Raw genomic sequence first — 50,472 nt, 5'->3', positions numbered from 1 at the left:
GGGGGCCCCGACGCGGGACTTTTGGTCCTTTTCGGCGCTGTCGAAGGCGCGCCACTCGGGACCGCGGTCGATCTCGTCTTCCTCGACGACGAGGCCACACTCGGTACAGACCGTCTCGCCGTGCTCCGAATCGGCCTCGAGGCGGGCGTTACACTCCGGACAGGTCGATACGTCCTCGGTGCTATCGGTCTGTTCGGTCCGTTCGGTTCGGCTCTCTTCGTTGTAGGTTCGGATTCCAGTGTTACTCATGGTGGTGGGTTACGTCCGACTCCGGAGACGGGAAACCAAAGAATCCGGAAGCGGGCTACTGCTGATTCAACGTTAGTCCGAAAAGTACTTAAATGTTTTGCTGGAGGCAGGACTAAAGGCGTCGAATTCGGTCGTTTCGAGCAGTATTGTGCGATACCGTCTGTCGTACGACGGTATCGAGAACGGACATATCCTTAATAAATATTGCTTCCAGACCGCCGGCGGCTCGGGACGGCCGTCGGTCGGTCGAACGGGGAACGAACACCGCATTCAGAGCGTGAACAGGTGGCCGTCGGTCGGGACGTCGAACACGCCGATGCGTGCGCCTGCATCCATCCATCCGTGGCCATAGGAAAACGACGCGAGAGCGTTGACGGGATCGCCCTGTTCGCGGAAGTGCCGGCCGTCCTCGAGGTACGACCGCGCCATCTCCCTGTAGTCGGTGGCAGCTTCGTACAACGGCGTCCCTTCCTGTGGTGCGATTTCGGCGGCCTCCAGTGCCGCCGAGAGGAGCGTTTCGTAGCGGTCCGTCTTTTCTTCGAGATCCGCGCCCATATCCGACACTCGCCGGTGAGACACAAAACGGGTCGGGTCCTGTCGAATGGCCGGCCGTCACTCCGTGTCGACGTACTGATCTTCCCAGTCGCGGCGTGCGTCGATCTCACGCCGGCCACGTCGGGTGAGCGTATAGAAGTTCGTTCGCCGGTCGCGTTGGCCCTTCTCGACGAGACCCTTCTCGACGAGCGTATCGAGGTTCGGGTAGAGACGCCCGTGATGGATCTCCTTTTCGTAGTAATCCTCGAGCTCCTCCTTTATTGCCAGCCCGTGGGGGTCGTCTCGGCCGGTGATCACGTACAGTAAGTCGCGTTGAAACCCTGTCAGGTCGTGCATCGGTAAGATCTATGCTAGAATAACTGTCGTATTAGGTTAAATATATCGGATCTATCCCAGCCGATGACGGGACCGGTCGTATGGCCGAATGTAGTGGAGGTAGCCGACGGCGTCGGAACACATCGGGCCGGGATCTCGGGGGAGCTGTCTCGATAATTACTGGTCTCTTCGTCGGATAGTTTCAGGTGCCATGACAGTACGCACGTCCGAACACCACGCCCACGCCGGCGAAGGTTCTTCGGGCGATACGCCGTCCCGGTGGTTACTCGCGTCGAACGATGTGGTCGGTCCTCGGTTCAGCGAGAGTGGAAAGCGTCCGACCGGATGAAAAGAGCCGGTCGGGCGCTTGCCGCCCTGAATTGGTCCCCGCTGACGCTTCGGCCCTCCAAGCGAAGCGTCACCGTAGACAAATGCTCACCGACGTATAAATGTACCGGACCAGGACCGTTCTCTGCCCTCAGATGTGCTCCTCTCCGAGGGTCCATCCGAGGGCCCGCTTATAATACGTGAACATCCGACGGACGCCCTCGTGGTTCATTTCCTCGTCGTCCAGTTCGGCCTTCAGGAATTCGTACTGTTCGCGGATTTCCTCTTCGTCGCGCATACCGTTGTTACGCCGACCGGACTCATGAACGTTCGTTATCCAGCGGATTTCGGGGCGGCCCCGACGCCCGGCGATCGAAACGTCCAACCGACCGCCGATGGAGACCCGATCATGGACGTACACGTCATCGCCACGGGTGGAACCATCGCCTCGACCGCCGACGGGGACGAACGGGGGGCCGCCCCCGAACTCTCCGGTGACGAGCTCGTCGAGACCGTCCCCGAACTCGAGACACACGCGAACGTCACCGTCGAGACGGTCGCCGACCGTCCGGGATTCGATATGTCGCCGGCGGTGTGTGCCCGCCTCGCCGAAAGGATACGCGAGATCGGAACGGATGTCGATGGAACCGTCGTCACCCACGGGACGGACACGCTCGCGGAGACGGCTCGGTATCTCGATCTCACCTGCGAGACATCGGTCGTCGTGACAGGGGCCCAACGACGCCCGGACGAGCAGGGAAGCGACGGGCCGGCAAACCTCGTGACCGCGGTCCGCGCCGCAGCCCACGAGCGTGTCGGGCAGGGCGCGTTCGTGGCCTTCGACGAGGAGTTACACGCCGCAGCGACCGCCCGGAAGGCACACACCTGCGCGCTCGATACGTTTCGGTCGCCCGAGGCGGGGGCGATCGCACGATTCACGCGCGAGCGAGTACACTGGTATCGGCGGCCGAAGGGGTCGAGTACGACGGTTCCGGTTCCCGATCCCGGAAGACATCCGACTGTCCCGATCGTCGTGTCGGCCTCGGGTATCGGCCGGGACGCCTTCGAGGACGCCGAGGCCCGTGCCGACGGCATCGTCGTCGCCGGAACCGGTCTCGGGAACGCGACCACGGCGTTAGGCGAGGAAATCGCCGAGGCGTCGTGTCCGGTCGTCGTTACGTCGCGGTGTCACGCCGGACCCTCCGAACCGGTCTATGGAACCGCCGGTGGGGCGGCAGCGCTCGCGGCCCACGATCACGTCCGGTTTGCCCACGGCACTCCGTGGGCGACCCGCATCGAACTCATGCTCGCACTCGCGGCCGAGTGCGTCGAAGACCGTTTCGAGGCCCTCGATACGTAGCCGAGGGTGTTTTGAGCCGTCGTATCCCAGTGTCGGTATGAAGCTCCGCGGCCAACGTGAGTGCAAGGCGTGTGGGACACAGTGGTCGTACTACGAGACGGGAGAGATATCGTGTCCGTCCTGTGGAAGCGCCCACAGCGTCGGGATCGACGAGGAACGTGCGCTCCACACGGCGACGTCGGCAACGCTCGATCTGACACCGATACGTGCGGATATCGATGCCGAGCCCATCGATCGGCTCGCCAGCCGCGCGAGTGACCGTGCCCGTGAGTTCACGCGCGGCTACGGCTTTATCGACGCCGGACGGCTCCAGCCGCTTGACGACGCGTATTTGGCCGCGATGGAACTCAAACACGTCGCCGCGGAGGTAGGTCGACGAATCGACGTTTCCGACGACGAGGAGTGGTACTTTACCGAACTGTTGCGGGCCGACGAAGAACGAAGGCCTGCGCCGGAGGCAGTCCCGGCGTCGATGCGCGCTATGCGGGGGCTGGCGTACGCCAACGCGGTTCGAGAGTACCGCAGTAACGTCCGGACGTACCTCGAGGAAAACCCCGATCCGGGTGTTGCTGGTGCGTTAGAACGGCTCTCAGCGCACGTAAAACGGATACGTGCGCTCGACGGTGACGTCTCACCTCGGGAGTCGGAGACCCTCCTCGCCGCGGCGCGGTCTGTCGGTCGGTACCTGGCCGACGGCGATGAGGGGGAGCTCGCCGTGGCCGAGGAGCGACTCGACTCGCTCGGCTCCCGGGGCCGGTAGACGTCGGTAGGAGCCATCCGCCCAATCCGGCGGCCGGCGGCCCGTCGCTGGGCTGGTACCGGTCGGGGTCGGCAGTCGGTCCGCCGGTCACAGAGGACGCTGGGCGTCTCGGTAGCGAACAGGCGACACGTCCGGGGGGTCACGTTCCGTGCGTCGCACTCCCGCCTGGGCGGAACGCGGTCGACTCGTCAGGGCATACGGCCGTTGGCCGCGTTCCGGTATTTAAATATACGCCTCGAAAAGCCGGACGACGAGGTCCCGATCGAACGTGTCGGCTGGAACGTCTCGGTGCCATGCGACTTCGTCGATGGCGTGATCGTCGGGGGCGTCGGGGAGTTCGGGAGCCGACGCCACGGGGTGGCCGAGGAAGGTCGCAAACCGGAACTCATAGGAGTCCCCGGACTCCCGGTCGACGAACGTCTGCTCGGCGACGGCACCGAGGCCGGTGATCTCGACGTCGAGACCGGTCTCCTCGCGGACCTCCCGCTTTGCGCCCACCTCGGGCGTCTCGTCGGCCTCGAGGCGGCCGCCGGGGAGTAACCATCTGTCGCCCTCGCGGACGAACAGCCCGCGACCCTCGAAGGCGACGAGCGCGCCGACGCCCCACGCACCGTCGTCGCCCCGCCTGAGACCCTTCCGGAAGCGTGCCGGATCGAGTTCGATCCGCTCTCTCGTTCGGTAGAACTCGTCGTATCCGGCGAATACGTCGGGACTGCCGGCGGGCGGCGACATCAGGGGAGATCGACGTCGACGTCGTTTTGCAGCCCCGCGGCCTTGACGGTGTTGTACAACAACATCGCCCGGGTCATCGGCCCGACGCCGCCCGGAACCGGGGTGATCGCCCCGGCGACCGCCGCGACGCCCTCGTAGTCCACGTCGCCGACGAGCTCGTAGCCCTTCTCGGTATCGGCGTCGACGCGGTTGACGCCGACGTCGATCACGGTTGCGCCCTCACGGACCATCCCTGCGTCGATCAGTTCGGGAATCCCGACCGCGGCCACGACGATGTCCGCGTTCCGGGTCTTCGCGCCGAGGTCGTCCGTCCGGGAGTGACAGACGGTTACCGTCGCGTTCCCGTCATCGGCCTTCTGTAAGAGCAGGTTCGCAAGCGGCTTGCCGACGATGTTCGATCGCCCGACGACGACGACGTCAGCACCCTCCGTCTCGATGTCGTATGCCCCGAGCAGCTTCTGAATGCCGTGAGGCGTACAGGGCCGATACCGATCGTGGCCGGCGACGAGTCGGCCGACATTCTCGGGGTGGAATCCGTCGACGTCCTTCATCGGGTCGATACTGCGGAGCACACGACGGCTGTCGATCCCCTCGACGAGCGGCATCTGCACCAGAATGCCGTGGACGCCCGGGTCCCCGTTGAGATCGTCGATCGTCTCATAGAGATCCGACGGCGGGGCGTCGGTGTCGATCTCGACGTGAATACCATCGATGCCGACCTCCTCGCAGTCGCGCTGTTTCATCGAGACGTACGTCTCGCTTGCGGGGTCGTCGCTCATGAGGACCGTCGCGAGCCCCGGCTCGACGCCGTCGGCCTGCAGTCTCTCGATGCTCTCGCCCAACGAATCGCGGATGTCGGCGGCGACGGCCTCGCCGTCGATGATCTCTGTCATTACCGGATCGGGAGCGCGCCGGACGTATCAACGGTTCGGGTTCGTGGTGATCCCGCGCGTTCGATCCGTCGGATATGCAGATTCGTACTACAGTTTGCTCTCGAGCACCTTCGCGGCGGTCAAGATCGGGTCCCACGTCGTGTTGAACGGCGGGGCGTACGCGAGGTCGTAGTTCGATAGATCGCCCAGCGTCACACCCTCCGTGACCGCGCCCACCAACGCGTGGCTGCGGTGGACTGCCCCCTCACCGTACTCGCTGGCGAGGCTCCCGCCGAGGACCTGCCCCGAATCCCGGTCGGCGGTGAGCGTCACGCGTACCGTCCCCCCCTCGGGATAGTAGCCGGCCCTGGACTTCGCCTCGATCGTCTCCGTGACCGGCTCGAACCCGGCATCGTGGGCCTCGTCGTGGTCGAGGACGCCCGTCCGCGCGGCCTCGATCTCGAACGCTTTGAGCGCGGCGGTTCCGGCGATACCGCCGCCCTCGGTCGGCGTCCCGGCGACGGTTCGTCCGATGGCACGGCCGTGTCTGTTCGCCGTCAGCGCCAGCGGGACGTAGACGGGGTCGCCCGTCACGACGTGTTCGGCCTCCGCACAGTCGCCGGCCGCGTAGACGTCCTCGACGCTCGTCTCCCGGTGGGCATCGGTCGCGATCGCTCCCGTCGGCCCGAGTTCGATGCCGGCGTCCTCGGCGAGATCGGTTCGCGGCCTGACCCCCGTACCGATGAGTACCATCTCGGCCGGCACGCGCTCGTCGGCGGTGACGACCGCCTGGACGGCGTCGCGTCCGTCGACGGCCTCGACTTCGGCGTTCAGGTACACCGAGACGGCCTGCTCGTCGAGGTGATCGGCGACGGCCTCGCTCGTCGCGTCGCTGAACCCCTTGAGGACCCGATCGCCGCGCTGAAACAGATGTACCTCGAAGCCGTTCTCGGCCAGCGCCTCGGCCATCTCGACGCCGATGTACCCACCGCCGACGATCCCGACCGGGCCGCTGCAGTCTTCGAGATACTGACACGCGGGGCCGCTATCGGGTTGGTCGATCGGCGACGTCTCCCGCGAGCGGGCGACGAACTCCCGAAGCTCCTTCCCGTCGGTCATCGATCCGAGGGTGTAGACACCATCCAGATCGAGGCCCTCGATCGGCGGCTCGGTTGCCGCCGCTCCCGTCGCGACCAGCAGGGAATCGTAGGACAGAACCGTCTCTTCGCCGTTGCTCCGCGCGGTCACGGTCCGGTCACCGGGATCGATACCGACGACCTCGTGGCCCGTCCGGAGGTCGATATCGCGCTCCTCGCGGAACTGCTCGGGCGTGACGGAGACGAGACGCTCGATCGATTGGATCTCACCCTTGATGTAGTAGGGGAGCCCGCACGCGCCGTAGGAGACCCACTCGCCCTTCTCGAAGACGACCACGTCGAGGTCGGGATCGTCCCGTTTTGCCTTGCTCGCGGCCGACATTCCGGCTGCGTCACCGCCGACGACGACGAACGTTGTCATGTGGGATTTCTCCCGGCGCTCACTAATAAATCCGGCCGCGGCGTGTGTTCGGGACGCGAGGCCATCGCGGGTATATAACTGATACTGGTGGACGAAATCAAATGAAACCGATTCACGAGTGATCCGCCGTTCGCTCCGCCGAGCGGCGTGATCCTCGTGCGTCGTGTGTACATTCTTTTGTCCGTCAGTATGAGCAACCCGAACGCACCCAGACTGCCGGCGAGACGTTCGTGACGCGATCGCGGCACCGGCGCGCGAATCGCATGCCATCGGGATCGCCGGCAGTATCAGGCCCCCTCGGCGGGTGGTCCGGTGTACCAGAGCGCCCAGAGTATCAACACGCCCTGCAGCGGAAGCCGTCCCCAGCGGACGAGCGCGGAGGGGTCGCCGCCGCCCGGCATCCCCTCGATGACGACGCCGTGTGTCGCCATGTAGACGTTCGCCGGGAAGACGGCAACGAGTACCGCGACCGTCCCCCACGCCGCGTATCGGCGGGTCCGCGGGAGCAACACGCCGACTCCGGCCGCGATCTCGGCGACCCCCGAGACGTACACGAGCGCGAGCGGTGCCGGGAGGACCGGCGGGACGATCTGGACGTACAGTTCCGGGACGACAAAGTGCATGATACCGGCGGCGATGTACAGAGGCCCCATCACGTAGAGCAACGGCCGCCTGAGACGACGGAAGGCGTCGGTCATTCGTCGGGTGATAGGGCTCGACCGCAGGAAGCGTTTCGGGTCCTCGGAGAACGTGTGCGTCGGGTCCTCCGGGCGCAAGCGTGTCGGATCCGGCCACTCGGCCTACTCGAAGTCGACGAGTCGGCCCTCGCGGTCGTACAGCGGGAACTCCGCACAGAGCGATTCGACCTCGGCTTCCGCGTCGGCTTTGATCGCCTCGTCGTCGGGTGTGTCGACGACCCGGTAGATGAGGTCTGCGACGCGCTCGCAGGCTTCCTCGTCGAAGCCGCGGGTGGTGAGCGCGGGCGTCCCGGCGCGGATCCCCGAGGGATTGAACGGCGAGCGCGTCTCGCCGGGGACGGTGTTTTTGTTCAGCACGATCCCGACCTCCTCGAGGGCCTCCTCGGCGACCGTCCCGGTCGTGTCCGGGTGTGAGTCGCGGAGGTCGATCAACACGAGGTGGGTGTCGGTGCCGCCCGAGACGAGCGAGAAGCCGTGCTCCTGTAGCCGAGCGCCGAGGGCCTCGGCGTTGTCGACGACCTGTCGGGCATACGCGTCGAAATCGGGCGAGAGCGCCTCCTTGAACCCGACGGCCTTGCCGGCGACGTTGTGCATCAACGGACCGCCCTGTGCGCCGGGGAAGACCGCGGCGTCGATCGCGTCGGCGTACTCCCCGTCACACATGATGATGCCACCGCGGCCGGCCCGGATCGTCTTGTGGGTCGAACCGGTGACGAAGTCGGCGACCCCGACCGGCGACTGGTGGACACCCGCCGCGACGAGGCCGGTGATGTGGGCGATGTCGGCGAGGTGGTAGGCGTCGACCGCGTCGGCAGCCTCTTGGATCCGCTCGAAGTCCACCTCCCGGGGGTATGCGGAGTAGCCCGAGACGATCATGTCGGGGTCGAACGTCTCGGCGTGTTCGTAGAGCCCCTCGTAATCGATGTAGCCCGTCTCGGTGTCGACCTCGTACTGTTCGACCTCGTAGGTCTTGCCCGTGAAGTTCGCCGGATGGCCGTGGCTCAGGTGTCCGCCGTGTTCGAGTTCCAACGAGAGGATCTTATCGCCCGGATCCAACATCGCCAGATACACCCCCATGTTCGCCTGCGTCCCCGCGTGGGGCTGGACGTTGACGTGTTCGGCTCCCCACAGTTCCTTGGCGCGCTCGATGGCGAGTTCCTCGACAGCGTCGGCGGGGCCACAGCCGGCGTAGTACCGTTCGCCGGGGTACCCCTCGGCGTATTTGTTCGTGAGTTCGGAACTCTGGGCCCGGAGTACGGCCTCCGAGACGTGATTCTCGCTCGCGATCATCGCCAGCGTGTCCTCTTGGCGTTCGAGTTCCCCTTCGAGGGCGTCGGCGATCGCGGGATCGGTCCGGCGGACCTGCTCGTAGCTCATATACGTGAAACTGAGGAACGCCGGGACAAGAAGTTACCCGTTCGTCACGGGCGCGCGCCCGATTGCGAACGACCCCGACCGTAGAAAGATTAAATACCTCACGAAGTGCAATTATTCTAACGCCGATGAAATCGACTGTTATGGGGCGATCCGTCGCGGACGTACTCGGAGAAGTGCTCGACGCGGCGGAAGAGGGCGCGTTCGTCGTCGCGCCGGACGCGGGGACCATCGAGGGACTCGTCCGAAGCCTCGATGAGGGATCGCCGCCGATCCGCCTCCTCGCCGATACGGGCGCTCTCAGGGAGGTACTGGAGGACTTCCTCGTTGCGGGCCGGACGGCGAACCACGTCGAGGCGGGCGTCCTCGAGATACGGGGGTACGACGACGGGACGAACGCGCTGTCGGTCACGGCGTCGTCCGTCGTCGCCCTCGTCCAGGGGACGGATCGGACGGCCGGATTGGTGACGGACGACGAGGCCTTCCTCGCCGACACGAGAGGGCGGCTCGCCGACGCGTGGACGGGCGCGGACACGTACGACGTTCGGACGCCACCGCTCGCCCGGGTCCGTGAGACGCTCGAGGCCGAACTCGGGCGGTCGACGGTCGAGGACTTCGACACCGTCCTCTCGGCGCTGGAGGACGCCCCGGGCGGCACCGACGTCGATGCGGTCACGGTGTCGCTGCTCGTCGCGGCCCGGAACGAAGACCTCCTGTACGACATCTCGAAGTGGGGCGAGGACGTCGGCGTCGCCTCGAAAGCCACGTTCTCCCGGACGAAGACCCGGATGGAGGAGGCCGGCGTGATCGGAACGGAGAAGGTTCCGATCGACATCGGCCGCCCCCGGCTTCGGTTGCGACTCGCCGACGAACGTCTCGTGGGCGTGGCCGACGACGAGTTCGCGCGCGTCGCCCGTTCGATGCTCACCTGACACTGGGTACGCTCGTCTCTCACCTGACACTGAGTACGCTCGTCTCGGAGCGCCACGCGCCCTCTGCGGGGGTGGCGCTCTGTGGGACACCGTGAGCGTACTCGGTATGCCCCATCGCCGACGGTCCGCCCGTCGTCTGCATCCTCATACTGTCGGCTATAATTTCGTGAAGCTATCGCGTCACCGTCGCGCGAATAGCTTGAAATATAGCGTGTCATAGAAAGCTTAGCAAGCTCTATCTATCCAATTCCTGTCAGAAGTGGCGTGCAAGATGGACAGCGCGTATTCAACAGCTACGGGTTTATACACTCCTGTACGTTGATTATGGTCTAAACGTTTCCTCAAACAGGATAGCACTTGACTCGGTATCAGTATAGACAATAGTGACCTCAAGTTCATCTGCATCATCGTAGGTCGGAGAATCTCTAAAATCAGCCGCGGTTACACCGATTCGAAATTCGATGGTATCTCCAGCTGTCCATTCGTTTGAGTCATCGACAACGATTACCTTGGTTGATTTATAACTCTGATCGATCAAATCTTCGTTGCCCTGAATATTACTATCGGCAAGCGCACCAGTGTAGTATCCATCACCGGGAAGATCGACCAACCGGGCTTCAGTGTCCACTCCGGGACCTGATGCACTAACTAAAATCTCGATATCTTCAACATTGACCTGATCTCCAGCTTCATGAGTGATTCGTACAATCTGTTTATCAGAAGAACTACCCGGTTCAAACTCACCGCTCGTTTGGCCTACAACTGGCGCAGTGTCGTTGAGATCTTCTGTGAATCCAAGAACGAATATCGAGATAGTTGCGGTTAGTATGACTGCAATTGCGACCATCAAAATAACCGAAATAACAGGTGAGACGGCCCGATTCGATTTCATAGGTCCAAGATCGTTAGTTGTAGAATGGACCACCGACTTGATAAATAACCGCCTTCTTCTCACGGCTCTCTGCTGACTTCACTCTCTGTATCTTGCACAGTCTTCAGTAACCATATCTACTCCAATATGTCCATCTTGGGTTATTCCGGAGCAGATGGACTGTGAATGTTTTTATCACACGCTATGAAATATAGTAGACATCGCAACTAGTTACACATCGACCGCACTGCCGCCGTGCGGTCGAGTGTGTATTGTCTTCCGATCTCTACTATAGGTATACCCGACAGTATCACCGACCGCCCCGGATCGAAACGTCCGGTCGAGGGCTCCCGCGGCTTTTATCGCCCCTCGACCGGACATGACTGACATGTATCCGAGAGCGTCCATAGAGTCGGGGACCGGTGATCCGCAGTGACGGCGGTCGGGTTGCTCGGCGACGGTGCCGCGGCCGAATCGATCCGTGCCGCCCTGGGCGATACAGCCGCCGAGGCGGTAGCCGTCGATCCGCCCGGACTCGACGGGTCCGACGTGGCCGTCGCGGTCGGCCCGGTCGGGGCGACGGTTCACGAGGCGGCGGCCGAGCGCGCTCGGACGAGCGAGACCCCGCTTCTCACCGTCGAACTCGGCGGGATCGGAGGGGAGCCGGTCGACGGCGTCGACGCCGCGGTGTCGGGATACGCACCGGGGACGGCGTGTCACGCGTGTCTCCGTCAGCGCGTCGCGGCGGCCGATCCGGCGACCGGCGACGGCGGCTACGACGTATCGACGGCCAGGTTCGCCGGATCGGTCGCCGGCCGCGAGCTCGCGGCGCTCGTCGCCGGGCGCGAATCCGCCGTTCTCGGCGGGGTCATCGAGGTCCCGCACGCACGGCGGCGGGTGCTTTCGGTCCCCTACTGTGAGTGTGGCGGGGGCGACGACCACGCCGACGGGCTCCGGAGAAACCACGAGGATCGGCCGCTCGGGGAGTCGATCTCGATGGCCGAAGTCGCCTTCGACGACCGCGTGGGTCCGATCTCGGCGGTCGGGGAGGCCGAATCGTTCCCGGTCCCCTACTATCTGGCGACGCTCGCGGCGACGCCGTTCTCGGACGCCGAGGCCCCCGACCACGCCGCGGGGGTCGGACTCGACTGGGATCCGGCGTTTATGAAGGCGCTCGGGGAGGCCCTCGAACGGTACAGCGCGGCGATCTATCGTGATCACGAGTTCGAGACCGACCCGGACGCCTCGGTCCGTCCCGAACGGTTCGTCGCCCCGAGCGGGGCCGACACCGAATGGACCGACGACACGTCCGACGTGACCCGGTGGTATAGCGCCGAGCACCTTGTGACCGGCGAGGCCGTCCACCTCCCGGCGGAGCTCGTCGTCTTCCCGCCGCCGGAACGGACGATCCGGCCCGCGATCACCACCGGGCTCGGGCTTGGCAACGGCGGTGTTGGCGCGATCCGATCGGGTCTCTATGAGGTCATAGAGCGCGACGCGACGATGCTGGCGTGGTATTCGACGTACGAGCCGATGGGGCTGGACGTCGACGACGAGGGGTATCGGACGCTCGCGGACAGGGCCAAAAGTGAGGGGCTCGAAGCGACCGCGCTCGTGTGTACGCAGGACGTCGACGTGCCGGTCGTCGCCGCCTGCGTCCACCGAGAGGGTGCGTGGCCCCGGTTTGCGGCCGGCTCGGCGGCCGGTCTGGAACCGGGGGCGGCCGCCCGCGGCGCGCTCGCCGAGGCGCTACAGAACTGGCTCGAACTCCGCCGCATGGGCAAAGAGCGGGCGAACGATGAGGGCGGTGCGGTCGGGACGCACGCCTCGTTTCCGGAGCCGGCACGTGCGTTCGTCGATCACGGGACGACGATCCCGGCCGCCGAGATCGGGCCGTCGGAACCGCCGACCGGCCGGGCCGAACTGGAGAGGCTCGTCGAGTCGGTCGACGACGCCGGCCTCGACGCCTACGCGTCGCGCCTCACGCCCGGGGACGTCGGGTCGATGGGGTTCGAGGCCGTTCGGGTCGTGGTCCCCTCGGCGCAGCCGCTTTTCACCGGCGAGCCCTACTTCGGCGAGCGCGCCCGGAGCGTTCCCGGATCGCTCGGCTTCGAGCCGGCTCTCGATCGAAGCTACCATCCGTTCCCCTGATCGGGGAGGGGGCGGTCCGGGCCGGATCGCGGCCGCCGACGGGCGTTGGGGAACGCTTTTTCCGATCGCCGCTGAGGGGTCGGTATGGACGTAGCGTTTTTACAGACGGGGACGGTGACGCCGACGCCCTCGTTTCGCAACGGATCCGGGATCGCGCCACCGGAGTGGCTCCCCGGCGCCGTCCCGGTGTTTATATACCGTCTCGTCCTCGCGGTCGCGCTCGTCGTCTTTTCGTATTACCTCTCACAGATCGCCCGGGAGATGCTCGGGCGGCGGATCGCCCGCCAGTTCAAACGGCCCTCGGTGAGCCGGACGATCCTCCGGAGCCTACAGATCCTCATCGTCCTCGGCGCGGTGTTGACGGCGTTGAGTTTCTTCGGGCTCGGGTTCGGCAGCATCGCCCTCTCGGTCGGTGTCTTCTCGGCCGTGGTCGGCATCATCCTCGCGCCGATCATCGGGAACGTGATAAGCGGTGTCTTCATCCTCTCCGAGCAGCCCTACGAGATCGGGGACATGGTCGAGTTGGCGGACACCGGGACGAAGGGGTTCATCGAGGACATCACGCTCGTCTACACGAAAGTATTCACGATCGACAATACCTTCATCGTCCTCCCGAACGGGACGATGCGCGAACGGGACGTCGTCAACTACTCCGCGGAGGACGCCCGCATTCGGATGACGCTCGACGTCGGCGTCACCTACGAGTGCGATATATCGGTAGCACGCGAACAGATGGAGGCGGCCGCACGGTCCGTCGAGGCGGTCATCAAAGGCGGCCCCGACATCCGGGTCGGAAGCGCCCGATACCCGGCATCGCCGACCGCGTACATCCAGGAGTTCGGCGACAGCGAGGTGTCGATCACGCTCCGGTACTGGGCGAAGGAGCCGTACAAACAGGCCGCGGTGCGTTCGAGCGTGTTGACGGAGGTCTGGGACCGCTTCGAGGCGCACGACATCGAGATCCCGTATCCCCACTCGCATATGGTGTTCGACGATACGAGCGGCGAACTGCAGGTCGCGACCCGACGGAGCGACGCCACGGCTCCCTCCCGGCCGGGCGGGGCGACGACTCGGGAGTCGGAGGAGAACGGCGAATAGCCGGATCCGGTCGCCCGGATCGAACGGGCGTTATTTCGGTGCGAGGAGCTCGATCACGTGCTGGGGCCGTTCCTCGAGCAGGTCGTCGATCTGGTCGAGACACGACGTCCCACTCGCGACGACGAGATCCGGGTCGACGTCGCGGATCTGTCCGGCGAGGTTTTCGCCGACGTCCATCGACTGCTCGTAGAACTGGGTCTTGTAGCCGAACGAGCCGGCCATCCCGCAGCACTCGACGTCGTTCGTCTCGACGTCGTACCCACAGCGTTCGAGGATGGTTCGGCTGTACCCCTCGAGTCCCATCGTCCGCTGTTGACAGTGGCTGTGGTAGGCGACCGTCGCCTCCGCGTCGGCATGTCGGAGCCGATCGAGGTCCGCGCCGTTGGCCACGAGCCCGTAGACGTACTCGAGTATCTCGTAGCTGTTCTCGGCGAAGGGATCGAACGCCTCCGCCGGGAGGAGCCGTTCGTACTCTCCGGTGAACATCGCGACGTCGCTCGGCTCGATGACGACGACGTCGTAGCCGGCCTCGAAGTACGGGCCGAGTTCCTCGGCGACGGCCTCGGCTTTGCTCCGTGCTGTGTCTATCATTCCCTGTGAGAGCGGTGCGCGGCCGGAACCGGGCATCGACGGGACGAGCACCTCGACGCCGAGCGCCTCCAGCGCCCGGACGGCGGCCTTGCCCCGCTCGACGTCCATGTAGTTCGTATAGAGGTCGGGGTAGACGACGACCTTCCGGTCGGGATCGGCCGGGGGAACCGCCTCGCGGTTCTCGAACCACTCGACGAACGTGGTCCGGCTGAAGCTGGGCAGCGGTCGGCGGCGGTCGACGCCCGCGATCTCCTCGAGCGCGATCGCGGCTGGCGGCGAGTTCGCCATCCAGTTCGACAACGGAGCGAACGTGCTGCCGAGTTTCGCCAGCGTCTCGAAGTTCCCGAACAGCCGTTTCTGGAGGCCGGGGGCACTCTCCTCGGCGTCGGGGGTGAGCCCGTCGACGAGGAACTCGGCGTTGACGTCCTTGTCGCTGTTGACCCGATCGCGGACGACCGTGTTGATCCAGGGGATGTCGATCTCGACCGGGCAGGCCTCCACACACCGCGAACAGCCCGTACACTGGTCGTTGAACTCCGCCGCCGCGTCTTGGCCGTGGACGCCGGCCTCCCATCCGGTCGCGATCCCGCCGGAGTACGTCTCGCCGCCGAAGACGTGCCCGCCGACGGACTGGAAGTTCGCACAGGTGTTCGAACAGGCCGAACAGCGGATGCAGTACAGCGTCTCCTTGAGGTCATCGTCCTCGCGCATCGCCATCCGCCCGTTGTCGATCAACACGAGGTGGAAATCCCGGTCCTCCCCGGTCCCGCCGACGGTCGCCTCCGGATCCTCGAAATCGACGGTCGGTGAGTTGATCGGCGGAGTGAAAAGAGAAATGTAGCTCGTGATGTCCTGGCCGGTGCCGGAGCGACCGATGAGCTCGATGAACGGCTGGAGGTCCTCGACGCTCGGGACGATCTTCTCGACGCCCGCGACGGCGATCTGCGTATCCGGTACCGTCACCGTCTTTCTGGCGTTGCCCTCGCTCGTGACGAGTGCCATCGTCCCCGAGTCGGCGGTGACGAAGTTCGCGCCGGTCATCCCGACGTCGGCCTCGCGGATGAGTTCGCCGAGCCGTTCACGGGCGAACATCGTCAGCTCCTCCGCGGACTCCAACTCCTCCTCGGGGTCGAAGCGTTCGTTGAACAGTTTCGCGATCTCCGCTCGGGATTTGTGGATCGCCGGCGCGACGATGTGGCTCGGAGCCTCATCGGCGAGCTGTAACACCCACTCGCCGAGGTCGGTTTCGACGACGTCGACGCCGTCCGCTTCGAGGTGTTCGTTGATCTCGATCTCCTCGCTCGTCATCGATTTGCTCTTTATCAAACGCTCTGCGTCCTCGTCGTCACAGACGCTGGCGATGTATCGGTTCGCGTCCGCCGCGTCCTGGGCGATGTACACCGTCCCGCCGTTCTCCTCGACGGCGTCGATGACCTCGTCGATCAGTTCCGGAAGCCGTTCGATGGCGTCCTCTTTGATCTCTCTCGCCCGGCCTTTCAGCGCCTCGTAGTCCTCGAGTTTCGCGACCGAGTCGTATCGGCCCTGGTTGAACCCGCGGGTATTCGTCGCGACCGCGTCGCCCTCGGTCTCCATGATGTGTTTGATGTGCTCGGCCCGTGATTGCCGTGACTTCTCGCTCATGTGACAACGATCACCTCCACCTCCTTTGGACCGTGTGCCCCCTGGACGAGCGCCCCCATGTCCGCCGTCGCCGAGGGCCCCGTCGCGATGATCGCCGAATCGCGGCTCTCGCGCAGTTCCTCGCCGAACCACTCGAAGGCGGCCGCCATATCGGGGACGATATCGGACTCACGGAGGACCACGACGTGGCGGTCGTTGAAGAGGCTTATCGGCTCGCTTCCCTCGGCCGTTGCCCGAAGCACAACGCTTCCGTAGTCCGCGATCGCCAGCGACGCGCTCGTCACACCCGTCTCGGCCGCCTCCAACTCGGCGCTGGTCGGTTCGGTACTCACATCTTCGGGAAGCGTCGCCCCATCGATATCGATCGAAACCCCGACCGCCGGCCCCGAGAGGAGCGTCTCGATAGTCTCACATACCGCGGAGGGCTGGACCCGGTGTACCCCGACGTCGTAGGCCTCGACCGACCGTTCGAATCGGTCGAGAGGCGCTGTGTTCGTGGTTTGGGACGACATATTCTATACGTGTGACAATGCGTTGCGATGCATGGTACTTTTCGGTTTCGTAACCCGACGTGCTTTTCGCTTTCGCAACCCGACGCATGCGGCCCGCCGTTCGGCCGCCGGACCACTTACTCCCGTCTCACGGGAGAAAGCGAATCGAATGCGCCGAGGTATCGTCCAAGGGTAGACATATTTCGGGGACCGGGGCGGCGTCATGCTCGCGCCGCTCAGAAAGCGGTTCGAACTGTCTCGTACCGGCGAAAAACCGATATAGCCGCAGCCGTCGTTGCCCCTACGTCCCCGCCGACCGTAGCCTCCGGGCCAGGGATCCGCGAGCGCGACGGAGCACGGGGTACGTCCCCCGGAGCACGGGGTACTTAGCCGAGGGCATCCGAAACAGCTAGCATGCAGTATACGATCATCGGTGGCGGTGTACAGGGGCTATCGACGGGGATTTTGCTACAGTACATCGGCCACGACACGAAGATAGTCAGCGATACGTTCGCGTACGTCGACGGCTCGGACACCCCGACGGTCGCAACGAACTATGCGGCCGCCTCGGTATACCCCGTCCAGATCGAGTCGGCGTATTCGGAGGACGAACTGATAGAACTGGCGGAGTCGACGTTCGAACCGTTCTATCAGACCGACGGAATCCCCGTCCGAAAACACACACATTATTATCTCTACGAGGAGCCCCGAGCCGAGCCGATACCGGCCCGGATGGAGGTACAAGACATCGCGGCCTACGAGGGGAACGCACCGTCACGGCCCGGAAGGCGCGTCCGTGACGGATACGCGTGCAAGGAGTACTTCGTCGAGATGCCGGAGTACGTTCCCCTGTTGTACGCCGCCTACGAGGCGTTGGGTGGTGAGACCGAACGGCGGACGCTGGCGGCCGGCGAAGTGGACGAACTCCCCGGGGAGGCCGTGTTCAACTGCTCCGGATACGGGAGCCGAGTCCTGTTCGGGGACGATTCCATGACGGCGATAAAGGGTCACATCCTCGAGGTCCCCTACGACGGCGATGCGCCGCTTCCGTTCTCGTATACGTACACGCCGGCCGAGTACGGACACTACGTCTATATGTACCCCCGCAAGGAGTCGGTCCTCTTCGGCGGCTCGTATCTACGGGGTGACATCGTAGACGGCGAGTGGCGGGGCGAGACCCCGGAAACCCCGACGACGATAGACGGAGAAACGATCCCCGAACGGCTATACACGGTAAACGAGGCGATCACGAGCGAGTACGTCGACGTCAACAGGGCCGACGTCTCCGTTAAATACGGCTACCGGCCGTACAGGGCGGCCGGAATGCGGGTCGAAGCGGAGGGTGATATCGTACACAACTACGGCCACGGCGGGAGCGGCGTCTCGATGTCGTGGTGGTCCGCACTGGAGGCGGTCGGGTACGTCGACGACGTGTCCGAGTCGCTGCTCGCGGACGTCGCCGAGACGATCGCACGGACCCCCAAGACTTGACATCCTCCCCGCGCTGAAGCGCGAGGATTCCAGCGCGGGACAGCGGGCCGCTCCCAAGCCCCCGAGGGCAACTTCCTCCCGCGAAGGGAGTACCGGGTTCGTGCGCTCCACGTCAGGACGGTGAGCGTATGGTGACGCCGACTCGTTGCGAGTCGCCCTGCTTGTGGCGCTCCCTGCGCCCAGCCCCAAACGGACTGTGCGAACGCGAGGATTCACGCCCCTCGTTTCGAGGGGCGCGACACGGGCCGTGCCATCGACCATACTCCGCCACGCCGAGTGTGGCGAAGTGCAACCGCGAACGGGGTGTGTTTTGGTTAAGCCGTCACCCCCTCCCGTACACGAGCATTACTGCCCGTCCCAGCGGGGCTACGGGTTCTGTGAGGACGGCGAACGAATCCCAACCACGTACTCCCCATCTCGTTGTGAACCGGGATGGTGGGCGTGGAACCGTCCGTGTCGGCGGGAAGCGACCCCGAATCTTCCGATTGATACTTTACGCGATTGACTTGTACTAGAGCGTGTCATAGAAGAGTTCTCATGGTTTGTTGAATCAGCTCTAACGAATTGAAAGCGCCGTGCACTTGGTGCACGCTGTTCTTAGATTGTCGTAGCTATGGCGAAAGAGAAGTTCGGAGTCGCTGTTGACGAGGAAATCGTGCGAGAAGTGGATGAACTAGTCGCTGAGTGTGACGATCTCGGAGTCAGCCGCTCCGAGATCGTCGAAGCGATCCTCACAGCATCCGTTCAATCCTAGACAAACCACGTTGAACGGGTGCGAGAAATCATTATTCGGAAACGAAAAGGCACTCTTTGACCGGTTCTAAACGTCGTGCACCCAGTGCACGCAACTCTAAGTCAGTAACCCGCTATAATAGTAATCAAACTGACTGTAGTATGGGAAGAGTTCTATGACACGCTCCCAGGCGGTCGGTAAGCCGTTTGTCTCCAAACTCGGCTGGTCGGAACTCAGTTCGAATCCATCCAGAGACATCCATGTCACGTAGCTGTCCATCTTCATCGACTTCTGGTCGCCAACTGTGTGGACCTCCTCCCATCTTCCGGCGTTGGTTCGTCAGCTGCGATGTTAGCACTTGTGGGTAAAAGACAGCCGTGAACGGCGAGGCTTTCTCCTCGGTTTTCCGTAACACGTACGGGCAGCCACTACGTCCGCTTCGAACCCCCCGTCTGTATCCTCGGACGGGTAGGCGGAGCGGGCCGGGACGGTTCACGCGGAACGTCCGCAGGGAACAATAATATGATAATTATATACATTATACAATATTATTTATACCTGGGTCACATAGCGACGTGTATGCCTAACGGCCACGATATCGAGCACGATACGGCGGACATGTCTTCCGAGTACGAGTGCCTCCAGTGTGGGGTCGTCGTCCCAGCCGAGACACATCCCGGGACGTGCTCGGCGTGTGGCGGGGACTTCCAGAACCGAGCGAAATCCCTCGAATAACCCCCGGATTCGGGGTGTACTCTTCGAGGACGTGACGTCCTGTCCGCACTCGGGACGGATCACGGACCCGTCGGGTTTCGAGCCGGCGATCGGACGACTGGCGCTGGTTTGACGACGAACGGACCGAGTCCTGACCGCTGGTCTCGGCGGCTCACGCTGACCCCCTCCGGGGAACCCGGTTACGGCGTTAGGAAAAGTTAACGAGTCTGTAGACTTCGCAGAAGCGTTTTGGAAAGTGGGACCGCCGTGAGTTCGAACACGGCGAGACGGTCGTCCTCGGTACGGTCGGACGCTGCGACTCGCCTGCTCGAATCACGGCTCACACCGATTCAGCCGACGCTGGCGACGCAGCGTCGACAGAATGTGATGGGACCGCCGTGATTCGAACACGGGTCCAACGGACCCCATCCGCAGAGGATACCACTACCCCACGGTCCCTCGCATTCTGACGGACGGCGGAGGGACGTTTAATCTCTTCGTTTCGTGTCGGAACGCGTACGGCCGCGATGCGTGCGTGGCTGTCACTCTCCCGAAGTGCGAACCCCATCCCGAAGTGCGAACACGCAAAACGGCCACGTAGCCGGGGACGGCCGTCTCAGATCAGAACGCGCTCCAACTCGACGACACATCCCGCCTCCGAATTGGGGTCGCCGGCCAGGTGGCCGAGACAGACGGCCGCGCCGTCGGGGGTATAACAGGCGACGAGTTCACCCGTCTCCGCCCCGCCGAGTCCGGCATCGATCACGCCGGGAGCGTACACCGGGGCCCCCTCGGCGATCTCGCGGGCAGCGGAGGGCGCGACGGTCAGGCTCGGGAGTCCCTCGAGGGCGCGTTCGGCCGGTGAGACGACCGACCGGAGCAGGGCGGCATCGCCCGATTCACGCCAGAAGGCGAGGCCGTCGGCGAGATCCTCCATCGTCGAGAGCGTCGTATCGTCGAACCCACCGGTCTTCGTCCGTCGGAGGTCGCCCATGTGGGCGCCCGTTCCCAGCGCGAGCCCCAGATCGTGACAGAGCTTTCGGACGTAGGTTCCGCTTTCGCACTCGACGTCGATCAGCGCCCGGCGCTCCTCGCGTTCGATCGACTCGAGCCGGTGGATCTCTCGGGTCCGAAGCCGCCGGACGACCGCGGATTTCCGCGGCGGCTTCTGATAGAGGTCCGTCTCGAACGTCGAGAGCGTCTCCTCGAAGTCACTCGGGATTCGGCCGTGAACGTCGAGGACGGCGACGTATCCCTTCCGGCTGTCGTCGAATACCTGTGCCGCACGGGTCGCCGTTCCGGTCAGGATCGGCAGACAGCCGGTTACCTTCGGGTCGAGCGTCCCGGCGTGGGCTGCGCGTTCGACGCCCGCCATGTCTCGAACCCAGGCGGCGACCTGGTGGGCGGAGGGGCCGGGCGGTTTGTCCAGATTGACGACCCCGAACTCGAGCAGCGTTTCCGGATCGCGGTCGTCGGGCGGGCCACGTTCCTGCATGCTCAAAACTCGTAGGTGACCCCGTCGATCGGCGTTTTCCCCTCGTCGTCGACGATGTCGTAGGCCTCGACGGCGGTGATGACGACGTCGAGGACCGCCCCGGGCGAAAAGCGGGCTGTGTTGAGCGAGAGATCGTAGATATCCAGGGTATCGATGTCGATATTGTAGTACTCCCGATAGCGTAACGCCTCGCTGTCGGCGCGCTCGAGGGTCTCATCGCGGGCGGTTCGGATCGGTTTGTCCTCCCGGTCGGCGATCCGTTCGGCGCGGATATCGAGGGGAGCGTCGAGCCAGATCCGGAAGTCGGCGTGGTCGCCCGCCATCCAGCCCGCGAGCCGCGATTCGAGCACGAGATCGTCGTGTTCGGCGGCGAGTTCGCGCTGTCGTCGGTCGAGATCCCGATCGATGGCGTCGTCCTCCTCGGCGCGTTTGTTCAGTTCGAGCGGGGTGAGATCGCGCTCGGCGGCGAGGTCGCGGAAGATATCACCGCCGCTTACGTGGTCGTATCCCAGCCGCTCGGCCAATCCGGCGGCCACCGTGCTCTTGCCGCTGCCGGCGGGGCCAGAGATGGTTATCAACATATCAATACTGTGCCGCTGTCGGTGAAAGGCGTTACCGTTCGCGGCCGGCGGGCGGGGACAGACCGATCCGAACCGATCCACGGCGGGCCGGTGGGCCGGTCACGTCGGCGTCGTCTGGATGTTCAACGACTTGCGGATGACCTGCGTGAAACACATCGAACAGACGAAATACCAGACGATCCACGCCTGGACCGGCCCGACGAGCCCCTGGTTCCAGCCGACCTCGCCGACGATGGGCATCACCATCGGCGCGAGGTCGATCTCCGGATACAGCGGCGCGCCCCGGAAGCCGACGACGGCGTACATCCACAGGAAGACGGGGATCGTCAATACCATGATCCACACCATCGGCCGGAACTGCTCTTTGAACATCCCGAGGTTGTCGGCCATCGCATCCATCTGTTCGTCTTGGATCCGCTCGAGGGCTTCGTCGTCGCCGCGCTCTTTGGCGTCCTTACGGCGCTCTTGGATCTCCTTCATTCGGCCTTGGTATGCACCCATCACCTCCATGTTCATGAGGTTCGACTGCAACAGCGTAGAATAGAGCCCGGTGAAAAGCGCAAGCACCATCACCACCGCGAAGAACGGGAGGAGATCGAGAAGGGGACCGAGCACGATGTTCAGCGTGTCGGCGAGTGGCTCACGGACCGAACTGAACGTATAGCCGGCGAACATCGAGACCGATCCGACGGCAGCCATCTTGTCCCACTTCGACCACGAGGAGTCGGTGTCGGGTGCGTCGGGTAACTCCAGGTCGTCGTCCTCGAGCGCCGCACGGACCCCGTCGGGATCGGCGACGTCGAAGCCCTCGCCGTCGGAGTCGACGAGCAGTCCCGTCTCGATGAGCCGCCCCCACTGGCCACTCGTCAGCTCCTCGGAGACGTCGCCCCACGAGACCGTCCCCTCGTCGGCGCGGTCGAGGAGATACTCGATCGCCTCCTCCATCTCCGCGTCCTCCGTTATGAGTTCCTGTACTTTCGAGGCTGTGCGTGCCATTGGCGGGTATAATCAGGGGCGGGTAATCAACCTTTTACCTTCGGACGCGTGTCCGCCCGGTCGGGCCGTGGCTCACCCGTTGATACCGCCAGCCATCGGTGTCGTACGTGAGCCGTATCCCGTGACGGGATGTGCGACAGGACGGTCTCACCCGTCGTCGAGCCGCCGGGAGAGGTCCTCGAACCGCTCGCGGAGCCTTCGTCCTCGGTCGCCGGCCTCGACGAGGAGAACCGCAAGCCTCTCCGTGATCCGATCCAGCGTCGCGGGGTAGGTCCCATCGAACGTCACGCGAGCACATCCCCTGAGAGCGATCGCGACGGCGAGAGTGGGGAACCGATCCACGTTCGGTCGGCCCGTTTCGGGGGCAGACCGGTGGACGCTACGCTCTTCGTCCGGTCGGGTGCGGACGGACGACTGCGGCCGTATCAGGCGGCGTCCTCGATCTCCGCTTTGAGATCGCTCCAGACCTCATCGGGGGTCTGCTCGCCGTCGATCCGGACGAGATCGCCCGTTTCCTCGTAGTGGTCGATCACCGGCTGGGTGTTCTCCTCGAAGACGCGGAGGCGCTCTCGGACCGTCTCCTCGGTGTCGTCGTCGCGCTGGACGAGTCGGTCACGGACCTCTTCCTCGTCGGGCATGTTGAACTCCGTGTGGTAGATATCGCCCGTCTCGGGGTCCATTCGCCGGCCGGTGAGCCGGTCGACGAGTTCCTCTTTGCTCACGTCGAGCAGCGCAACGAGATCGAGGTCGGCGATATCGGAGAGGTACTCCGCCTGCGAGAGGTTCCGCGGGTAGCCATCGAGAACGAACCCGTCGGCGTCCCCGAGAGCGGCCTCGACGATCTCGTTGACGACGGGGTCGGGGACCAACTCGCCCGCGTCCATGTACTCACGGGGCGTCCCGTGTTCGGTCTGCATGTCCTTGTTGGCGCGCAACGCGTCGCCGGTGGTCACGTGCTCGACGTCGTAGTGATCGGTGATGTTGCTCGATTGCGTCCCCTTGCCGGCACCCGGTGCCCCGAGCAGCAGGATCTTTGGTTCGCTCATAATCGTTCCTTCAGAACGGTCCCTAAAAGAATTGACTGAACGCGTCGAGCGCGAGGTTGATGTGCTTGGGCGTTTCAGATACACCCATGGCGGCCGATCGTCCCGGTGACAGACGGAAGTTGCTCGTGCGTCGGATCGTCGAGTCACGACGGACCGGCGACCCGGCCGTCTTCGATACCGGCGGCGCGTCGGTCGAGTACGACGACCGGGGGCTTCGACTCGAAGCCGACCCGGACGAACGCGACCGGCTCGGCTCGCTGCTCTCCGCGTATCACGTCTTCAAGATCAAACAGCCCGAAACGCGGAAAGCGGCCGACGGCGTCCTCTATGTGTCGGCGGTGACGGATCCGAAACACGCCGCGGATTTCATCGAGGCGGTGTTCCGGGACGTGTACGGACTCGGCGAGAGATACGAGTTGCGGGAGAGCACGCGTGGAACTGATTGAGACTGTCCGCGCTCTTTCCCTGAAAGTGAGACTGTCCGCGCTCTTTCCCTGAAACATACCGCGGGGCCGACGGTACGACCGTCTCTCGGGAGCGTCCAATACAAAGCCATTAGTTGACGGACGGTTTCGTCGGTCACAATGAGCGACCGGGAACCGGACGGCGATACATCGGTACGGGACGCGGTCGAACGTTCCAGAAGCGGCGCGCCCGCGGTTGGTGGGGTCATCCGGGATCGGTTCGAGACCGACGAGGTGTTCCAGCGTATCATCGCCGCCGCTGACGAGGAGGTCACCACGAAGGGCCGCGAGCTGTTTTTTAGCGCGCTGGCGGGCGGGTTCGCGATCACGCTCACGTTCTTGATCTACTCGTCGATGACCGCAAAGACCGACGGCGCGCCCGTCCTGAGCGCGCTCCTGTACCCGATCGGGTTTATATACATCATCCTGGGCGGCTACCAGCTCTACACCGAGAACACGCTGCCACCGGTCGCACTCGCGATCGAGCGGCTGGCGAGCCTGCCGGCGATGTTGCGACAGTGGAGCATCGTCCTGGCGGGGAACGTCGTCGGCGGTGCCTTCGGCGCGTTCGTGTTGGCCTATACGGGCGTGTTCTCGCCGGAGACGGCCGTCACGGCGGTCGAGATATCACAGAAGGGGCTCGAAACCGGCTTCTGGAGTCTCTTTTTCAAAGCCGGCTTCGCCGGGCTGATCGTCGCCGGCGTCGTCTGGCTGGATTTCGCCGCCCGCGACACCGTTTCACGGTTCTTTCTCGTCTACGTCGCCTTCCTCATGATCCCGCTCGCGGACCTGTTTCACGTCGTCGTCTCCGCCACCGAGCTCATGTACCTCGTGTTCCTCGGTGAGGCGGCGCTTCGCTCGGGGCTCGTCTCGTTCGTCCTGCCCGTTCTCCTCGGCAATACGCTCGGCGGCGTCCTGCTCGTCACCGTCGTCAACTACTTCCAGACGACCGAAAAACGGCTCGAATCCGCGCGCTTCGAGGGGAGCGAACGCCGACTATCGGTCCGCGAGTCGGCCTTCGGCGGGCTGGTCGGTCGGTCCTACGTGCCGCTTTTGGATACCGGATCCCGGGACGGCGTGGCCGAGGAGGACGCCTATCGGGTCGTGGTTCCGATCGCGAACCCCCGGACGGAGACGCACCTCGTCGAACTCGCCTGTACGCTCGCCGAGCAGCGGAGAGAGGCGAACGTCCACGTCGTCCACCTGGTCGAGACGTCCGACGAGTTGGTACAACGGTACGGTCCCGGCCAGATCGACCAGATCACGGGCGAATCAAAGGCCCTCCTGCGGGACGTCGAGGCGACCGCCGACGCCTACGACGTCCGATACAGTTCCTCGACGGTCGTCTCACACCGGTCGTTCGCCGAGATCTTCGACGAGGCGAGATCGATGCGGGCGGACCTCGTCGTGCTCGGCTGGGACGACAGACGACCCTGGGCGAAGGACAAACCCCAGCGGTCGTTCGACGAACTCAAAAGCGAACCGCCGTGTGAGTTCCTCGTGTTCAAAGACCGCGGGCTGGACATGTCGCGGGTGCTCATTCCAACGGCCGGCGGCCCCGACTCCGATCTGAGCGCCGACGTCGCGACCGCGCTCGAATCCAGCGTCGGCGCGGAGGTGTCGTTGCTCCACGTCGTCGATTCGCCGGCCGACCGGGAGGCCGGGACGGCGTTCCTCCGCTCGTGGGCCGAACGGCGCGGGCTCGGCGACGCCGAGTTGCTCGTCGACGACTCCGGCGACGTCGAGGGGGCGATCGAACGCGCGGCCGCGGACAAATCGCTCGTGTTGATCGGTGCGACGGAGCGGGGGCTGCTCTCGCGGCTCGTTACCGATTCGTTGCACCTCAATGTCATCAACGAACTCGACTGTTCGGTCGCGATCGCCGAACGGCCCGCCGGACGGAGCCTCCTCCGGCGGGTGTTCGGGCGGCGATAAACGCCAGCCGACTGCGTCCCCAGCGTCCGAGCGGACACACGGGGCAAACGCGACAGCCGCGATCGGCTCCCCGGGCCGGTGTTCGTCCGGGGGATCGTACGCGTTCGGAGCCCACTCCGGGGCATCACGCCATCGTAGTGATCCTCTCGACGGCCGGGGACTCGACGAAGACGACGATGTGATCGCCCGCACAGAGTTCGGTATCGCCACGAGGGGTGATCAGCTCCCGGTTTCTGGTGACTGCGCCGAAGACGACGTTCACGTCGAGATCGGCGACGACCTCGCTGATCGGGCGGTTGATGAGTTCGCTCGCGTCGGTCAGCTCCAACTCGAGTACCTCGGCTTGATCGCCTTCGAGCACGGAGATGTTTTCGGCGACACCGCCGTGGGTGAAACGGGTGATCTCCTCGGCAGTCACCTGCCGGGGGTTGATCGCCACGTCGATACCGATCTCCTCGAAGATGGTCACGTACTCGCCGTTGTCGACGACCGCGACGACGCGGTCGGTGCCGAGCCGTTTCGCGAGCACGGAGACGAGGAGGTTGCGCTCGTCGCTATCGAGGGCCGCGACGACGATATCGGCCTCGTCGACGTGTTCGCGGGAGAGAAACTCCGCGTCGGTCGCGTCGTGTTCCATCACGAGCGTGTTCGGCAGCTCCTCGGCGAGGTGGCGGGCGCGCTCGTGGTCCCGTTCGATGATCCGCGGCGACAGCGAACGCTCCTCGAGCAGCCGGGCGGTCTGATAGCCGATCTCGGAGCCGCCGATGATGACGATCTCGTCTGCGGCCCCGGGCGTTGCCGTCGGGGCGATGTCGCTCGCAAAGGCCTGGACGCTTTCGGGGCTTCCGATGACGACCGCCCGGTCGCCGGCTTCGATGACGGTGTCGCCCTGGACGAGTATGAGTTCCTCGCCGCGAAAGACGCCCGCGAAGGTCAACGACTCGAATCGGTCGGCCTCGGCGACCGTCTGCCCGGCGACGGGGCTGCCGTCTTTGATTTCGAACTCCGCCATCTGGACCAGTCCCGCCGCGAAGGGATCGACGTCGACCGCGGAGGGGAGCCCGACCACTCGGACGATGTTCTCGGCACTCAGAAGATCCGAACAGACCATAAAGTCGACGCCGAAGGCCCGTTCGGTCAGTTCCCACGTACGGAGGTACTCGACGCTTTTCGTCCGGGCGATGGTGAAGGGATCCGCCGCTGTTTTCGCCGTCTCACAGGCGACGAGGTTCGTCCGGTCGTCGTCAGTGCTGGCGATGAACAGGTCGGCCGACTCGACCTCCGCCGACTGGAGCACCGACAGCGAGGTGCCGTCGCCCGAGAGCGTCATGACGTCGAGATCGTACTTCAGTTGTTCGACCCGCTCGGAATCGATTTCGATGATCACGACGTCGTGATCCGACGCGAGGCTTTCGGCGATGGAGGTCCCGACTTCCCCCGCCCCGACGATGACGATGCGCATACCCGCACGACTCGGGGAGGCCTCAAGTGAATTACTATCCCGAAAAATCGGTCGGTAGCCATCCAAGGGGGAGTAAAAAGCCTCAGTAGACAACTTCAAATTAGCCGTATAACGAACCGGAGTACGTGCTCCGCACCGAACTCACGGACCCGAACCGATACTTTGCGATCCTCACCGCCATCGCCGCGGGAAAGACGACGTCGAACGAGATCGCTCAAGCGATAGGAATCGATGGGAAGCAGATATCGACGTACACACAGAAGTTGGAGCGTCTGCGGCTCATCGAGCGGGAGGTCCCGATCACTGAAGAGAAGGCAAAGTCACGCCGGGGACGCTATCGAATCCTCGATCCCCTGTTCCGGTTCTGGTTCCGATTCGTCTACGGCAAGGAAGATCGATACGAACGCCTCGGAGAGGATGCCTACGACGCAGTCATCAAACCGGAACTCCCGGACTTCGTGAGTCACGAATTCGAGAAACTTTGCCGAGACGCGCTCCCCAACCTCTACCCTGCAGAGACGTTCCTCGATATCGGTCGCTGGTGGTACAACGAACACGAGGTTGACGTCGTCGGCTTCACCACGGACGGGCCGATGGTCGTGGGGGAATGTAAGTTCACGAACGCACCGCTTGATTACGGAGCCCTCGCTTCTCTCGAAGACCACGCCGACGAGATACGCTGGACGCCGGACGGCGATGAGAGGGACACAGAGTACGCCTTATTCACCCGGAGTGGTGCGACACAGTCCGTTCAGGAGGCGGTCTCCGAGCGCGATGACGTACGACTGTTCGACCTCGGAGATATTACGGAACACGCCTAAGGGCGCTATCAAACGCCACGAAGGCGTGAGAGGCTCGATAGCCGCTGCGCAGAATCGAACTAATCGCAGCACAGGCTACGCGATTTTTGATAAAACAGCGTAAGAACGCCTAGAACGCTCGTTTGCGTTCTGAGGCCGTTCTCACCCGTTTCCGAACATCTCGCTCGACATTAGACGTGGGTGCCTCACGAAGCAAGCGACTGTGAACTACCTCGGGGGCAAGCTCCGAGACCCTCGCCGTGCTTAGCCTGTAGACGCACACATCTATTGGTGGGCGGACTATCCGTACCACTAGATAAGAGTCGAATGGACGGCATCAATATGCAACGGCGAGCGTTTCTCGCTGCGACAGCCGCGTCAGTCGGAGCGGTAGCCGGGTGCTTCGGCACGTCGAATCAAGCGCTTCCGAACGGCCCCACAAGCGACTGGCGACAGCAAGCCCACGACAGTCGTAACACCAGCGCATCCGATGTCGCCGTTCCAGATCGAGGCAACCAAGCATGGGACGCAGGTGACGCAGGAAGCATCGAACCGCTCGTTGCTGATGGAATGGTGTATTCCGTCGGAGCCAGTGCGACCGCACTCGACGCACAGACTGGCGACCAAGAGTGGGAATACGACTTTTCCGCGCAAACAGGCCCGACACCAACAGTAACGGAAAACCACCTACTCATCCCCGCTGAACAACAGCTCGTCGCGTTGAACCGCAGCGATGGCTCCGAAGAGTGGTCACGCGCTCTCCCTCGCCCCGCCGAAGGCTCACTTACTACTGATTCCTCGATCATCACACTCCCCCTCACCGCCCGTCGCGGGGAATCCGGGCTCGTCGCGTTCGACGCAACAACTGGCGATCGACTCTGGGGGCACACGACACTCGCAGCGCGAACAACCGCCATCAACGACGACCGCGTCTACGTCACCGGCTACCGACAAGACGGCAATACCGGTGTACTCCGCGCGCTCTCCGTAGCAGACGGCTCCTTACTGTGGGAAACTGAACTCGACCATCCAGACACCGAGCCAGTCGTCGCCAACGGCGGGTTACTCGTTCCCGATCAAGGCACGCTTGCGGTCCACGATCCAGCGGACGGGACGCGAGTACGCTCGCTCGGTACCTTTGGCGACCGGCTCGGAACAGCCCCAGCTGTCAGCGACGGAACCGCGTTCCTCGGAACACGGGACCAGAAAATCGTCGCCGTTTCGATTGAGGATGGCTCAACGGTGTGGCAGCAATCCGGAAGCGCAACCCGCGGGATTAGCGTCGGCCGCGAGTCGATTGTTACCTCGGGTGAAAGCCTTCCTGAAGCGAGTTTAGCGGGGCTTGCCGCGCTTGATCGTTCCGACGGGACCGTTCAGTGGGAACACCAAATCGAAGGGTTCGACGCGTACCCTAGCACCGCACCCGTTCTCGCAGACGGAGCCGTCTATTACACGAGCAACGCAAGTAGCGGGATCGTCGCGCTCGGCGACGTACCGGGTGACGATGACGAGTAACGTATTCTACGACGTGATTCACAGGCGGTACGAGGCGGATGCCCCGACTCTTGAGGTCGGGGAGGAAGCCGACACCCTGCGCCACAAACCACGCTACGGTAGCAAACTGAGGTCGTGTTAACTTAAGCATGATTCCACCAGACGGCGTGGGCTTGTAACCACGTTTCCGCAGTCGGTGGATCGACGTGGCTGAAACAATTTAAAAACGAAGAGGTTCATCGTTCTACTTCTCTGAATATACGTTCGACAGAATTTCTGAAACCGTGTTGTTCGACGCGGTAGCTGTAGTTTTCGCGGCGGAGCCCACCGATCAGATCGTCTGCGTTATCGACGAGAAACAGAGCGTCTTCGACATCGTGTTTCTCAGCTAATTCAGTGAGAAGTTCTCGTGCGATCGGAATCGTATACGTCGGGAACAGCCGCGAGTGAAGGATTCTGTTCGTTTCAGGATCGACGGCAGCGTACAGCCAGTACTGCTCGTCGTTGATTCGGATCGCTTTCTGATCGACCGCAACGCGATCCGGGCTCTCACCACCAGCTGGCTGTAGATCAGCTTTCTGTACCCAATTGTGAACAGCAACACGACTTCTATCGACACCCAATTCATCAAGAAGAATAACCGTATTCGAAAGTGATAAATCAGCAAGGTGGTAGCGAATACCCTTTTCAATGATTTCGCGGGGTGTCCGCTCTCGCTCCACAAATTGCAAGTCGATCCATTCGGTAGACTCGCTGAGGCGGTTGGATTCGGACATGGAACATTCGAACTACCGACCGCCTCTTCCTTAACTTAACACCGCCGTGGCGTTCTCCACTAGATTTATACTCCCCCCGATCCCACCGTGTGATATTCCGCCAGCCGGTCCTCGTCGGGATCGTTCCGCTTGTTCTCGCGACGGATGGCCGCCTTGATCTCGTCGCGTGCGTCGATGATCGGCTGCAGCACGTCGACGAGGTAGCCCCGGTCGTCGCAGGTCGCGTATCCGAGGCCGGGGACGTCCTCGCGGTCGCGGTGGCAGTCACACCGGATGACGTCCGGCGAGACGTTCCGCGTACCAGCCATCCACAGTGAAAGTGGAACACGTTCACGCGAGCTGACGGCCTTCATTACCCGAATCAAACTTCGAGACAATCGGCCTGCTCTGCCTGTAGAACTCGTGACGCCAGGAGTTCCACGGGACGAGGACGCCGCGGTCGTGGGCCTCGCAGATCTGGATCGCCGTGAGCACGTTCCCGATCGACGCCCACGCGAGCTCCTGGACGGGTTTTTTCGAGCGCGACACGAGGTCGTGGATGCCCTCGAGGTTCGTCTCCCCGTAGAAGAACGTGTTCGACTCGTCGATGATCGCCCGGCCGGGCACGTTGTACCGCGCCGACGAGTGGCCGACGCGGCCGTAACTCGAGTACGTCGACCGACTCGCGAGCTGCTGGTAGTGTACCTCGGGCCACCGACTCAGCGAGAAGTCGTCGACGCCGGCAGCCGTCGCCATCTCGTACAGCATCGGGACGATCTCGCTCGTCGAGCAGACCAGGACGTCCGGATCGTATGCGTCGAGCGCCTCCTGGACGGCGGTCAAGAGCTCCGAGGGCGAGCCGGTGACGGTATCGCCGGCGACGGACAGCTCCCCATGGACGTCGTTGCTCGTTTCGGTCACCGGGACGCTGAGCCGGAGCGTCGACAGCTCGCTCGCCGGCGTCGGATCGACGCCGGTCTCCAGACAGTACCGGAACTCCCGCGAGAAGTCGACGTTGAAACAGGCGATGTCCCCAATCGGATAGGCCGACAACTGGCGCGCTTGCCGGGCGAGTAGGGTGACGCGGTCGACGTGGGCGACGTCGACGGCGAGGACTGTCTCCTCGTCTCGTCGAAAGCCCGGCCGTCGCGCAACCGTCTCGGTCGCGACGACGCCGTCGGTAGTTGCCTCCCACTCCAAGACGCGGCCGTCGTCCAGAAAGTCGATGCTAAACGCCATCTAGGTCTCTCTGATGTTCGAGTCGCCGATACGGTGTGGCGTGTCGTTTCCGGATTTCAACGTATGGCCCCAAGAACGCCTCTACTGGTGTTTTCTGACCGTTTGTCTGTGTTCCGCTACTTCTGGAACGATTTCCGGAATTCATCTGGGTGGATTCAGTCGGTGTACTCACCACTGGGGGAATATAAGAATCTGCCAAAGAACTATGTTCCTCAGAGCCGTGCGTTTCTATATGAACGACCGAAACCCACCAGATGAGTTTGCAGACGTCAACGAAGCGGTTGGTGAGGAATGGGAAGCAGAAACAACACCCTACGAGCGCATTCGACACGTCGTTGCGCATACGTACAGCCCCGTCTCAGCTTATGCCGTAGCTGACGATGCACGGACGGCTCCAAAGACCGCTCGAAAGCACCTGAAAACACTCGCAGACGAGGGGTTTGTCGAGACGACACCCGGCGAACAGGGTGGCACGCTCTATCGGCGCTCACCTGAATCACTCGTCGTCGAACAGGCTGCCGACATCCTTGAGCACGTCTCGACCGATGAACTCGTCACCCGAATTCAGGAGATGCGCGAGCAGCTCACCGAGTATCGGTCCGAATACGATGTTGATTCCCCCAAAGAATTGGTGGTCAACCAGACGAATCAGGCCCTCAGCGAGACCGGGTCCCCACAGGACGAGATCGACCCAGAGACGATTCGTGAGTGGGAGACGCTCCGACGGAATCTCGCGTTCGCGAACGCTGCCCTCTCGATCGGCAACGCCGAGCAATTCGTCGACAGTGACCGTCGGTCGACTGACGACAGCGTCCCTGCCTGAGTAATGCGGGATTCTCCTGATCAAGTAGAAACCCATACTCTTCGGGGAGCTACGGATCGACCGGCGCTACTGACGATTCGTGACGTCGTCGAGGAGATGGAACCGCTCGCAACAGCTGAACTCGACAACTACCTCCATCCATCCGTCCTCGAAGTTGTGCTTGACGACGGACTGTGTGCGGCCGATGACGCCCGAATCGACATCCAGTGGACGACACGAGATGATTACAAGTTCCATTACACGGACTCGGAAGGGGTGAATCTGCGCTGGGGGAAGCACCCACACGCAGGTGACCACATCCATGTCTCCGGATTAGAACATTACCACCCACCACCAAATTCGAGTTCTGACCCAGACGAGGTCAAAGCGTCCTGTATCGCACAATCTCCCGAAGAATTGGTCACCCGCGCGGTTCTTAAACTCTGGCGGGTCGCCTACCATGCGGACTCGTATGAACCACTCAACGCAGGTCGTAACCCGCCGTAGGAACCAATCCGAGTGCTTCCCTCCACGAACCCCCACTGGGAAACGATTTCTTCAAGCGATAGGCTCCAGCGACTTCATAGAGAAATCTGACTTTGAGCAATACCGTTCTGCAAGCTCCATCAACGCTCGAGTCCGTCGGATATCGGCGACGTTGTGAGTGATGAGTGGCTCGTAGGCACCCTCCTTCCATGCGGTGACTGCCTTGCTACTGTCGGTAAATGGGTCCAGATCGTTCAATCCGGCGCCGATCAGTTCCTCGTAGACGCCACTCAGGGTGTCTTCACTCGTATTGAAGCGTGTCTCGAACGTCCATTACGTCGACGTATGGCAACGTGCCAAAAGGCCACTCGAGTCCGTGCGTACAGAGCCGTGTGCGAAGGAACGGGAGGTCGAATTCTCCGTTCCACCGCTCACCGTTGTACGCAACGAGCTTTGCATCACGTTGGGTGAGTGTCGATGTGACAAACGTTGCCAGTTCGTTCAAGAGTTCCTGTTCGCTGTCGTGGAGTGATACTGGTGGACGAAATCAAATAAAACCGACTCACGAGTGGTCCGCCGTTCGCTCCGTCGAACGGCGTGATCCTCGTGCGTCGTGTGTACATTCTTTTGTCCGTCAGTATGAGAGCTGTACCGGTGTCTGGAGGGCGTCGTTGAGCCGATTTGCGAGGCCTGTTTGTGATGCCGTTCCGGTATGAAGAAACACTCGCGACGAGACCGCCGAGTCGAACCCAACTACTGTGAGTTCATCACCAGTCTGAAATCCCGTCGTTTCGATATCGAAAGCGATCGTCGTCAGCCCCGTCATTCCGCATCACCTGTGTCACCTTCGGCGGACGATTGCTGTTGTTCGGTCACAGTTTCAGAAAGCCGTTGCTCAAGGTCCTTGAGGCGCTCTTCGTGGTCGTTGAGGCGTGCCTCCTGTTCGAGATCGATACTGAACAGCGCCGGCAAGAGCGGATTCTGGTGGTTCAACAGCCCGCTCGCGTCGGCGTGATCGCGGGCGTACTCGAACAACCGGTCGAACCGTGGCTGGTCGCGACGCCGTAGTGCCCGCCGGAACGCCGCCCAACGCTCTTCGATTGCCCGCAGCGCATCTCGGTAGGTTGGGTTCGTGCGACCCATTGTTACCGCCCTCCATCGGTTGCTGTCCACGCGTCGAGTAGTTGGTCCGGAGTTGCTGACGCCGTCTCTCCAGCACCGGTATGGTTCATAAGGAGGTGAACGGGACAGTACCGGCACTCCCAGAGCGCGACATCAACGCGGTCGTCGTACCCTCTCTCGATGACTTCCTTCCGGTCCCACTCGTGAACGCCTCGTGGTCCGCGACACGGCGCGACGTCAACACGGTTCACCAGAACAGTCTCGAGCGTGGGATCGGGGCTGAGTCGCTTCGTTTCTAACCACCCCTCAAAGTCGTCCGCCACTTCGTGGTGTATGATAATCGCGTCCCGGAGTTCGTCGATTCTAACTTCTGGTGCGAGGACCCCCTCGTAGTCGTATACGAACCGAGTGAGCGTTTGATCGTACTGGCGGCGTGAGCTACACCCCCGGCAGAACTCGTATTCGTATCCCTCTGGATGTGCGTAGCTCGGGATTCGCCGCCAATCGTGGCTTCCTGTTTCTGCATAGGGGTAGCATTTTCTGGACGGCGGCTCCCCCTCGAGATTTGCTTCGACGCGCGTCTCAAACTCCCACGGATCGTGCTCACGGATGCTGTAGGCGCGTCCATCTTCGGCTCGGAACGCGTCGTCGACGATGTCGTAGTCCAGCTGCTCGTCGTTGAAGTCGTCGGGAGTCAACCACACGACCGAGTACCCTGTCGAGAGATAATCGTGGGTCGTCCCCTCGATGTCCTCACTGTGTTGTTTGTGCTGTACCTCGATGATGAGTCCCCTCCCGAAGTAGAGGTTTTCCTCGTGGAACTCAATAAATAAACGCTGGGGACACAATGTGACCCCTAATCTCCGAACATCTGGCGCATCATCGGGTGCATCTCCATCATCTGCTCCTCTGCGATCTCCTCGTAGAGTTTGTACGTGATAGAGACGGTGAGCAGAAGTCCGGTCCCGCTCACCTGTCCGATCGTCCCGAGCATGTTCGCCATGACGGCGAGTATCCCGACCAGGGCACCGCCGATGACGGTGACCTGCGGGATGTAGCGTTCGAGTACCTTTTCGGTGACGCCTGGCGATTGTCGGAATCCGGGGATCTGCATCCCCGAGTTCTGGATCTGTCTCGCGGTCGCGCGCGGACCCATGTCGGTCGTCTCGACCCAGAAGATGGCGAAGACGGCGCCGCCGACGATCATGAACGTCAGGTCGACGCCGACACGGAGCATGATCTTCCAGGGTGCGGCGGCCGTCTCGCCGAGCCACCACATCCAGTCTTGGGGCGAGTAGATCGGCGCGAGATAATAAAAGAGGCCGCCGGTCGGTTCGGCGAAGCCCCCTTCGGTCCCAGCATAATCACCCACCCACGCCGGCATCCCCGCCCACTGGGCGTTGAGGATGCGACCGAGGAACTGAACGTTCGCCTGCAACGCGCGAACGAGGATCATCGGCAGGACGCTCGCGTAGATGAGTTTCACGGGGAAACGACCGCGAGCACCCTTCACGCGGGCGTGGCTAAGCGGGATCTCGACCCGGACGGACTCGGCGTAGACGACGACCCCGAAGATGAGAAGCGTCGTGATCAACGCGAGCAACTCGCCGGGACCCAAGAACAGGTCGAACAGACCAGTCCGTGTCAACACGGGTCCCATCTCGACGTCGCCGGTGAGGATCCCATACCACCGCGGGAAGAAGCCGACGTATCCGGCCCCAAGCGCGCTCCAAGCGAAGAGTCCGCCGATGAGCCGCTGGCTCACGCCGGCGATGATGAACAGCCCAATACCGGAGCCGACGCCCCACTTCGAGATGATCTCGTCCATATAGAGGATCAACATGCCGCCGACGAAGATCTGGGCGAACATGATCCACCCCAGCGCGGACGTCGAGATCCCGAGGGAGTTGGCGATCTGGGTACTGGGTTGAAGGAAGCCGGCGAACACCATCGGTAGGGCAGTCAGCGTCGTCATGACGATGACGAGCAGTTTCTGGAGGCCCTGGTAGATCGCCTGATCTCGGGGATTCTCCTCCGTATTTAGCCCCAGCAGGTCCGCCCCGCCGAGCAGCTGTAACACGATCGATGCCGTGACGATCGGGCCGATCCCGACCTGTAGTATCGATCCCTGTGCGCCCGCGAGGATCGTCCGGAACTGTCCGAAGATGTCCGAGTTCTGCCCGAGGCCGTATATCCCGACGTTCGTCAGGAAAAAATACAGCACGAGCACGCCCGCAGTCCAGCCGAGCTTTCGCTTGAACGGGACGTGTTTGGTCGGCCGTTCGACTGCGGGCAGCCGCGTGAGTACCGGTTCGGCGGCCTCCTTCCAGCTCATTTACGCTTCCTCGTTCTCCTCGTCGGTTGTGTCTTTTTCGGCTTCGGCTTCGAGTTCCTCACCGCGCGCCGAGAGGACGGCCTCGCCGCCGGCCGCCTCGAGGGCCTCCGTAGCGCTCTCGGAGAACGCGTCGGCGACGACCTCGAGTTCGTTGTACACCTGGCCTGCGCCGAGGACCTTCACCACGTCCGCTTCGTGGCCGTCATCGACGAGGTCGCGAGCATCGAGCGCGTAGCCGTCTCCGGACTCCTCGGCGACGCCATCGGCGACGAGGACCGGAACGTCCTCGTCGAGCTCGCGGAGGTTGACCGTCTCGATATCGCGTCGGGTCTTCTGTGGGCGCTTGAAGCCGGATTTCCCGAGCGGTTCGTAGTTGTGGAATTCGTGTTTGTCGCGACCCGCACGCCCGCGTCCGCCGCGGTGACCGGCCCCACGCCGGTTTTTGTGCGTGCCGCCGCCGTGCGTTCGGGAGCCGCGCTGTCGTCGTTTCTTCGACGTCATTATCGCATCGCCTCCAACAGTTCGTCGATCTCCTCTGTCGTGTGTACACCGAGTTGACCGCCTTCTTTCGCCGAGTGCTTGATTCCGTCGTGACCGCCTCGCGGCGGGTGCAGACGCAGCGTCGGGGCGAGCCCCTCCGCTTTGAGCGTCGTCTCCTCGGCGACGAGCGCCTCGGCCAACGCCGCGACGTCGTCGTAGTCGGTGTGCTCCGAAACCCACTCGTCGTCGATGTCGGCGTCGCCTTTCGCCGGCTCGCCACGGGTCTCAAGAAGCAACTCGACAGTCTCGACCGATGGCTCGCCGTGGGCGACCCAGTCGTTGACCTTCGTCACCATACCGCCGTAGGTGTCCGTCTCCGGGACGAGCGTCGCGTGGTTGACGCGGTGGAGGTTGAGCATGCCAAGCGTGTCACGGACGGCACCGCTCTGGTTGACCTCACCGCGCAGTTGGACGATCGCTTTCATTCTCGTGCCTCCTGTCGGATCTGTCTGGTGTGTTGGGGCGTACGCGACTCCGAGGCGTTCTGCAGGGCGTTGTACGTCGCCTTCGCCAGATTGAGCGTCGTCCGGGTGTTGCCGTGGGAGTTCGTCCAGGCGTCCTCGACGCCAGCGAGTTCGAGCACGTGTCGAACCGTCGGTGCCGCGGCGAGCCCGAGCCCACGCGGTGCGGGTTCGAGTTCGACCTCGACGGAGCCGGCTTTGCCGGTCGTCCGCCGCATCAGTGAGTTCCGTCCGCCGGGGCGGTCCTCCCACGACCCCGAGCCGAGCGGCACGTCGATGATGTTCAGTTTTGCGACCTCGATCGCCTTCTGGATCGCGCCGCCGACCTGGTCGTCGCGGCCCTGCGCGTAGCCGACGTAGCCGTCGCGGTTGCCCACGACGACGACACACCGGAACTTCACCCGGCGGCCGGAGTCGGTCATCCGCTGGACCATGTTGATGTCCAATACCTCGTCTTCGAGCCCCGGGAGGAGCTGATCGATGATCTGTGGTTCCTTCAGCGGGAGCCCCGACTGCAGGGCCTCACGCATCGAGGAGATGTCGCCGTCCGTTACTTTCCGTCCGAGCCGCGTTCGCGGCTCCCATCCGTTACTCATAGTTCATCCTCCAAGCGCTCTCGCACCTCATCAAAGTGGGCCGGAAGCTCCGTCGCATCGAACCCGCCGGAGTAGAGCCCGTCGTCGAGTCCCTCGGCGTAGTCGGCGATGTGACTCCCGCGAGTCCGTTGCCAGTCGGCGAAGACGTCCTCGTTGTGTGGGATCTCGAGTCCCGCATCGATTGCACCTTCCTGTACTGCGAACACCTTGTTGCCGGGCGTCGCGGTGTTGAGTCCGATGTCGAGGACGGCCTCCTCGAGGCCGGCGTCGACCGCGCGCAGACCGGCCAGATAGCCGGTCAAATACGCTGCGGGCAGATTGCCCGTCGGGGCCTCCCAGCCGAACGCCGGGAGGTCGGCCGAGGTGGCCTCGACCACCGTCTCGTCGCCGTCGATGCCCGTCACGATCAGCTGCGCCCTGGTGTGGTTGTTGCTCTTGCGAGCGACCAGGCGTGGTTTGCCGGATTTCAACAGGCGCAACCTCTGATGGTAGTCCGTTCGGGCCTCGCGGCGACGCCGCATCGGCACCGTGTATCGTGGTCCTGTCGCCATTATTGTTCTCCGTAGGTTTCGGTTATGTATCGGTTTAAGTCCGCGATGCTGTCGAACTCGCCGCCGCTGGCTTGATCGTACAGCTCGCGGTACTGCGTTCTATCGATCTCGCCGGCGTCGCGCAGCTCGCGCAGCTCGCGGCGCTGGGCGCGAATCCGGCTCCGCCAGTCGTCTTTGTCGCTCTGTCGCCCGCCGGATTTACCCCTCCGGGAACCGTGTCCCTTCTGGTGTCCGTAGGCGCGTTTCTTCTGTCGTTTCCGGGCTCGACCGCGGGAGTTCCCCTTCGCGGTTTTGGCCTCGATGGTCCCCGAATCGATCAACTCGCGCACGTCGTCGCGCGTGATCGCGTCGGCGATCTCGGCCTGCGCGTCCGGGTCGAACCGGACACGGTTTTCCCCGACGTCGAGGATGTCCGCCGCGAGCCGCTTTTGTGCCTTCAGATCAGTCATTCTTCGACCTCCCGCTCGACGTACGTCGGGTTGAGGACGCGGATTCCCGCCTCCTCGGCGAGTTCTTCGATCCGCTCGCGCTTTCGCCCGCCCACCGTCGAGCCGATTCGGACCGCTTCGCGGTCACCGTCGACGCCCTCGAGGTCGTCCGTGTTCTCGACGCGGACCTCCTCGAAGCCGCTCGGGTGGCGGCCGCGGACCGCCTTGGGCGTCCGGTAGCCGGCCTCGACTTTCGGGCCTTTGCCCTTGACGCCGCGTCGCTGCTTCGAGAGCCCACCTCGGGGCCGTCGCCACGACGTTGGCGTCCGCTTTTTCTTGTGGTAGTCCTGTCGGTTGAACTGCGGTTTGCCGACCCGCTTGCGCTGTGTGAGCAGCGCGTCCTCCTCCTCGGAGAGCTCCGGGGTCTTATCGGCCAGCCCGCGGGGCTGCAGTTCGGTCTCGACGTCCTCCGTGGCCTCCTCGGCCTCCTCCGGCGTCTCGTCTTCGACCTCGGCTTCGGTCTCCGCTGCGACCTCGAGGTCGCCGACGTCGGCTTTGATCCGCGCGGCGAGCGCGTTGCCGATCGCGTCGATGTCCGCGAGCTCCGACTGTGAGCGTTCCCGGATGTCGTCGACGGTCTCGACGCCCGCCTCGCGGAGGCTCTCGGCTTTCGAGTCGCCGACGCCGCTGATGTCGGTCAGTTCCTCGTACTCGTCGTCCGTTTCCCCGTTGCTCATTTGGCCTCACCTCGGTCCGGCATCCCCGTGATGTAGACGCCGTCCTGGAAGACGCGGGTGTCCTTGTCGGGGACCCGCGTCAGCTGTTCGATGTCGGCCGCCGTCTGGCCGACGTCTTCGATGTTCGGGCCGCTGATCGTCAGTTCCTCGCCGTCGACGGCCACCTCGGTATCGCCGCGGACGGGCGTCCGCCGCGGTGCCTTCTCGCCGAGGAAGTTCTCGATGACGACGGCTCCGTCCTGTACGGAGACCTGCATCGGGAAGTGAGAGTAGAACGCTTCCATGTCGTACTCCCAGCCCTCGGTTACGCCGTGGATCATGTTCGTCACGTGGCTCTCGAAGGTGCCGACCGTCGAGTTCGTCTTCGCGTCCTCGTTCTCGGAGACGATGACGACGGTCTCCGTGGTGTCGTCGCCCTCCGAGTCCGTCGAAACGCTCTCGATCGTTACCGAGACGTCCGGGTACCAGAGGCGTCGCGTGACGCTTCCCTGCGGTCCCTCGACGGTCAACTCGAGGTGGTCCATCGTCGCCGTGACCTCGTTCGGAATGTGGATTTCTCGTCTCATTGTTCAGTATACGTAGGCGATTACCTGTCCACCGACGCCCTGGTCGCGGGCCTCGTAGTGGCTCATGACGCCGTGGCTGGTCGTGACGATGAGCGTCCCGTAATCGCGGGCGGGGAGGAACCGTTTCTCCCACTTCTCGAACTCGTCAGCACCCGCTGCATAGCGGGGCTTGACCGTGCCACACTCGTTGATAGCGCCTTTCAGTTCGACCTCGAATCGCCCGGCTTTGCCGTCGTCGACGAACTGGAAGCCGCCGATGTACCCGCGGTCATAAAAGACCTCGAGGACGGAGCCGATTTCGTTCGAGGCGGGCTGTATCGTCTGGTCGAGATGGCCGACGCTCTCGGCGTTGTCGAGCCCCGACAGCGCGCTGGCCAGTGGATCGTTGTCCGCCATGATTAGCTGTACTTCCTGAATCCCATACCACGAGCGATCTCGCGGAAGCACTGTCGGCACAGCCAGATGTCGTACTTGCCGACGAGTCCCTGCTCGCGCTCGCAGCGCTGGCATGATTCGAGCTGGCCGGTCCGCTTTGCGGCCTGCTCGCCCGTCTGTTGTTCGGATTCGCTCATTCTGTGTCCTCCGCTGTTACGTCGACGTCGAAGTTCGATTCGAGGAACGCGATCGCGTCCTCGGCGGTCAGGCGGTGTTTCGCCGGGATCGGCCGGGCCATCTTGTCGCGTTTGCTGATGCGGTAGCCGGGCCGAACCAGATTGACCGTCACGTCGAGCCCGAAGATACCGATCTCGGGGTCGTACTCCTGGCTCGGGAAGTCGGTGTGTTCTTCGACACCGAAGCTGAAGTTGCCGGTCTCGTCGAACTGCGCTTCGTGTAGCTCCGCGAGCGGCAGCGCCGTCTCGAGAAACGCCGCGGCGTCGTCGCCGCGCAGCGTGACCTTCGCGCCGATCGGATCGCCCTCGCGGACGTTGAAGTCCTGGATCGTTCGCTGGGCGGTCGTCCGAACCGGCTGTTGGCCCGCGACCTCGGAGAGGATCTCCTCGCCCTGTGCGAGCGGCTCACCGCCCTGGCCGACGGCCATGTGGACGACGACCTTTTCGACGGTCGGCTCGCGCATTTCGTGAAGCTCGCCCGCGTCGGATTCCGAGCTCACTCCTCGTCACCTCCGTCGGCGTCGACGTCTCCGTCGTCCGATTCGCTCTCGTCCTCGTCGACCGATTCGGACTCCGCGTCCGAGCCGTCGACGAAGTTCTCGTCGATGACGACGACGTACTCTTCGACCGTCTCGAAGCGTCCCTCGCCGCCTCGGGCCTCGATGAGGACGTTGTTCTGCGAGGAGCCAGGTGTAACCTGAATCTCGTCGACCGTACCGATCCGGCCCGCGTGGGCACCGCTGACGGCCGTGACGAGTGCGCCCTCTTCGTAGCCGAAGTGGGCGACGATCTCCTCGTTGTCGTTGGAGACGACGATCGAGTCGTTCCCGTCGTATGCCGTCGCGTCCTCGACGAGCAGCGTTTCGCCGTCGTGGAGCGCAAGCTGGGTGTCGCCACCCGGCACCTGTGTCTTGCCGACGATCTTCCCGAGTTTCGATCCCGCCGACTCGGCGTCGATCGGGGTCAACGAGAGTCGTCCCCCCTCGTCGGGGAAGACGCGGTAGTACTCCTCTCGCTCTCTGAACGCCAGGATGTCGAACATCCCGATCGGCTGGCGCTCGTCGGAGATCGCCTTCCCGTTGACCAGGACGCTGTCCTGACCGAGCGCGTAGCGCGCTTCCTTCTTCGAGTCGACGTAGCCGAGCACGTCCCGCAGGACGATGAGCAGGGGAACCCCCGCCTCGCCGTGTGGGCCGGCCGCGGCCTTCGTCGTGTAGGTCTCTTCTTTCCGTTCGACCGGCCACGATTTCGGGACGGCCAGCCGTTTTTGATGTTTCGTCATTCGTTGTCCTCCTCGGCTTCGAGGCGCGCCTCGCGTACCTCGTCGTCGAGATCGAGTTCCGTCACCTGGACGTTGCTCGCCTCGAGCGGGCGGGGAACTTCCTCGCCGTCCGCCGTCTCGTGCGTCACGTCCTCGACGTGGATCTCGGTGGCACGGAGGTCGACGCGGACGACCTCGCCGGTTTCGCCGGCGAAGTCGCCGCGCTGGACCTCGACCGTATCGCCCGCGTTGACGCGGACGCTCCGCTGGCCGTACTCCTCGCGGAGTTCCGGCGACAGCGGTGCACGAACCTGTTTTTGCTTTTCGTGCAACGGGGCGCGCTCCTGTCGATTGCGCTGTTTGGTTGGTTGTCGTGTCATAACTATACGATCATCGTCGCCGTCGAGGCGATTGAGCCGAAGCGTTCGGCGACCTCTCTGGCGATCGGTCCTTTGAGTTCGGTTCCGCGCGGATCCTCGTTCTCGTCGACGATGACGGCCGCGTTGTCTTCGAACTTCACGCGGGTACCGTCGGGCCGTCGGATCGGCTTGCGTTGGCGGATGATGACCGCCTCGAGCACCTGCCGTCGCATCTCCGGCGTCCCCTTGGTGACCGAGACGGTCACCTTGTCACCGAGCCCCGCCTTCGGATGGCGGTTCTTGGTGCCGGAGTAGCCGGCGGTGGAGATGACTCGGAGTTCGCGTGCGCCGGTGTTGTCGGCACACGTGATGAGCGAGCCTTTCTCTAGTCCCTGTGTCACGTCGGCGTTGAGCGCCTCCATCAGGCACCACCGCCTCGTCCGCGGTTTCCACCGCTCGCAGCCGTGGTCTCATCCGAGACCCCGCGCTCGACTACGACGTGGCTCTTCGTCTTCGAGAGCGGTCGCGTCTCTGCAATCTTCACGTCGTCGCCAACGGCGAGTGGCTCCAGTACCCCCGGTACGTGTGCCGGAATCTTCGATCGTCGCTTCATCTGACGATCGTATTTGGGTACGTTCACCTCGTACTCCCGCTCGACGACGACGGTACGGTCCATGTCGGTCGAGACGACCGTCCCCTCGATGACCTGCCCGCGGACGGGCAGCTCACCGTAGAAGGGACACGTCTCGTAGTCGTACTCCTCCGGATTTTCGGGCTCCGGAGGCTGTGTTACGTCGAGTCCTATTGCCATAGTGAACCTCTGTGTGTTTCGCTGCGTCGGGCCGGTCGGGCGAGCAGCGTCTCGCCCTCGATGACGACGTCGCACTCCTCCAGTGCGAACCGAAACGTCGCTCCCGCCTTCGGCACTTGTTTGACCCCATCGCCCGTCGCCACGAGCAGCGTCTTCATCGTCTCGTCGCGGACGCGGCCGCCGATCCCGACGATATCGGGATTGGACGCGTCCGCGACCGTCACGTCGAGACCGGCGAGTTCGTGGCGAACGAGCGTTTCGGGGGTCATTCCTCGAAGTCGCCCTCCTCTCGCTGCACCGTCTTCAGGCGAGCGATCGTGCGTTTCAACTCGCCGATTCGGCCCGGGTTCTCCGGGGCGCCACCGGAGGCCAACACGGCGTTCTCGTTGAGTAACTCCGTTTCGAGCTGTTCGAGTTCCGCCTCGCGTTCGGCGGGCGTCATGTCGCGGATCTCCTCGACGTGAAGGACAGCCATCGTCACGCACCCTCCTCGTCGGATTCGGCTTCCATCTCGCCGAGGAGTTCCTCAGCCTCGGCCTCGACGTCCTCGTCGAGCTCCTCGGGCTCGTCGGCGTTGGCCTCCTCGGCCGCCGCCGGCGAACCGCCGGTTTCACCCTCGACGTCCTCGTCGACGATCTCCTCTTCGGGGACCTCCTCGACCGCGTCGGCGGCTTCCTCCTCGATGAGTTCCTCGGGATCGGTGCCGACCGGTTCGGCCTCGGCCTCGTCGGGCTCTTCGAGGAGCTCCTCGACGTCGCCCTCCGGTTCCTCGATGAACTCGGCCACCTCGACGTCCTCGTAGACCTCGAAGTCGTCGGGAAGCTGGGCGTCCGGCGGGATGATCTTCACTCGCACGCCGATCGTGCCGAGTTTCATCACCGCGGTGCCGACGCCGCTGTCGACGATCGTCTCGGCGGGTTCGCCGTTGTGTTTGATGTAGCCGCGGTTGAACTTCTCGACGCGGGATCGTGCGCCCGTGACCTTCCCGCTCAGGATGATCTCGGCACCGAGCGCGCCCGAGTCCATGATGCGGTCGATGGTCGTGTGGCCGGCCTTCCGGAAGTACCAGCCACGTTCGAGGGCGTTCGCCAGCCGATCGGCGACGATCTGTGCGTTCAGATCCGGTTCGTCGACCTCCTGGACGTCGATTTGGGGGTCGTCGAGATCGAATTCCTCCTCGAGCGTCGTGGTGATCTTTCGGATGTTCTTTCCGCCCTTGCCGATGACCATACCGGGCTTTTCGGCCTTCAGGACGATCTGGGTCCCCATCGGCGTCTTCGCGACGTCCATGCCGCCGTAGCCGGCACGGGAGAGCTCTTCGGAGAAGAACTCGTCTATCTGGGTCCGTTGGAGCCCGTCTTCGATGAACTGATGTTCGTCTGCCATTATTCGTCTTCCTCCTGTCTGAGTACGAGTTCGACGTCGACCTGCGGGGTGTTCCACGGCGAGGCGCGGCCGAACGCCCGCGGCCTCTGGCCGGGGGACTCCCCGACTTTGTGTGCCGCGACGTGTTCGATCGTCATCGCCTCGCCGTCGAATCCCTGGTGATCGGCGTTGTTCGTCGCGTTCTCGAGGAGATCGAGGAAGGCCTTCGAGGCCTTGTTGGGATACCGGCCCGCATCCCAGCCCTCGATGTCGTTTCGGTGACCGACGCCGGTGTTGTGGGATTTAAACGGAACCGATCGGTCGCCGTCGACGACCGCTTCGAGATAGGAGACGGCCTCGGCGGCCGTCTTCCCTTTGATCTCGCGGGCGATCTCCTTGCTGTGCTTGTGGCTCATGTGACGCTCCCGAAGCATGGCTTTCGCCGTCTCGTCCGGGTCGACGTCGACACTGTAGCTGATTCCCATGATTATTTGAGCGGTACGAACTTCGAAGAGCGGGTCGCACCGATGCCGGCCTGTCCGTGTTCGACCGAGTTCCGCGTCAACTGGAACTCGCCGAGGTAGTGGCCGATCATCTCCGGTTCGATCTCGACGCGCTCGAAGGACTGGCCGTTGTGAACTGCGAACGTCAGCCCGACGAACTCCGGGACGATCGGCATGTCGCGCAGATGCGTCCGGATCGGGTCGTTCGCGGTCTCCTCTTCGCCCGCGTCGCGGGCCGTCTCGAGGAGCTTCTCCTTTTCGACGGAGAGGCCCCGCTCTATGGTTCGCCGCTGGCGTGCGGGAAGCAGTTCCGCAACCTCGTCGAGCGACAGCTCCTGTAGCTCGTCGAGCGTGTGGCCACGATACAGGAAGTCGCCCTCGTGGCCGATCTGGTATTCCGAACTCATTCTTGTCCTCCTTTCCCGCCGCGGCCGGTCCGTTTGGAGGCGATGTCGCCGACCTTTCGGCCCGGCGGCGCGTCGCGGGAGATACTCTTTGGTTTGCCCGGGTGCTGTCGGCCGCCGCCACCGAAGGGGTGGTCGACGGCGTTCATCGCGACACCGCGGACACGCGGGTACTTCGTCCCGCGAGATTTCATCTTGTGATGCTTGTTGCCGGCCTTGACGAACGGCTTCTCCGTTCGCCCGCCGCCGGCGACCACGCCGACCGTGGCGCGACACTCCGGCGACAGCCGGCGCATCTCGCCGCTCGGCAGTTGGACGACCGCCGCGTTGCGGTCGTGGGTGAGAAGCGTCGCGCTCACGCCGGAGGCGCGGGCGAACTTCCCACCGTCGCCGGGCTGTCGCTCGACGTTACAGACCGGGACGCCCTCGGGAATCTCAGCCAGTGGCATCGTGTTCCCGGGGGCGATCTCGGCTGAGACGCCGATCTGGATCTCGTCGCCGACCGTCACGCCCTCGGGGGCGAGGACGAGTCGGCGGTCGCCGTCGTCGAACTGCACGTCGGCGAGCGGCGCCGAACGTGCTGGATCGTGTTCGATCCCGACGATTTCGCCGGTCACGACGTCTGTATCCTCGACGTTGCGGTGTGAGAGGTTCGCCTTGTATCGGTGTGAGGGGGCACGGAACGTCGACGTCCCGCGGCCACGTCGCTGACCCTGGATTCTGCGTCCCATCGTCAGAACACCCCGATCCGTGAGGCGACTTCCTGTGCGTCGTCGTCCGCGGAGAGGGTGACAGTCGCCTTCTTGTCGCCCTGCATGCGCATCTGTGTGTTGACCGAGTCGACGGAGACGTCGAACTGCGATTCGACCGCCTCGGCGATCTCGGGTTTCGTCGCCTCTGAGTAACAGACGAACTGTAGTTTGTTCTCGAAGTCCATGTCGTTCATCGCCTTCTCGGTGACGAGCGGGTGCTTGATCGTCATCGTCCCGCCACCTCCTCGAGGGCGCTCTCGGTCCACAGCGTGAGCCGACCGGCGTCGGTGCCGGGGGCGAGGTCCTCGGAGCTGACCTCCGCTGCTGTCGTCACGTCGGCACCCGCGAGGTTGCGGGCCGCAAGCGAGAGGTCCTCGCTCGTCACGACGAGGACCGACTTCGGCTCCGTGTACTTCCGCCCGCGGGTCGTCCCGCGGCCGGCACGGATCGTCTTGCCGTCCTCGGCGCGCTCGACGTCCGTGTGGATGCCGAGCGATTCGAAGACGTCGACGGCCGCCTGTGTTTTGCGGAGGTCTTCGAACTCGTCGCTCACGACGAGCGGGAGTTCGAGGTCCTCGTCGAAGTCGTGACCGCGCTCCGCGACGCGTTCGGCGTCGGCGGTCGCGGCGATCGCGCTTCGGGTGGCGAGCTTTCGCTCTTTTTTGTTGATGTCGAGTCCGCGGTCCTTCTCGGCCTTCGGCGGGTGTGCCGGACGGCCGGAGACGGCCTGCGGCACCTCGCGTGCGCGCCCGTTCTGTCTGGGAACGTGCGCCATCCCACGGCCGCTACCCTGGGACTCCGCCGGGGTTCTGAGGCCCGCGTACTCGTCGGTACCTGCGTCCTGCTGTCGGTTAGCCTGGGCGGCGAGGACCGCGCGCTTGATGAGATCGGGCCGGAAGGCCGTCTCGAAGACGGCCGGCAGCTCGACCTCGCCCGCGTCGTCGCCCTCCAGGTCGCGTACTGTTGCCTGCATGGGTTATCCCTGATTGGAAGCGGTGGAGACGTACCGCACCTCGGGGTCGAGGCGCGGCTGGTCGGCCGGTCGCACCGCCGGGCGGAACCGAACGAGGCGCTTGTCGGGGCCCGGAACGGAGCCCTTCACGAGGGCGTAGGGGCCGTCGATCTCGCCGTAGTTGACGAAGCCGCCGTCGGGGGTGACGTCGTCGTCACCCAAGTCGACGAGCCGCTTGTTCAACTCGGTCCGCTGGTGGTAGCCGGTCTGTCCCTGCTGGGGGACCGTCGAGCGGACCCGCGAGGGGTTCCACGGGCCGAGGTTGCCGATGCGTCGGCGCCAGCCCTGGCGGGCGTGTTTGCCCTTCCGCTTTTGGACGCCCCATCGCTTGACGGGGCCTTGGGTCCCTTTGCCCTTCGTGATGCCCGCGACGTCGGCGTACTGGCCGGCGCGGAACACGTCGGTCGCGGCGTGTTCGCCCCCGTCGTCGACGAGATCGAAGGCGAATTCGACTCGGTCCTCGAGGGAGCCGCCGCCGACGCGTGTCTCCATGACGTCGGGGCGTTTCTTCGGGACGCCGGAAAGCCCGCCCGGAAGCGTGTGGGTGATGACTCGCACGTCGGCGAGGGCACCGCCCGCGAGCGCGTCGCGGATCTGGCTTTCGGCGTCACCGGACTGTTCGTCTGGGACGGAGAGCGCGCGACCGAGATCGTCGTGGACCTCGTCGGTCCACAGTTCGGTCAGCGGACGCTTTCCGTACGGTGTGTCTTCGTAAGCTCGAACGGCGACAGCCCGCATCGGTGGCGTCTCGACGACGGTCACCGGAACGGTCTCCTCTTGACCCTCTCGGGGGGAGTTGGGTTCGTCGTTGATCGTAACGACGTGACTCATGCCGGCTTTGTATCCGGCGAAGCCCTGTAACCCAGGCTGCCCCTCGTCGTCCGGCCAGGAGTTAAACCGCGGAACCTCGCTGGCAGCACGGCTGCGGGGGCTGAAGCCCATCGAGCCTTTTCGTGGTCTGCTTGGTTGTGGCATTTATCTCACTCCAGTGTGAGGGGCGCAAGCGTCGCGAACAGAGCCTCCTCCGTCCGGACGACCTCGCTACCCTGGTTCGGAACCGTATTGAGCCAAAGGTCGAACCGCGTGTTCGGTTCGTCGCCGATGGCCCCCGCGCGAGGCTCACAGTCGAGTATCTCCGGCAACCCCCGCTCGGGGGCACCGAAGGCGACCGTGAGTCCGTCGTCGGCCGTCCGCTCGAGTAGTCCGTCGAGCAGATCGGCCGTCAACGCCTTCCCGTGTCTGGACGCGGCGATCCGAACGCCGGCGTCGGGACGGGTGAGGCAGTCGTCGATGGTCGCGCGCTCGACGGCGAACCCCGGTGGGGGTTCCGCCACGAGCTTCGCGCGAACCGGCTCTCGCGAAGAGACCCTGATGGTGACGCGCTCCCCTTCCGAGACCGCCATCGATGGCGGCACCGGAAGGGAGATCGGGTGTTGCAGTCCGCAATTGACCCGGACGCGCCCGTCAGATCCGACCTCGGTCACGATTCCCTGTCTTAACGACCCCGAACCATCTGATCCGGAGCCGGTCTGTGTACGGACACGGAGCGGCGGTAGGATACCGACGTACTCCAGTTCGTCCCGCCTGCCCCAGGCCTCCTTTCGGAGGTAAGGGGGCGTGGCGGCGTATTCGAGTACGGTGTCGACGAACCCGTCGCCAAACCGACCGTCGTCGCCACCCCGGTCGGGGTAGACGACCAGCCGGTCGACCCGAAAGACCGTCGCCGCGCGGGCGACGTAACCGAGTTTGCGAGTTGCCTCGCGTTTGTCCTCGGCCTCTCGGGTCAGAGACGACGGCACGAGCACGCTGTGTGTCATACCGTGTCGCTTCCGTGTCCGTTCACGAGACTGTGCCGGTCCTACCGAACCCATCCTTAAAAGGATCGCGGTATGTAGCGGTCGTGCGCCCCGTTGTCAGGTATTTCGCGTGGAGCGTTCGCACGCGCCGCCCCCCGGGTACTTCCGCAAGCCTTTTATCCGTCTCCCCGGTACGAGAAATTGCGAAGGCGCGCTGGTAGTGTAGTGGTATCACGTGACCTTGCCATGGTCACAACCGGGGTTCAAATCCCCGCCAGCGCATAGCGAGGTCGAGCGGAGCGAGGCCTACTCGGGATGTCGGGGGTCACGGTCGTTCGTCGACGAACAAAGCGTTTATACTGGAATACGCAATACCGTGGTCTATGTCCCATATGGGCCGATACGGAAACGTCGATTACGCCAGGTGGGCAAAGGCATCGTTCATATCGGGCGCAGGGCTCCTTCTCGTGGGTGCTGCCGCGGAGTTCGTGCTCGTGGAGACACAACGGGACGTCCCGGCGTGGACCCATACGCTGCTCGTGGACGCCGAAATCCTCGGCGTTCTGATTGCGCTCGTACTGCCGATCGTTTTCGGAATCGTGCTGCCGCTTACGGAGTGACACCCTTCAGCGTCCGGCCGGCCGACGAGACGTCCTGACAGAGCCGCGGTAGGCCGACGCGCGTCGGGCTGGAGCTTCAGCGTCCGGTCGGCGGACGAGGCGTTCCAGCGGATGTTCTCGAAGATGCCGCGATGGATTCTCGAAGATGCCGCGATGGATCCTGCCCGCGGTCACCTCCAACGTATTTGTTATATATAAAGTATTTTCACCGGGAATGAAACCAATATACGTTTCTGCGAAGCTCTATTACCGTAGAGACGTATACTAAAGGGATGACAAAACCGGACGGATCCATCGATCACGGCAGCGAAAAGAAGTCGACGTTGTTTTGCCCGGAGTGTGGCCACCGGGGACACACGGCCGATGATTGGGTCGAGCTGCGCGTCGGGGGCATCCGCTTGCTCGTCTGTCCCGAGTGCCGGGCGAAAATAGACCGACGCGGACTCGGACAGCACAGCGATCAGCACCCGCGTCCTCCCGCTGAGGCGGACTGATAGCTGCTATACCGACGTCCCGGCATGACATCCTCCTCGGCGTGAACGGAGAGGGAGCGAAGCTCCCTCAAGCAGTCGGGCTACGCCCGACGATGCCGAGGTTTCCTCTCGCGTGAATCG

The 50,472-nt window shown here is 63.7% G+C and carries 60 protein-coding genes, 2 tRNA genes and 4 pseudogenes; 16 read left to right on the top strand and 50 right to left on the bottom strand.

The features are described from left to right. The 4 genes from HZR14_RS08285 to HZR14_RS08270 all read right to left on the bottom strand — a co-directional run. The coding region (locus HZR14_RS08285) for a TFIIB-type zinc ribbon-containing protein (protein WP_305080128.1) at nt 1-249 on the bottom strand (249 nt) is incomplete at its 3' end. Nucleotides 250-519: 270 nt separating this feature from the next. Then, the gene (locus HZR14_RS08280) at nt 520-804 is read right to left on the bottom strand and encodes a DUF357 domain-containing protein (protein ID WP_181692398.1); all 285 of its coding nucleotides are present in this window, start codon (nt 802-804) and stop codon (nt 520-522) included. 57 nt (nt 805-861) lie between these two features. After that, nucleotides 862-1,140 carry a PadR family transcriptional regulator gene (locus tag HZR14_RS08275; RefSeq protein WP_181692397.1) on the bottom strand — a complete coding sequence of 93 codons (279 nt, stop codon included), beginning with the start codon at nt 1,138-1,140 and terminating at the stop codon, nt 862-864. Between the two features lie 457 nt (nt 1,141-1,597). Continuing rightward, complete coding sequence (locus HZR14_RS08270) at nt 1,598-1,744, bottom strand: DUF8555 family protein (protein WP_181692396.1); 147 nt, start codon at nt 1,742-1,744, stop codon at nt 1,598-1,600. Nucleotides 1,745-1,855: 111 nt separating this feature from the next. Between HZR14_RS08270 and HZR14_RS08265 the strand changes: the two genes are divergently transcribed. Together HZR14_RS08265 and HZR14_RS08260 are read left to right on the top strand one after the other, a co-directional pair. Next, nucleotides 1,856-2,806 carry an asparaginase gene (locus tag HZR14_RS08265; RefSeq protein ID WP_220132495.1) on the top strand — a complete coding sequence of 317 codons (951 nt, stop codon included), beginning with the start codon at nt 1,856-1,858 and terminating at the stop codon, nt 2,804-2,806. A gap of 37 nt (nt 2,807-2,843) precedes the next feature. Beyond that, on the top strand, nt 2,844-3,566 hold the full coding sequence (locus HZR14_RS08260; RefSeq protein WP_181692394.1) for a TFIIB-type zinc ribbon-containing protein: 723 nt from the start codon (nt 2,844-2,846) through the stop codon (nt 3,564-3,566). 222 nt (nt 3,567-3,788) lie between these two features. On the opposite strand, the gene HZR14_RS08255 is transcribed toward HZR14_RS08260, so the two are convergent. The 5 genes from HZR14_RS08255 to glyA form a co-directional block, all read right to left on the bottom strand. Further along, the gene (locus HZR14_RS08255) at nt 3,789-4,298 is read right to left on the bottom strand and encodes an NUDIX hydrolase (protein WP_181692393.1); all 510 of its coding nucleotides are present in this window, start codon (nt 4,296-4,298) and stop codon (nt 3,789-3,791) included. Beyond that, a complete protein-coding gene (locus HZR14_RS08250) occupies nt 4,298-5,191 on the bottom strand; it encodes a tetrahydrofolate dehydrogenase/cyclohydrolase catalytic domain-containing protein (RefSeq protein ID WP_181692392.1) in 894 nt (297 codons plus the stop codon). The genes HZR14_RS08255 and HZR14_RS08250 overlap by 1 nt, the downstream gene beginning before the upstream one ends. 87 nt (nt 5,192-5,278) lie before the next feature. Continuing rightward, on the bottom strand, nt 5,279-6,688 hold the full coding sequence (locus HZR14_RS08245; protein WP_181692391.1) for an FAD-dependent oxidoreductase: 1,410 nt from the start codon (nt 6,686-6,688) through the stop codon (nt 5,279-5,281). Between the two features lie 287 nt (nt 6,689-6,975). Next, on the bottom strand, nt 6,976-7,386 hold the full coding sequence (locus HZR14_RS08240; RefSeq protein WP_255479210.1) for a DoxX family protein: 411 nt from the start codon (nt 7,384-7,386) through the stop codon (nt 6,976-6,978). A 102-nt stretch (nt 7,387-7,488) separates the two neighbouring features. Then, entirely contained in the window at nt 7,489-8,763 is a 1,275-nt protein-coding gene (gene glyA / locus HZR14_RS08235; protein ID WP_181692390.1) for a serine hydroxymethyltransferase, read from the bottom strand. 125 nt (nt 8,764-8,888) lie between these two features. On the opposite strand from glyA, the gene tbsP reads away from it, so the two are divergent. Continuing rightward, nucleotides 8,889-9,692 (top strand): transcriptional regulator TbsP, encoded by an 804-nt coding sequence (gene tbsP / locus HZR14_RS08230; protein WP_181692389.1) that lies wholly within the window; start codon nt 8,889-8,891, stop codon nt 9,690-9,692. 19 nt (nt 9,693-9,711) lie between these two features. Here the strand turns inward: tbsP and HZR14_RS14390 are convergent, their stop codons facing one another. Beyond that, nucleotides 9,712-9,834, bottom strand: a complete 123-nt coding sequence (locus tag HZR14_RS14390; RefSeq protein ID WP_255479208.1) for a hypothetical protein — start codon at nt 9,832-9,834, stop codon at nt 9,712-9,714. Nucleotides 9,835-10,014: 180 nt separating this feature from the next. Further along, nucleotides 10,015-10,584 carry a type IV pilin domain-containing protein gene (locus HZR14_RS08225; protein WP_181692388.1) on the bottom strand — a complete coding sequence of 190 codons (570 nt, stop codon included), beginning with the start codon at nt 10,582-10,584 and terminating at the stop codon, nt 10,015-10,017. 411 nt (nt 10,585-10,995) lie between these two features. Between HZR14_RS08225 and HZR14_RS08220 the strand changes: the two genes are divergently transcribed. After that, a complete protein-coding gene (locus HZR14_RS08220) occupies nt 10,996-12,714 on the top strand; it encodes a YcaO-like family protein (protein ID WP_181692387.1) in 1,719 nt (572 codons plus the stop codon). 84 nt (nt 12,715-12,798) lie between these two features. Then, a complete protein-coding gene (locus HZR14_RS08215; RefSeq protein WP_181692386.1) occupies nt 12,799-13,812 on the top strand; it encodes a mechanosensitive ion channel family protein in 1,014 nt (337 codons plus the stop codon). A gap of 30 nt (nt 13,813-13,842) precedes the next feature. On the opposite strand, the gene HZR14_RS08210 is transcribed toward HZR14_RS08215, so the two are convergent. Both HZR14_RS08210 and HZR14_RS08205 read right to left on the bottom strand, forming a co-directional pair. Further along, a complete protein-coding gene (locus HZR14_RS08210) occupies nt 13,843-16,044 on the bottom strand; it encodes an LUD domain-containing protein (RefSeq protein WP_181692385.1) in 2,202 nt (733 codons plus the stop codon). Then, the gene (locus tag HZR14_RS08205) at nt 16,041-16,556 is read right to left on the bottom strand and encodes an LUD domain-containing protein (RefSeq protein ID WP_181692384.1); all 516 of its coding nucleotides are present in this window, start codon (nt 16,554-16,556) and stop codon (nt 16,041-16,043) included. The genes HZR14_RS08210 and HZR14_RS08205 overlap by 4 nt, the downstream gene beginning before the upstream one ends. Before the next feature lie 393 nt (nt 16,557-16,949). On the opposite strand from HZR14_RS08205, the gene HZR14_RS08200 reads away from it, so the two are divergent. Next, nucleotides 16,950-18,026: an FAD-dependent oxidoreductase gene (locus HZR14_RS08200; RefSeq protein ID WP_181692383.1), complete on the top strand. Its 1,077-nt coding sequence runs from the start codon at nt 16,950-16,952 to the stop codon at nt 18,024-18,026. 1,312 nt (nt 18,027-19,338) lie between these two features. Then, nucleotides 19,339-19,494, top strand: coding sequence for a rubrerythrin-like domain-containing protein (locus tag HZR14_RS08190; protein WP_181692382.1), 156 nt, complete (start codon nt 19,339-19,341; stop codon nt 19,492-19,494). A gap of 367 nt (nt 19,495-19,861) precedes the next feature. Here HZR14_RS08190 and HZR14_RS08185 read toward each other — a convergent pair. From HZR14_RS08185 to HZR14_RS08160, 6 genes are all read right to left on the bottom strand, one after another. Beyond that, a tRNA-Pro gene (locus HZR14_RS08185) sits at nt 19,862-19,932 on the bottom strand. A gap of 157 nt (nt 19,933-20,089) precedes the next feature. Continuing rightward, the gene (locus HZR14_RS08180; RefSeq protein ID WP_181692381.1) at nt 20,090-20,968 is read right to left on the bottom strand and encodes an RNA-guided pseudouridylation complex pseudouridine synthase subunit Cbf5; all 879 of its coding nucleotides are present in this window, start codon (nt 20,966-20,968) and stop codon (nt 20,090-20,092) included. Nucleotides 20,969-20,970: 2 nt separating this feature from the next. Further along, nucleotides 20,971-21,549, bottom strand: a complete 579-nt coding sequence (cmk, locus tag HZR14_RS08175) for a (d)CMP kinase (protein WP_181692380.1) — start codon at nt 21,547-21,549, stop codon at nt 20,971-20,973. A gap of 99 nt (nt 21,550-21,648) precedes the next feature. Continuing rightward, the gene (locus HZR14_RS08170) at nt 21,649-22,545 is read right to left on the bottom strand and encodes a DUF106 domain-containing protein (protein ID WP_181692379.1); all 897 of its coding nucleotides are present in this window, start codon (nt 22,543-22,545) and stop codon (nt 21,649-21,651) included. A 147-nt stretch (nt 22,546-22,692) separates the two neighbouring features. Then, nucleotides 22,693-22,887 (bottom strand): hypothetical protein, encoded by a 195-nt coding sequence (locus tag HZR14_RS08165; RefSeq protein ID WP_181692378.1) that lies wholly within the window; start codon nt 22,885-22,887, stop codon nt 22,693-22,695. Nucleotides 22,888-22,970: 83 nt separating this feature from the next. After that, a complete protein-coding gene (locus HZR14_RS08160) occupies nt 22,971-23,591 on the bottom strand; it encodes an adenylate kinase (protein ID WP_181692377.1) in 621 nt (206 codons plus the stop codon). Nucleotides 23,592-23,677: 86 nt separating this feature from the next. On the opposite strand from HZR14_RS08160, the gene HZR14_RS08155 reads away from it, so the two are divergent. Then, a complete protein-coding gene (locus tag HZR14_RS08155; protein ID WP_181692376.1) occupies nt 23,678-24,037 on the top strand; it encodes a DUF7975 family protein in 360 nt (119 codons plus the stop codon). A gap of 138 nt (nt 24,038-24,175) precedes the next feature. After that, nucleotides 24,176-25,990, top strand: a complete 1,815-nt coding sequence (locus tag HZR14_RS08150) for a formate/nitrite transporter family protein (protein WP_181692375.1) — start codon at nt 24,176-24,178, stop codon at nt 25,988-25,990. Nucleotides 25,991-26,114: 124 nt separating this feature from the next. Here HZR14_RS08150 and trkA read toward each other — a convergent pair whose 3' ends face one another. After that, complete coding sequence (trkA, locus tag HZR14_RS08145) at nt 26,115-27,452, bottom strand: Trk system potassium transporter TrkA (protein WP_181692374.1); 1,338 nt, start codon at nt 27,450-27,452, stop codon at nt 26,115-26,117. A gap of 107 nt (nt 27,453-27,559) precedes the next feature. Between trkA and HZR14_RS08140 the strand changes: the two are divergent. After that, a pseudogene (locus tag HZR14_RS08140) lies at nt 27,560-28,273 on the top strand (ATP-binding protein); the annotation flags it as partial. Between the two features lie 321 nt (nt 28,274-28,594). Then, complete coding sequence (locus tag HZR14_RS08135) at nt 28,595-29,767, top strand: outer membrane protein assembly factor BamB family protein (RefSeq protein WP_181692373.1); 1,173 nt, start codon at nt 28,595-28,597, stop codon at nt 29,765-29,767. A 122-nt stretch (nt 29,768-29,889) separates the two neighbouring features. Here the strand turns inward: HZR14_RS08135 and HZR14_RS08130 are convergent. The 3 pseudogenes from HZR14_RS08130 to HZR14_RS08125 form a co-directional block, all read right to left on the bottom strand. Then, nucleotides 29,890-30,522, bottom strand: a pseudogene (locus tag HZR14_RS08130) (IS6 family transposase). A 95-nt stretch (nt 30,523-30,617) separates the two neighbouring features. Then, nucleotides 30,618-30,824: pseudogene (locus tag HZR14_RS14385) on the bottom strand (type B DNA-directed DNA polymerase); the annotation flags it as partial. 81 nt (nt 30,825-30,905) lie between these two features. Continuing rightward, nucleotides 30,906-31,740, bottom strand: a pseudogene (locus HZR14_RS08125) (type B DNA-directed DNA polymerase); the annotation flags it as partial. A 232-nt stretch (nt 31,741-31,972) separates the two neighbouring features. Between HZR14_RS08125 and HZR14_RS08120 the strand changes: the two are divergent. Further along, nucleotides 31,973-32,563: a DUF7342 family protein gene (locus HZR14_RS08120; RefSeq protein WP_181692372.1), complete on the top strand. Its 591-nt coding sequence runs from the start codon at nt 31,973-31,975 to the stop codon at nt 32,561-32,563. A 3-nt stretch (nt 32,564-32,566) separates the two neighbouring features. After that, entirely contained in the window at nt 32,567-33,049 is a 483-nt protein-coding gene (locus tag HZR14_RS14580) for a toxin-antitoxin system TumE family protein (protein WP_370464967.1), read from the top strand. 801 nt (nt 33,050-33,850) lie between these two features. On the opposite strand, the gene HZR14_RS08110 is transcribed toward HZR14_RS14580, so the two are convergent. The 27 genes from HZR14_RS08110 to HZR14_RS07980 are packed head-to-tail and all read right to left on the bottom strand — an operon-like array spanning nt 33,851 to nt 49,259. Continuing rightward, nucleotides 33,851-34,171, bottom strand: coding sequence for a DUF8156 family protein (locus tag HZR14_RS08110; RefSeq protein ID WP_181692370.1), 321 nt, complete (start codon nt 34,169-34,171; stop codon nt 33,851-33,853). 2 nt (nt 34,172-34,173) lie between these two features. Beyond that, the gene (locus HZR14_RS08105) at nt 34,174-34,998 is read right to left on the bottom strand and encodes a hypothetical protein (RefSeq protein ID WP_181692369.1); all 825 of its coding nucleotides are present in this window, start codon (nt 34,996-34,998) and stop codon (nt 34,174-34,176) included. Between the two features lie 8 nt (nt 34,999-35,006). Further along, nucleotides 35,007-36,485, bottom strand: a complete 1,479-nt coding sequence (secY, locus tag HZR14_RS08100) for a preprotein translocase subunit SecY (RefSeq protein WP_181692368.1) — start codon at nt 36,483-36,485, stop codon at nt 35,007-35,009. Then, nucleotides 36,486-36,986, bottom strand: a complete 501-nt coding sequence (locus HZR14_RS08095) for an uL15m family ribosomal protein (RefSeq protein ID WP_181692367.1) — start codon at nt 36,984-36,986, stop codon at nt 36,486-36,488. Then, nucleotides 36,986-37,450 (bottom strand): 50S ribosomal protein L30, encoded by a 465-nt coding sequence (locus tag HZR14_RS08090; protein WP_181692366.1) that lies wholly within the window; start codon nt 37,448-37,450, stop codon nt 36,986-36,988. The genes HZR14_RS08095 and HZR14_RS08090 overlap by 1 nt, the downstream gene beginning before the upstream one ends. Further along, a complete protein-coding gene (locus HZR14_RS08085; protein WP_181692365.1) occupies nt 37,447-38,082 on the bottom strand; it encodes a 30S ribosomal protein S5 in 636 nt (211 codons plus the stop codon). The genes HZR14_RS08090 and HZR14_RS08085 overlap by 4 nt, the downstream gene beginning before the upstream one ends. Next, nucleotides 38,079-38,633: a 50S ribosomal protein L18 gene (locus tag HZR14_RS08080; protein WP_181692364.1), complete on the bottom strand. Its 555-nt coding sequence runs from the start codon at nt 38,631-38,633 to the stop codon at nt 38,079-38,081. Before HZR14_RS08080 ends, HZR14_RS08085 begins: the two co-directional genes overlap by 4 nt. Further along, the gene (locus HZR14_RS08075) at nt 38,633-39,082 is read right to left on the bottom strand and encodes a 50S ribosomal protein L19e (RefSeq protein WP_181692363.1); all 450 of its coding nucleotides are present in this window, start codon (nt 39,080-39,082) and stop codon (nt 38,633-38,635) included. The genes HZR14_RS08080 and HZR14_RS08075 overlap by 1 nt, the downstream gene beginning before the upstream one ends. Then, the gene (locus HZR14_RS08070; RefSeq protein WP_181692362.1) at nt 39,079-39,798 is read right to left on the bottom strand and encodes a 50S ribosomal protein L32e; all 720 of its coding nucleotides are present in this window, start codon (nt 39,796-39,798) and stop codon (nt 39,079-39,081) included. The genes HZR14_RS08075 and HZR14_RS08070 overlap by 4 nt, the downstream gene beginning before the upstream one ends. Next, on the bottom strand, nt 39,795-40,364 hold the full coding sequence (locus HZR14_RS08065; protein WP_181692361.1) for a 50S ribosomal protein L6: 570 nt from the start codon (nt 40,362-40,364) through the stop codon (nt 39,795-39,797). The genes HZR14_RS08070 and HZR14_RS08065 overlap by 4 nt, the downstream gene beginning before the upstream one ends. A 3-nt stretch (nt 40,365-40,367) precedes the next feature. Next, entirely contained in the window at nt 40,368-40,760 is a 393-nt protein-coding gene (locus tag HZR14_RS08060) for a 30S ribosomal protein S8 (RefSeq protein WP_181692360.1), read from the bottom strand. Between the two features lie 2 nt (nt 40,761-40,762). After that, entirely contained in the window at nt 40,763-40,936 is a 174-nt protein-coding gene (locus HZR14_RS08055) for a 30S ribosomal protein S14 (protein ID WP_181692359.1), read from the bottom strand. Beyond that, on the bottom strand, nt 40,933-41,475 hold the full coding sequence (locus HZR14_RS08050; RefSeq protein ID WP_181692358.1) for a 50S ribosomal protein L5: 543 nt from the start codon (nt 41,473-41,475) through the stop codon (nt 40,933-40,935). Before HZR14_RS08050 ends, HZR14_RS08055 begins: the two co-directional genes overlap by 4 nt. Then, entirely contained in the window at nt 41,472-42,257 is a 786-nt protein-coding gene (locus HZR14_RS08045; protein WP_181692357.1) for a 30S ribosomal protein S4e, read from the bottom strand. The genes HZR14_RS08050 and HZR14_RS08045 overlap by 4 nt, the downstream gene beginning before the upstream one ends. Beyond that, the gene (gene rplX / locus HZR14_RS08040; protein WP_181692356.1) at nt 42,254-42,616 is read right to left on the bottom strand and encodes a 50S ribosomal protein L24; all 363 of its coding nucleotides are present in this window, start codon (nt 42,614-42,616) and stop codon (nt 42,254-42,256) included. Before rplX ends, HZR14_RS08045 begins: the two co-directional genes overlap by 4 nt. Nucleotides 42,617-42,618: 2 nt before the next feature. Then, entirely contained in the window at nt 42,619-43,017 is a 399-nt protein-coding gene (locus HZR14_RS08035) for a 50S ribosomal protein L14 (protein WP_181692355.1), read from the bottom strand. Continuing rightward, complete coding sequence (locus HZR14_RS08030) at nt 43,017-43,406, bottom strand: 30S ribosomal protein S17 (RefSeq protein ID WP_181692354.1); 390 nt, start codon at nt 43,404-43,406, stop codon at nt 43,017-43,019. Before HZR14_RS08030 ends, HZR14_RS08035 begins: the two co-directional genes overlap by 1 nt. Next, complete coding sequence (locus HZR14_RS08025; protein ID WP_181692353.1) at nt 43,397-43,675, bottom strand: ribonuclease P protein component 1; 279 nt, start codon at nt 43,673-43,675, stop codon at nt 43,397-43,399. The genes HZR14_RS08030 and HZR14_RS08025 overlap by 10 nt, the downstream gene beginning before the upstream one ends. Next, complete coding sequence (gene rpmC / locus HZR14_RS08020) at nt 43,672-43,881, bottom strand: 50S ribosomal protein L29 (RefSeq protein WP_181692352.1); 210 nt, start codon at nt 43,879-43,881, stop codon at nt 43,672-43,674. The genes HZR14_RS08025 and rpmC overlap by 4 nt, the downstream gene beginning before the upstream one ends. A gap of 2 nt (nt 43,882-43,883) precedes the next feature. Then, a complete protein-coding gene (locus tag HZR14_RS08015; RefSeq protein ID WP_181692351.1) occupies nt 43,884-44,792 on the bottom strand; it encodes a 30S ribosomal protein S3 in 909 nt (302 codons plus the stop codon). Further along, complete coding sequence (locus HZR14_RS08010) at nt 44,792-45,256, bottom strand: 50S ribosomal protein L22 (protein ID WP_181692350.1); 465 nt, start codon at nt 45,254-45,256, stop codon at nt 44,792-44,794. The genes HZR14_RS08015 and HZR14_RS08010 overlap by 1 nt, the downstream gene beginning before the upstream one ends. 2 nt (nt 45,257-45,258) lie before the next feature. Continuing rightward, nucleotides 45,259-45,681 carry a 30S ribosomal protein S19 gene (locus HZR14_RS08005; RefSeq protein ID WP_181692349.1) on the bottom strand — a complete coding sequence of 141 codons (423 nt, stop codon included), beginning with the start codon at nt 45,679-45,681 and terminating at the stop codon, nt 45,259-45,261. After that, nucleotides 45,678-46,409, bottom strand: a complete 732-nt coding sequence (locus tag HZR14_RS08000) for a 50S ribosomal protein L2 (protein WP_181692348.1) — start codon at nt 46,407-46,409, stop codon at nt 45,678-45,680. The genes HZR14_RS08005 and HZR14_RS08000 overlap by 4 nt, the downstream gene beginning before the upstream one ends. Nucleotides 46,410-46,411: 2 nt before the next feature. Next, nucleotides 46,412-46,660 (bottom strand): 50S ribosomal protein L23, encoded by a 249-nt coding sequence (locus HZR14_RS07995; protein WP_181692347.1) that lies wholly within the window; start codon nt 46,658-46,660, stop codon nt 46,412-46,414. Further along, nucleotides 46,657-47,403: a 50S ribosomal protein L4 gene (rpl4p, locus tag HZR14_RS07990; protein ID WP_181692346.1), complete on the bottom strand. Its 747-nt coding sequence runs from the start codon at nt 47,401-47,403 to the stop codon at nt 46,657-46,659. The genes HZR14_RS07995 and rpl4p overlap by 4 nt, the downstream gene beginning before the upstream one ends. A 3-nt stretch (nt 47,404-47,406) precedes the next feature. Next, a complete protein-coding gene (locus tag HZR14_RS07985) occupies nt 47,407-48,417 on the bottom strand; it encodes a 50S ribosomal protein L3 (protein ID WP_181692345.1) in 1,011 nt (336 codons plus the stop codon). Nucleotides 48,418-48,422: 5 nt separating this feature from the next. Continuing rightward, nucleotides 48,423-49,259: a putative RNA uridine N3 methyltransferase gene (locus tag HZR14_RS07980; protein ID WP_181692344.1), complete on the bottom strand. Its 837-nt coding sequence runs from the start codon at nt 49,257-49,259 to the stop codon at nt 48,423-48,425. 190 nt (nt 49,260-49,449) lie between these two features. Here HZR14_RS07980 and HZR14_RS07975 point away from each other — a divergent pair. The 3 genes from HZR14_RS07975 (at nt 49,450) to HZR14_RS14725 (ending at nt 50,352) form a co-directional block, all read left to right on the top strand. Beyond that, nucleotides 49,450-49,520 (top strand) — tRNA-Gly (locus tag HZR14_RS07975). Between the two features lie 101 nt (nt 49,521-49,621). After that, nucleotides 49,622-49,858, top strand: coding sequence for a DUF7860 family protein (locus HZR14_RS07970; protein WP_255479205.1), 237 nt, complete (start codon nt 49,622-49,624; stop codon nt 49,856-49,858). Nucleotides 49,859-50,130: 272 nt separating this feature from the next. Further along, nucleotides 50,131-50,352, top strand: coding sequence for a DUF8106 domain-containing protein (locus HZR14_RS14725; RefSeq protein ID WP_489675433.1), 222 nt, complete (start codon nt 50,131-50,133; stop codon nt 50,350-50,352). The last annotated feature ends 120 nt before the right edge of the window (nt 50,353-50,472 follow it).

The organism is Natronomonas salinimetallica, from assembly GCF_013839515.1.
Classification (GTDB): domain Archaea; phylum Halobacteriota; class Halobacteria; order Halobacteriales; family Haloarculaceae; genus Natronomonas.
Note: the sequence above shows the minus strand (reverse complement) of the source record. Positions and strands in the feature narration are given on the sequence as shown.

What these genes read in the sequence shown, in the direction of transcription:
- HZR14_RS08280 (WP_181692398.1), bottom strand. Translation starts at nt 804, where the DNA reads ATGGGCGCGGATCTCGAAGAAAAGACGGACCGCTACGAAACGCTCCTC.
- HZR14_RS08275 (WP_181692397.1), bottom strand. Translation starts at nt 1,140, where the DNA reads ATGCACGACCTGACAGGGTTTCAACGCGACTTACTGTACGTGATCACC.
- HZR14_RS08270 (WP_181692396.1), bottom strand. Translation starts at nt 1,744, where the DNA reads ATGCGCGACGAAGAGGAAATCCGCGAACAGTACGAATTCCTGAAGGCC.
- HZR14_RS08265 (WP_220132495.1), top strand. Translation starts at nt 1,856, where the DNA reads ATGGACGTACACGTCATCGCCACGGGTGGAACCATCGCCTCGACCGCC.
- HZR14_RS08260 (WP_181692394.1), top strand. Translation starts at nt 2,844, where the DNA reads ATGAAGCTCCGCGGCCAACGTGAGTGCAAGGCGTGTGGGACACAGTGG.
- HZR14_RS08255 (WP_181692393.1), bottom strand. Translation starts at nt 4,298, where the DNA reads ATGTCGCCGCCCGCCGGCAGTCCCGACGTATTCGCCGGATACGACGAG.
- HZR14_RS08250 (WP_181692392.1), bottom strand. Translation starts at nt 5,191, where the DNA reads ATGACAGAGATCATCGACGGCGAGGCCGTCGCCGCCGACATCCGCGAT.
- HZR14_RS08245 (WP_181692391.1), bottom strand. Translation starts at nt 6,688, where the DNA reads ATGACAACGTTCGTCGTCGTCGGCGGTGACGCAGCCGGAATGTCGGCC.
- HZR14_RS08240 (WP_255479210.1), bottom strand. Translation starts at nt 7,386, where the DNA reads ATGACCGACGCCTTCCGTCGTCTCAGGCGGCCGTTGCTCTACGTGATG.
- glyA (WP_181692390.1), bottom strand. Translation starts at nt 8,763, where the DNA reads ATGAGCTACGAGCAGGTCCGCCGGACCGATCCCGCGATCGCCGACGCC.
- tbsP (WP_181692389.1), top strand. Translation starts at nt 8,889, where the DNA reads ATGAAATCGACTGTTATGGGGCGATCCGTCGCGGACGTACTCGGAGAA.
- HZR14_RS14390 (WP_255479208.1), bottom strand. Translation starts at nt 9,834, where the DNA reads ATGCAGACGACGGGCGGACCGTCGGCGATGGGGCATACCGAGTACGCT.
- HZR14_RS08225 (WP_181692388.1), bottom strand. Translation starts at nt 10,584, where the DNA reads ATGAAATCGAATCGGGCCGTCTCACCTGTTATTTCGGTTATTTTGATG.
- HZR14_RS08215 (WP_181692386.1), top strand. Translation starts at nt 12,799, where the DNA reads ATGGACGTAGCGTTTTTACAGACGGGGACGGTGACGCCGACGCCCTCG.
- HZR14_RS08210 (WP_181692385.1), bottom strand. Translation starts at nt 16,044, where the DNA reads ATGAGCGAGAAGTCACGGCAATCACGGGCCGAGCACATCAAACACATC.
- HZR14_RS08205 (WP_181692384.1), bottom strand. Translation starts at nt 16,556, where the DNA reads ATGTCGTCCCAAACCACGAACACAGCGCCTCTCGACCGATTCGAACGG.
- HZR14_RS08200 (WP_181692383.1), top strand. Translation starts at nt 16,950, where the DNA reads ATGCAGTATACGATCATCGGTGGCGGTGTACAGGGGCTATCGACGGGG.
- HZR14_RS08190 (WP_181692382.1), top strand. Translation starts at nt 19,339, where the DNA reads ATGCCTAACGGCCACGATATCGAGCACGATACGGCGGACATGTCTTCC.
- HZR14_RS08180 (WP_181692381.1), bottom strand. Translation starts at nt 20,968, where the DNA reads ATGCAGGAACGTGGCCCGCCCGACGACCGCGATCCGGAAACGCTGCTC.
- cmk (WP_181692380.1), bottom strand. Translation starts at nt 21,549, where the DNA reads ATGTTGATAACCATCTCTGGCCCCGCCGGCAGCGGCAAGAGCACGGTG.
- HZR14_RS08170 (WP_181692379.1), bottom strand. Translation starts at nt 22,545, where the DNA reads ATGGCACGCACAGCCTCGAAAGTACAGGAACTCATAACGGAGGACGCG.
- HZR14_RS08160 (WP_181692377.1), bottom strand. Translation starts at nt 23,591, where the DNA reads ATGAGCGAACCAAAGATCCTGCTGCTCGGGGCACCGGGTGCCGGCAAG.
- HZR14_RS08155 (WP_181692376.1), top strand. Translation starts at nt 23,678, where the DNA reads ATGGCGGCCGATCGTCCCGGTGACAGACGGAAGTTGCTCGTGCGTCGG.
- HZR14_RS08150 (WP_181692375.1), top strand. Translation starts at nt 24,176, where the DNA reads ATGAGCGACCGGGAACCGGACGGCGATACATCGGTACGGGACGCGGTC.
- trkA (WP_181692374.1), bottom strand. Translation starts at nt 27,452, where the DNA reads ATGCGCATCGTCATCGTCGGGGCGGGGGAAGTCGGGACCTCCATCGCC.
- HZR14_RS08135 (WP_181692373.1), top strand. Translation starts at nt 28,595, where the DNA reads ATGCAACGGCGAGCGTTTCTCGCTGCGACAGCCGCGTCAGTCGGAGCG.
- HZR14_RS08120 (WP_181692372.1), top strand. Translation starts at nt 31,973, where the DNA reads ATGAACGACCGAAACCCACCAGATGAGTTTGCAGACGTCAACGAAGCG.
- HZR14_RS14580 (WP_370464967.1), top strand. Translation starts at nt 32,567, where the DNA reads ATGCGGGATTCTCCTGATCAAGTAGAAACCCATACTCTTCGGGGAGCT.
- HZR14_RS08110 (WP_181692370.1), bottom strand. Translation starts at nt 34,171, where the DNA reads ATGGGTCGCACGAACCCAACCTACCGAGATGCGCTGCGGGCAATCGAA.
- secY (WP_181692368.1), bottom strand. Translation starts at nt 36,485, where the DNA reads ATGAGCTGGAAGGAGGCCGCCGAACCGGTACTCACGCGGCTGCCCGCA.
- HZR14_RS08095 (WP_181692367.1), bottom strand. Translation starts at nt 36,986, where the DNA reads ATGACGTCGAAGAAACGACGACAGCGCGGCTCCCGAACGCACGGCGGC.
- HZR14_RS08090 (WP_181692366.1), bottom strand. Translation starts at nt 37,450, where the DNA reads ATGAAAGCGATCGTCCAACTGCGCGGTGAGGTCAACCAGAGCGGTGCC.
- HZR14_RS08085 (WP_181692365.1), bottom strand. Translation starts at nt 38,082, where the DNA reads ATGAGTAACGGATGGGAGCCGCGAACGCGGCTCGGACGGAAAGTAACG.
- HZR14_RS08080 (WP_181692364.1), bottom strand. Translation starts at nt 38,633, where the DNA reads ATGGCGACAGGACCACGATACACGGTGCCGATGCGGCGTCGCCGCGAG.
- HZR14_RS08075 (WP_181692363.1), bottom strand. Translation starts at nt 39,082, where the DNA reads ATGACTGATCTGAAGGCACAAAAGCGGCTCGCGGCGGACATCCTCGAC.
- HZR14_RS08070 (WP_181692362.1), bottom strand. Translation starts at nt 39,798, where the DNA reads ATGAGCAACGGGGAAACGGACGACGAGTACGAGGAACTGACCGACATC.
- HZR14_RS08065 (WP_181692361.1), bottom strand. Translation starts at nt 40,364, where the DNA reads ATGAGACGAGAAATCCACATTCCGAACGAGGTCACGGCGACGATGGAC.
- HZR14_RS08060 (WP_181692360.1), bottom strand. Translation starts at nt 40,760, where the DNA reads ATGGCGGACAACGATCCACTGGCCAGCGCGCTGTCGGGGCTCGACAAC.
- HZR14_RS08055 (WP_181692359.1), bottom strand. Translation starts at nt 40,936, where the DNA reads ATGAGCGAATCCGAACAACAGACGGGCGAGCAGGCCGCAAAGCGGACC.
- HZR14_RS08045 (WP_181692357.1), bottom strand. Translation starts at nt 42,257, where the DNA reads ATGACGAAACATCAAAAACGGCTGGCCGTCCCGAAATCGTGGCCGGTC.
- rplX (WP_181692356.1), bottom strand. Translation starts at nt 42,616, where the DNA reads ATGACACGACAACCAACCAAACAGCGCAATCGACAGGAGCGCGCCCCG.
- HZR14_RS08035 (WP_181692355.1), bottom strand. Translation starts at nt 43,017, where the DNA reads ATGGAGGCGCTCAACGCCGACGTGACACAGGGACTAGAGAAAGGCTCG.
- HZR14_RS08030 (WP_181692354.1), bottom strand. Translation starts at nt 43,406, where the DNA reads ATGGCAATAGGACTCGACGTAACACAGCCTCCGGAGCCCGAAAATCCG.
- HZR14_RS08025 (WP_181692353.1), bottom strand. Translation starts at nt 43,675, where the DNA reads ATGACCCCCGAAACGCTCGTTCGCCACGAACTCGCCGGTCTCGACGTG.
- rpmC (WP_181692352.1), bottom strand. Translation starts at nt 43,881, where the DNA reads ATGGCTGTCCTTCACGTCGAGGAGATCCGCGACATGACGCCCGCCGAA.
- HZR14_RS08015 (WP_181692351.1), bottom strand. Translation starts at nt 44,792, where the DNA reads ATGGCAGACGAACATCAGTTCATCGAAGACGGGCTCCAACGGACCCAG.
- HZR14_RS08010 (WP_181692350.1), bottom strand. Translation starts at nt 45,256, where the DNA reads ATGGGAATCAGCTACAGTGTCGACGTCGACCCGGACGAGACGGCGAAA.
- HZR14_RS08005 (WP_181692349.1), bottom strand. Translation starts at nt 45,681, where the DNA reads ATGAGTTCGGAATACCAGATCGGCCACGAGGGCGACTTCCTGTATCGT.
- HZR14_RS08000 (WP_181692348.1), bottom strand. Translation starts at nt 46,409, where the DNA reads ATGGGACGCAGAATCCAGGGTCAGCGACGTGGCCGCGGGACGTCGACG.
- HZR14_RS07995 (WP_181692347.1), bottom strand. Translation starts at nt 46,660, where the DNA reads ATGACGATCAAGCACCCGCTCGTCACCGAGAAGGCGATGAACGACATG.
- rpl4p (WP_181692346.1), bottom strand. Translation starts at nt 47,403, where the DNA reads ATGCAGGCAACAGTACGCGACCTGGAGGGCGACGACGCGGGCGAGGTC.
- HZR14_RS07985 (WP_181692345.1), bottom strand. Translation starts at nt 48,417, where the DNA reads ATGCCACAACCAAGCAGACCACGAAAAGGCTCGATGGGCTTCAGCCCC.
- HZR14_RS07980 (WP_181692344.1), bottom strand. Translation starts at nt 49,259, where the DNA reads ATGACACACAGCGTGCTCGTGCCGTCGTCTCTGACCCGAGAGGCCGAG.
- HZR14_RS07970 (WP_255479205.1), top strand. Translation starts at nt 49,622, where the DNA reads ATGTCCCATATGGGCCGATACGGAAACGTCGATTACGCCAGGTGGGCA.
- HZR14_RS14725 (WP_489675433.1), top strand. Translation starts at nt 50,131, where the DNA reads ATGACAAAACCGGACGGATCCATCGATCACGGCAGCGAAAAGAAGTCG.